This window comes from Erythrobacter sp. AP23 (genome assembly GCF_001542855.1).
Lineage (GTDB): Bacteria > Pseudomonadota > Alphaproteobacteria > Sphingomonadales > Sphingomonadaceae > Qipengyuania.
Window position 1 is genome coordinate 284,089 of sequence record NZ_LNBY01000017.1, and the last position, 55,964, is coordinate 340,052.

General features: G+C 63.6%; 54 protein-coding genes, 2 tRNA genes and 1 pseudogene (1 of these 57 running past the window's edge). 29 read left to right on the forward strand and 28 right to left on the reverse strand.

Translation table 11 applies throughout. From position 1 onward, the window contains the following. Positions 1–40: 40 nt before the first annotated feature. Genes rimP through rbfA form a run of 7 tightly spaced genes read left to right on the forward strand, consistent with a single transcriptional unit; the run spans position 41 to position 6,772 of the window. Positions 41–598: a ribosome maturation protein RimP gene (rimP, locus tag ASS64_RS11270; RefSeq protein WP_067694301.1), complete on the forward strand. Its 558-nt coding sequence runs from the start codon at positions 41–43 to the stop codon at positions 596–598. Beyond that, positions 598–2,259, forward strand: coding sequence for a transcription termination factor NusA (gene nusA, locus ASS64_RS11275; protein WP_067694304.1), 1,662 nt, complete (start codon positions 598–600; stop codon positions 2,257–2,259). Before rimP ends, nusA begins: the two co-directional genes overlap by 1 nt. After that, complete coding sequence (locus tag ASS64_RS11280; protein WP_067694306.1) at positions 2,240–2,980, forward strand: DUF448 domain-containing protein; 741 nt, start codon at positions 2,240–2,242, stop codon at positions 2,978–2,980. The genes nusA and ASS64_RS11280 overlap by 20 nt, the downstream gene beginning before the upstream one ends. 21 nt (positions 2,981–3,001) lie before the next feature. Then, the gene (gene infB, locus ASS64_RS11285; RefSeq protein ID WP_067694309.1) at positions 3,002–5,512 is read left to right on the forward strand and encodes a translation initiation factor IF-2; all 2,511 of its coding nucleotides are present in this window, start codon (positions 3,002–3,004) and stop codon (positions 5,510–5,512) included. A 17-nt stretch (positions 5,513–5,529) separates the two neighbouring features. Then, a complete protein-coding gene (locus tag ASS64_RS11290; RefSeq protein ID WP_067694312.1) occupies positions 5,530–5,961 on the forward strand; it encodes a PaaI family thioesterase in 432 nt (143 codons plus the stop codon). Continuing rightward, positions 5,961–6,371: a PaaI family thioesterase gene (locus ASS64_RS11295; RefSeq protein WP_234002389.1), complete on the forward strand. Its 411-nt coding sequence runs from the start codon at positions 5,961–5,963 to the stop codon at positions 6,369–6,371. The genes ASS64_RS11290 and ASS64_RS11295 overlap by 1 nt, the downstream gene beginning before the upstream one ends. Next, entirely contained in the window at positions 6,371–6,772 is a 402-nt protein-coding gene (gene rbfA / locus ASS64_RS11300) for a 30S ribosome-binding factor RbfA (protein WP_067694315.1), read from the forward strand. The genes ASS64_RS11295 and rbfA overlap by 1 nt, the downstream gene beginning before the upstream one ends. A gap of 3 nt (positions 6,773–6,775) precedes the next feature. Here the strand turns inward: rbfA and ASS64_RS11305 are convergent, their stop codons facing one another. Next, positions 6,776–7,351: a YceI family protein gene (locus ASS64_RS11305; RefSeq protein ID WP_067694318.1), complete on the reverse strand. Its 576-nt coding sequence runs from the start codon at positions 7,349–7,351 to the stop codon at positions 6,776–6,778. 77 nt (positions 7,352–7,428) lie between these two features. After that, positions 7,429–9,048, reverse strand: coding sequence for an AbgT family transporter (locus ASS64_RS11310; protein WP_067694321.1), 1,620 nt, complete (start codon positions 9,046–9,048; stop codon positions 7,429–7,431). 144 nt (positions 9,049–9,192) lie between these two features. Here ASS64_RS11310 and ASS64_RS11315 point away from each other — a divergent pair, with 144 nt between their 5' ends. The 6 genes from ASS64_RS11315 to ASS64_RS11340 all read left to right on the forward strand — a co-directional run bounded on the left by ASS64_RS11315 (position 9,193) and on the right by ASS64_RS11340 (position 14,962). Then, positions 9,193–9,771 carry a thymidine kinase gene (locus ASS64_RS11315; RefSeq protein ID WP_067694324.1) on the forward strand — a complete coding sequence of 193 codons (579 nt, stop codon included), beginning with the start codon at positions 9,193–9,195 and terminating at the stop codon, positions 9,769–9,771. 25 nt (positions 9,772–9,796) lie between these two features. Then, entirely contained in the window at positions 9,797–10,489 is a 693-nt protein-coding gene (locus ASS64_RS11320; protein ID WP_067694327.1) for a site-2 protease family protein, read from the forward strand. Then, positions 10,486–11,484: a tRNA pseudouridine(55) synthase TruB gene (truB, locus tag ASS64_RS11325; protein WP_067695214.1), complete on the forward strand. Its 999-nt coding sequence runs from the start codon at positions 10,486–10,488 to the stop codon at positions 11,482–11,484. The genes ASS64_RS11320 and truB overlap by 4 nt, the downstream gene beginning before the upstream one ends. A 5-nt stretch (positions 11,485–11,489) precedes the next feature. Next, the gene (gene rpsO, locus ASS64_RS11330; protein ID WP_067468099.1) at positions 11,490–11,759 is read left to right on the forward strand and encodes a 30S ribosomal protein S15; all 270 of its coding nucleotides are present in this window, start codon (positions 11,490–11,492) and stop codon (positions 11,757–11,759) included. Between the two features lie 173 nt (positions 11,760–11,932). Then, on the forward strand, positions 11,933–14,212 hold the full coding sequence (gene pnp / locus ASS64_RS11335) for a polyribonucleotide nucleotidyltransferase (RefSeq protein ID WP_067694329.1): 2,280 nt from the start codon (positions 11,933–11,935) through the stop codon (positions 14,210–14,212). Positions 14,213–14,281: 69 nt separating this feature from the next. Next, entirely contained in the window at positions 14,282–14,962 is a 681-nt protein-coding gene (locus tag ASS64_RS11340; RefSeq protein WP_067694332.1) for a spermidine synthase, read from the forward strand. Between the two features lie 10 nt (positions 14,963–14,972). On the opposite strand, the gene ASS64_RS11345 is transcribed toward ASS64_RS11340, so the two are convergent. Both ASS64_RS11345 and ASS64_RS11350 read right to left on the reverse strand, forming a co-directional pair. Further along, positions 14,973–15,494, reverse strand: a complete 522-nt coding sequence (locus ASS64_RS11345; protein WP_067694335.1) for a DUF1993 family protein — start codon at positions 15,492–15,494, stop codon at positions 14,973–14,975. A 69-nt stretch (positions 15,495–15,563) separates the two neighbouring features. Further along, positions 15,564–16,241: a GcrA family cell cycle regulator gene (locus ASS64_RS11350; RefSeq protein WP_067694338.1), complete on the reverse strand. Its 678-nt coding sequence runs from the start codon at positions 16,239–16,241 to the stop codon at positions 15,564–15,566. Between the two features lie 71 nt (positions 16,242–16,312). Here ASS64_RS11350 and ASS64_RS11355 point away from each other — a divergent pair, with 71 nt between their 5' ends. After that, on the forward strand, positions 16,313–17,212 hold the full coding sequence (locus tag ASS64_RS11355; protein WP_083508325.1) for an ABC transporter permease: 900 nt from the start codon (positions 16,313–16,315) through the stop codon (positions 17,210–17,212). Between the two features lie 13 nt (positions 17,213–17,225). Here ASS64_RS11355 and hspQ read toward each other — a convergent pair whose 3' ends face one another. Continuing rightward, the gene (gene hspQ, locus ASS64_RS11360) at positions 17,226–17,606 is read right to left on the reverse strand and encodes a heat shock protein HspQ (RefSeq protein ID WP_067694341.1); all 381 of its coding nucleotides are present in this window, start codon (positions 17,604–17,606) and stop codon (positions 17,226–17,228) included. Between the two features lie 161 nt (positions 17,607–17,767). Between hspQ and ASS64_RS11365 the strand changes: the two genes are divergently transcribed. Both ASS64_RS11365 and ASS64_RS16970 read left to right on the forward strand, forming a co-directional pair. Further along, positions 17,768–17,857, forward strand: a tRNA-Ser gene (locus tag ASS64_RS11365). A 371-nt stretch (positions 17,858–18,228) separates the two neighbouring features. Then, positions 18,229–18,648 (forward strand): DDE-type integrase/transposase/recombinase, encoded by a 420-nt coding sequence (locus ASS64_RS16970; RefSeq protein WP_234002390.1) that lies wholly within the window; start codon positions 18,229–18,231, stop codon positions 18,646–18,648. A gap of 614 nt (positions 18,649–19,262) precedes the next feature. Here the strand turns inward: ASS64_RS16970 and ASS64_RS11375 are convergent. From ASS64_RS11375 to ASS64_RS11390, 4 genes are all read right to left on the reverse strand, one after another. After that, positions 19,263–20,615 carry an amidohydrolase family protein gene (locus tag ASS64_RS11375; RefSeq protein ID WP_067694344.1) on the reverse strand — a complete coding sequence of 451 codons (1,353 nt, stop codon included), beginning with the start codon at positions 20,613–20,615 and terminating at the stop codon, positions 19,263–19,265. Positions 20,616–20,677: 62 nt separating this feature from the next. Next, entirely contained in the window at positions 20,678–21,694 is a 1,017-nt protein-coding gene (locus ASS64_RS11380; RefSeq protein ID WP_067694347.1) for a medium chain dehydrogenase/reductase family protein, read from the reverse strand. Positions 21,695–21,733: 39 nt separating this feature from the next. After that, positions 21,734–22,687 carry an alpha/beta fold hydrolase gene (locus tag ASS64_RS11385; RefSeq protein ID WP_067694350.1) on the reverse strand — a complete coding sequence of 318 codons (954 nt, stop codon included), beginning with the start codon at positions 22,685–22,687 and terminating at the stop codon, positions 21,734–21,736. Between the two features lie 2 nt (positions 22,688–22,689). After that, entirely contained in the window at positions 22,690–23,514 is an 825-nt protein-coding gene (locus ASS64_RS11390) for a DUF6544 family protein (protein ID WP_067694353.1), read from the reverse strand. Between the two features lie 533 nt (positions 23,515–24,047). On the opposite strand from ASS64_RS11390, the gene ASS64_RS11395 reads away from it, so the two are divergent. Beyond that, positions 24,048–26,168 carry an amino acid permease gene (locus ASS64_RS11395; RefSeq protein ID WP_067694356.1) on the forward strand — a complete coding sequence of 707 codons (2,121 nt, stop codon included), beginning with the start codon at positions 24,048–24,050 and terminating at the stop codon, positions 26,166–26,168. A 381-nt stretch (positions 26,169–26,549) separates the two neighbouring features. Here ASS64_RS11395 and ASS64_RS11400 read toward each other — a convergent pair whose 3' ends face one another. Together ASS64_RS11400 and queF are read right to left on the reverse strand one after the other, a co-directional pair. After that, positions 26,550–28,157 carry an NAD(P)/FAD-dependent oxidoreductase gene (locus ASS64_RS11400; RefSeq protein WP_067694359.1) on the reverse strand — a complete coding sequence of 536 codons (1,608 nt, stop codon included), beginning with the start codon at positions 28,155–28,157 and terminating at the stop codon, positions 26,550–26,552. A 21-nt stretch (positions 28,158–28,178) separates the two neighbouring features. Further along, the gene (queF, locus tag ASS64_RS11405; RefSeq protein WP_067694361.1) at positions 28,179–28,637 is read right to left on the reverse strand and encodes a preQ(1) synthase; all 459 of its coding nucleotides are present in this window, start codon (positions 28,635–28,637) and stop codon (positions 28,179–28,181) included. 473 nt (positions 28,638–29,110) lie between these two features. Here queF and ASS64_RS11410 point away from each other — a divergent pair, with 473 nt between their 5' ends. From ASS64_RS11410 to ASS64_RS11450, 9 genes are all read left to right on the forward strand, one after another. Beyond that, positions 29,111–29,857: an LPXTG cell wall anchor domain-containing protein gene (locus ASS64_RS11410; protein WP_067694364.1), complete on the forward strand. Its 747-nt coding sequence runs from the start codon at positions 29,111–29,113 to the stop codon at positions 29,855–29,857. Between the two features lie 37 nt (positions 29,858–29,894). After that, complete coding sequence (locus ASS64_RS11415) at positions 29,895–30,728, forward strand: sulfurtransferase (RefSeq protein ID WP_067695220.1); 834 nt, start codon at positions 29,895–29,897, stop codon at positions 30,726–30,728. A 2-nt stretch (positions 30,729–30,730) separates the two neighbouring features. After that, on the forward strand, positions 30,731–31,942 hold the full coding sequence (gene metC, locus ASS64_RS11420) for a cystathionine beta-lyase (RefSeq protein ID WP_067694368.1): 1,212 nt from the start codon (positions 30,731–30,733) through the stop codon (positions 31,940–31,942). 2 nt (positions 31,943–31,944) lie between these two features. Then, a complete protein-coding gene (locus tag ASS64_RS11425; RefSeq protein ID WP_067694371.1) occupies positions 31,945–33,012 on the forward strand; it encodes a mechanosensitive ion channel family protein in 1,068 nt (355 codons plus the stop codon). A 96-nt stretch (positions 33,013–33,108) separates the two neighbouring features. Beyond that, positions 33,109–33,867: a uroporphyrinogen-III C-methyltransferase gene (cobA, locus tag ASS64_RS11430; protein WP_067695221.1), complete on the forward strand. Its 759-nt coding sequence runs from the start codon at positions 33,109–33,111 to the stop codon at positions 33,865–33,867. Further along, positions 33,864–34,160, forward strand: a complete 297-nt coding sequence (locus ASS64_RS11435) for a DUF2849 domain-containing protein (protein WP_067694374.1) — start codon at positions 33,864–33,866, stop codon at positions 34,158–34,160. Before cobA ends, ASS64_RS11435 begins: the two co-directional genes overlap by 4 nt. 1 nt (position 34,161) lies before the next feature. Further along, the gene (locus tag ASS64_RS11440) at positions 34,162–35,796 is read left to right on the forward strand and encodes a nitrite/sulfite reductase (protein WP_067694377.1); all 1,635 of its coding nucleotides are present in this window, start codon (positions 34,162–34,164) and stop codon (positions 35,794–35,796) included. Continuing rightward, positions 35,789–36,214: a DUF934 domain-containing protein gene (locus tag ASS64_RS11445; RefSeq protein WP_067694380.1), complete on the forward strand. Its 426-nt coding sequence runs from the start codon at positions 35,789–35,791 to the stop codon at positions 36,212–36,214. Before ASS64_RS11440 ends, ASS64_RS11445 begins: the two co-directional genes overlap by 8 nt. After that, positions 36,211–36,966, forward strand: coding sequence for a phosphoadenylyl-sulfate reductase (locus ASS64_RS11450; RefSeq protein ID WP_067694382.1), 756 nt, complete (start codon positions 36,211–36,213; stop codon positions 36,964–36,966). The genes ASS64_RS11445 and ASS64_RS11450 overlap by 4 nt, the downstream gene beginning before the upstream one ends. Positions 36,967–36,984: 18 nt before the next feature. On the opposite strand, the gene ASS64_RS11455 is transcribed toward ASS64_RS11450, so the two are convergent. From ASS64_RS11455 to ASS64_RS11475, 5 genes are all read right to left on the reverse strand, one after another. Further along, positions 36,985–37,060 (reverse strand) — tRNA-Thr (locus tag ASS64_RS11455). A 49-nt stretch (positions 37,061–37,109) separates the two neighbouring features. Beyond that, positions 37,110–38,021, reverse strand: a complete 912-nt coding sequence (locus tag ASS64_RS11460; RefSeq protein ID WP_067694385.1) for an NAD(P)-dependent oxidoreductase — start codon at positions 38,019–38,021, stop codon at positions 37,110–37,112. Further along, complete coding sequence (proB, locus tag ASS64_RS11465) at positions 38,018–39,136, reverse strand: glutamate 5-kinase (protein WP_067694388.1); 1,119 nt, start codon at positions 39,134–39,136, stop codon at positions 38,018–38,020. Before proB ends, ASS64_RS11460 begins: the two co-directional genes overlap by 4 nt. Positions 39,137–39,253: 117 nt before the next feature. Further along, entirely contained in the window at positions 39,254–40,309 is a 1,056-nt protein-coding gene (gene obgE, locus ASS64_RS11470; protein WP_067694391.1) for a GTPase ObgE, read from the reverse strand. Between the two features lie 58 nt (positions 40,310–40,367). Beyond that, positions 40,368–41,636 (reverse strand): acetyl-CoA C-acetyltransferase, encoded by a 1,269-nt coding sequence (locus ASS64_RS11475; protein WP_067694394.1) that lies wholly within the window; start codon positions 41,634–41,636, stop codon positions 40,368–40,370. Between the two features lie 116 nt (positions 41,637–41,752). On the opposite strand from ASS64_RS11475, the gene ASS64_RS11480 reads away from it, so the two are divergent. Further along, entirely contained in the window at positions 41,753–42,514 is a 762-nt protein-coding gene (locus ASS64_RS11480; RefSeq protein WP_067694398.1) for a crotonase/enoyl-CoA hydratase family protein, read from the forward strand. Between the two features lie 44 nt (positions 42,515–42,558). Continuing rightward, on the forward strand, positions 42,559–43,722 hold the full coding sequence (locus ASS64_RS11485; RefSeq protein WP_067694401.1) for an acyl-CoA dehydrogenase family protein: 1,164 nt from the start codon (positions 42,559–42,561) through the stop codon (positions 43,720–43,722). Between the two features lie 33 nt (positions 43,723–43,755). Here ASS64_RS11485 and ASS64_RS11490 read toward each other — a convergent pair whose 3' ends face one another. The 12 genes and pseudogenes from ASS64_RS11490 to tsaD form a co-directional block, all read right to left on the reverse strand. Continuing rightward, positions 43,756–44,910, reverse strand: a complete 1,155-nt coding sequence (locus ASS64_RS11490) for a hypothetical protein (protein ID WP_157075172.1) — start codon at positions 44,908–44,910, stop codon at positions 43,756–43,758. Positions 44,911–45,043: 133 nt separating this feature from the next. Continuing rightward, complete coding sequence (locus ASS64_RS11495; protein ID WP_067694407.1) at positions 45,044–46,054, reverse strand: fumarylacetoacetate hydrolase family protein; 1,011 nt, start codon at positions 46,052–46,054, stop codon at positions 45,044–45,046. 5 nt (positions 46,055–46,059) lie between these two features. After that, positions 46,060–46,702, reverse strand: a pseudogene (gene maiA, locus ASS64_RS11500) (maleylacetoacetate isomerase). Between the two features lie 208 nt (positions 46,703–46,910). Beyond that, entirely contained in the window at positions 46,911–48,086 is a 1,176-nt protein-coding gene (locus ASS64_RS11505; RefSeq protein ID WP_067695223.1) for an acyl-CoA dehydrogenase, read from the reverse strand. A gap of 84 nt (positions 48,087–48,170) precedes the next feature. After that, positions 48,171–48,557: a four-helix bundle copper-binding protein gene (locus ASS64_RS11510; protein ID WP_067694410.1), complete on the reverse strand. Its 387-nt coding sequence runs from the start codon at positions 48,555–48,557 to the stop codon at positions 48,171–48,173. Between the two features lie 79 nt (positions 48,558–48,636). Continuing rightward, on the reverse strand, positions 48,637–48,999 hold the full coding sequence (locus ASS64_RS11515; protein ID WP_067694414.1) for a response regulator: 363 nt from the start codon (positions 48,997–48,999) through the stop codon (positions 48,637–48,639). Between the two features lie 64 nt (positions 49,000–49,063). After that, the gene (locus ASS64_RS11520; protein ID WP_067694417.1) at positions 49,064–49,540 is read right to left on the reverse strand and encodes a hypothetical protein; all 477 of its coding nucleotides are present in this window, start codon (positions 49,538–49,540) and stop codon (positions 49,064–49,066) included. Between the two features lie 109 nt (positions 49,541–49,649). Continuing rightward, positions 49,650–50,390 carry an OmpA family protein gene (locus tag ASS64_RS11525; protein WP_067694420.1) on the reverse strand — a complete coding sequence of 247 codons (741 nt, stop codon included), beginning with the start codon at positions 50,388–50,390 and terminating at the stop codon, positions 49,650–49,652. Positions 50,391–50,432: 42 nt separating this feature from the next. Then, entirely contained in the window at positions 50,433–52,118 is a 1,686-nt protein-coding gene (locus ASS64_RS11530; RefSeq protein ID WP_067694423.1) for a VWA domain-containing protein, read from the reverse strand. An 89-nt stretch (positions 52,119–52,207) separates the two neighbouring features. Next, complete coding sequence (locus ASS64_RS11535; RefSeq protein ID WP_067694426.1) at positions 52,208–53,710, reverse strand: lipopolysaccharide biosynthesis protein; 1,503 nt, start codon at positions 53,708–53,710, stop codon at positions 52,208–52,210. Beyond that, positions 53,707–54,699: an NAD(P)H-dependent glycerol-3-phosphate dehydrogenase gene (locus ASS64_RS11540; protein WP_067694429.1), complete on the reverse strand. Its 993-nt coding sequence runs from the start codon at positions 54,697–54,699 to the stop codon at positions 53,707–53,709. The genes ASS64_RS11535 and ASS64_RS11540 overlap by 4 nt, the downstream gene beginning before the upstream one ends. Continuing rightward, a complete protein-coding gene (tsaD, locus tag ASS64_RS11545; RefSeq protein WP_067694431.1) occupies positions 54,696–55,724 on the reverse strand; it encodes a tRNA (adenosine(37)-N6)-threonylcarbamoyltransferase complex transferase subunit TsaD in 1,029 nt (342 codons plus the stop codon). Before tsaD ends, ASS64_RS11540 begins: the two co-directional genes overlap by 4 nt. Before the next feature lie 44 nt (positions 55,725–55,768). Between tsaD and hemC the strand changes: the two genes are divergently transcribed. Next, a protein-coding gene (hemC, locus tag ASS64_RS11550; protein ID WP_083508328.1) for a hydroxymethylbilane synthase crosses the window boundary here: on the forward strand, positions 55,769–55,964 show its beginning. Its footprint extends 734 nt past the window's final position; the window shows 196 of its 930 coding nt (coding positions 1–196); the start codon lies at positions 55,769–55,771; its stop codon lies beyond the right edge, outside the window.

A 55,964-nucleotide genomic window follows, 5' to 3' on the forward strand; every position in this document is an offset into this window, starting at 1 on the left:
GAAACGCCATTGTCGCATCAGGTGCGTATTTGGAGACTGAATGGCCGATCTGGACCGCTTGACCGAAGTGATCGAACCCGAGGCGAAGGCGCTCGGTTTCGAACTCGTGCGGGTCAAGATGATGCCTTCCGAAGCCGGCGATGGCGGGGAGGCGCTGCAGATCATGGCCGAGGATCCCGCCACCGGCCAGCTGGTGATCGAACAATGCGCCGCGCTCTCGCGCCGCGTATCCGAGCGGATCGACGTTATCGAGGAAGCCGGTGAAGTCCTCATCGAAGGCGCCTACCACCTCGAAGTCTCCTCGCCCGGCATCGACCGCCCCCTTACCCGTGCGAAGGATTTCGCCGACTGGGCCGGGCACGAAGCCAAGGTCTCGATGGCCAAGGGCTATGACGGCCAGCGTAGCCTGCGCGGCGAACTCAAGGGCATCGATGGCGAGATGGTTACGATCGATGACCGCAAGGCGGGGGAGGTTTCCGTCCCTCGCGACCAGATCCACTCGGCGAAACTCGTTCTGACCGACGAGCTGATCGCCGCCACCCAGCCGCTCGATACGAGCGGTGCCGAAGACATCGAAGAAGAAAAGGCAGACGACTGATGGCCAGTGCCATTTCCGCCAACAAGGCTGAACTCCTCGCGATCGCAAACTCGGTCGCCTCGGAAAAGATGATCGACAAGGCGATCGTCATCGAGGCGATGGAAGAAGCGATCCAGAAATCTGCCCGCAACCGTTACGGCGCGGAGAACGATATCCGCGCCAAGCTCGATCCGCAAACCGGCGATCTGCGTCTGTGGCGCGTCGTCGAGGTCGTGGAAGAGGTCGAGGACTACTTCAAGCAGGTCGATCTCAAGGCCGCGCAGAAGCTCCAGGACGATGCCAAGATCGGCGACTTCATCGTCGATCCGCTACCGCCGGTCGATCTTGGCCGCATCGACGCGCAGAGCGCCAAGCAGGTGATCTTCCAGAAGGTCCGCGATGCCGAGCGTGAACGCCAGTACGAGGAATTCAAGGACCGCGCGGGCGAAGTCATCACCGGCGTGATCAAGTCGGTCGAATTCGGCCACGTGATCGTCAATCTCGGCCGTGCCGAAGGTGTTATCCGCCGCGACCAGCAGATCCCGCGCGAAGCCGCCCGTGTCGGCGAGCGCGTCCGCGCGCTGATCACCAAGGTCGAGCGCAACAACCGCGGCCCGCAGATCTTCTTGTCTCGCGCGCACCCCGACTTCATGCGCAAGCTGTTCGCGCAGGAAGTGCCCGAAATCTACGACGGCATCATCGAGATCAAGGCCGCCGCCCGCGATCCGGGCAGCCGCGCCAAGATCGGCGTGATCAGCCATGACAGCTCGATCGATCCTGTCGGCGCCTGCGTCGGTATGAAGGGCAGCCGCGTGCAGGCCGTCGTGCAGGAACTGCAGGGCGAGAAGATCGACATCATACCCTGGTCTGAAGATGGCGCGACCTTCATCGTCAACGCGCTTCAGCCAGCCACCGTCAGCCGCGTCGTCCTCGACGAGGAAGACGGCCGCATCGAAGTCGTCGTGCCCGACGACCAGCTTTCGCTCGCCATCGGTCGCCGCGGCCAGAACGTGCGTCTCGCCAGCCAGCTGACCGGCAACCAGATCGACATCATGACCGAGGAAGAAGCCTCGGAGAAGCGCCAGAAGGAATTCGCCGAGCGCTCGAAGATGTTCGAAGAGGAACTCGACGTCGACGAAACGCTGTCGCAGCTGCTCGTCGCCGAAGGCTTCGCCGAGCTGGAAGAAGTCGCCTATGTCGAGCTGGAAGAACTCGCCGGCATCGAAGGCTTCGACGAAGAACTGGCCGAGGAACTGCAGAGCCGTGCAAAGGAAGCGATCGATCGCCAGGAAGCCGCGCACCGCGAGGCGCGCCGTGAACTCGGCGTCGAGGACGATCTCGCAGAGCTGCCGCACTTGACCGAGGCCATGCTGGTCACGCTGGGCAAGGCCGGGCTCAAGACGCTCGACGACGTGGCGGACCTCGCCACCGACGAGCTGATCCAGAAGAAGCGCGAAGCCCCGCGTCGCCGCAACAATGCCGATGGCCCGCCGATGCGGCGCCCCTCGGTCCGCGAGCAGGACAAGGGTGGCGTGCTGGGCGAATACGGCCTGACCGAAGAGCAGGGCAACGAGATCATCATGGCTGCCCGCGCGCATTGGTTCGAAGACGAAGAGGAAGCTCCGGCCCCTGCCGAGACGACCGACACGCAGGAGGCCGCCGATGCGGACTCCACCCAATGAGCGCCTGACGTCCGACATCGCTGAAACCCCGCGGCCCCGTAAAGCGGAGCCCGTCAAGTCCTGTCCGGAACGGCGCTGCATCCTTTCCGGAAAGACGGCGCCGCGCGAAACACTCGTCCGGCTGGTCGCTTCGCCGGCAGGTCTGGTCCTGCCCGACGCACAGGAAAAGGCGCCCGGTCGCGGTGCCTGGATCGGCGTTTCGCGCGAGGAACTCGCCGAGGCGCAGGCTGCCGGTAAGCTGAAGGGTGCGCTGTCGCGGTCCTTCAAGAGTGGCGAGCTCGAATTGCCCTCTACATTGCCGCAGATGGTCGAGGATGCGCTGACCCGCACCTTGCTCGACCGGCTGGGGCTCGAAATGCGCGTGGGAAGCCTTATCTTGGGGACCCAGCGCATTGCCGAAGCAGCGCGCGGCGGGGCGATTACCCTGCTGCTACATGCCAGCGACGCGAGCGAGGATGGACGCAAGAAGCTCGACCAGGCCTGGCGCGTCGGGCGCGAGGCGGAAGGATCGGGCGAGCGCGGTCTCGAACTCCCTCTGGACCGGAACGCTTTGTCTGTGGCATTGGGCCGCGACAATGTCGTCCACTTGGCGCTGGCCGACGATGCATCGGCCGCCAGGGTCATCAAGCCCCTGACGCGCCTCATGCATTATCTGGGGCACACCTTCCCGGCCGGCACGGCTCGCGCGGATCTGCGCGCCGACGACGATTTGAACGATTGAGACGAAGAGAAACGAGCAAGAATGAGCGACGACGACAAGAAACCGACCCGTAAACCGCTGACCCTCAAGGGCGCTCAGCCGGGCGAGGTCAAGCAGACCTTCAGCCACGGTCGCACCAATAAGGTCGCGGTCGAGGTGAAGCGCCGCCGTAAGCTCGTGAAGCCGGGCGAAGCGCCGCCTCCGCCTCCACCGCCTCCTCCGCCCGCTCCGGAGCCCACCCCGGCACCGGCGCCGGCGGCGGCGAAGCCTGCGCCCAAGAAGAAGGCAGCGCCTGCTGGCGAAACGCCGCAGGAACGGGTCGCGCGTCTTCAGCGAGAGGCGGAGGAAGAACGCCTGCGTCTCGCGGAGGAAGCGCGCAAGCGTGAAGAAGAACAGGCCCGCAAGGCTGCCGAGGACCAGAAAAAGCGCGCCGAGGAAAATCGCAAGGCCGAAGAAGAGGCCGCCAAGAAGGCCGCGGACGAGGCCAAGAAGCCCAAGGAAGCACCCGCTGAAGAGGCTCCTGAAGAGGAGGCCGAGCCGGCCGGGACTCCCGCGCCTGCCCCGCGTCGCTTCACACCCGTTGCGCGCCCCGAACCCAAGAAGCCCGAGCGCAAGAAAAAGGAAGACAAGCCGGCACGCGGTGCGGAAAAACCCGACAAGCGCCGCTCGGGCAAGCTTTCGGTCAAGAAAGCCCTCAACGAGGACGAGGGGCGCCGTGCGCGCAGCCTCGCCGCGCTCAAGCGTGCGCGCGAGAAGGAACGTCGCATGCAGGGTGGCGGCTCCAGCAAGCCGCGCGAGAAACAGGTCCGCGACGTTGTCGTTCCCGAGGCGATCACGGTTGGCGAATTGGCCAAGCGGATGGGCGAGAAGGGTGCCGACCTCGTCAAGGAACTCTTCAATCTCGACATGATGGTCACCGTCAACCAGACGATCGACCAGGATACGGCGGAACTACTCGTCGATCAGTTCGGTCACAATATCCAGAAGGTTTCCGAGGCCGATGTGGATATCGCCGCCGAGGAGGATGTCGATCCGGAAGAGACGCTGAAGCCGCGTCCGCCGGTCGTCACTATCATGGGCCATGTCGATCACGGCAAGACCAGCCTGCTCGACGCGCTGCGCGGTGCCAATGTCGTGAAGGGCGAAGCCGGCGGCATCACCCAGCATATCGGCAGCTATCAGGTGAAGACCAAGGGCGGCGATGCGATCACCTTCCTCGACACGCCGGGTCACGCCGCCTTTACCGAGATGCGCCAGCGTGGTGCCAACGTCACCGATATCGTGGTGCTGGTGGTGGCGGCCGACGACGGCATCATGCCGCAGACGATCGAGGCCATCAATCACACCAAGGCCGCCGGGGTCCCGATGATCGTTGCGATCAACAAGATGGACAAGCCGGAAGCCAATCCGGACAACGTCCGCAACCGCCTGCTCGAACACGAGGTGATCGTCGAGAAGATGTCGGGCGATGTGCAGGATGTGGAGATCTCGGCCAAGACCAAGGCTGGACTCGACGAACTGCTCGAAAAGATCGCGCTGCAGGCCGAACTGCTCGAACTGAAAGCCAACCCCGACCGCATGGCGGAAGCTACCGTGATCGAAGCGCAGCTCGACAAGGGCCGCGGTCCGGTCGCCACCGTGCTCATCACGCGTGGCACGCTGGAGCGGGGCAACACCTTCGTGGTGGGCACCGAAAGCGGCCGTGTGCGCGCGATCGTCAACGACCAGGGCAAGCAGATCAAGAAGGCCGGCCCGTCGATGCCGGTCGAGGTCCTCGGCCTGGGCGGCGTGCCGAGCGCCGGCGACGTGCTGACCGTGGTCGAAAATGAACAGCGTGCCCGCGAAGTGGCCGAATATCGTCAGGAAAAGGCGACCGAGAAGCGCACCGCGCTGGCTCCGACAAGCTTCGATACGATGTTCAACAACCTTGCGGCCAATGTCATCGAATTCCCCGTGTTGGTGAAGGCCGACGTGCAGGGTTCGGTCGAGGCGATCACCACCGCGCTGCACAATCTCTCGAACGACGAGATCAAGGTTCGCGTGCTGCATGCAGGCGTGGGCGCGATCACCGAAAGCGACGTAAGCTTGGCTTCGGCCTCGAACGCGCCGATCATCGGCTTCAACGTCCGCCCGAATGCCAAGGCACGCGAGCTGGTGAAGCGCGACGGCGTGGAGATGAAGTATTACGACGTCATCTACCACCTGACCGAGGAAATCGCGAAGGAGATGGCGGGCGAGCTGGGTCCGGAGCGGATCGAGAACGTCGTCGGTCGTGCCGCGGTCAAGGAAGTGTTCCGGTCGGGCAAGAAGGACAAGGCGGCCGGTCTGCTGGTCGAGGAAGGTGTCATTCGCAAGGGGCTGCACGCACGCCTCACGCGCGAAGACGTCATCGTCTCGGCCACCACGATCGCCTCGCTGCGCCGGTTCAAGGACGACGTCGACGAAGTCCGCGCCGGTCTCGAATGCGGTGTGGTGCTCGCCGATACGAACGACATCAAGCCGGGTGACCAGCTCGAAGTCTTCGAAGTCGAGGAGCGCGAACGCACGCTGTAAGCGGGGGCTGAGGACGTATGGCGAGAATCTACGAACGCAGGCGCTCGCCTTCGTCCGAGCTCATGGGCAGCGAGTTCGTCTCTTTCGACGCAGAGAAGGGCGAACTCACCTGTCGCTATACCCCGCCGCCAAGCTTCGCTTCCCCGCGCGGCGCGGTGCAGGGCGGGCTGATCGCGGGTTTCCTCGACGAGGTGATGGGCGGCGCGTTGTTGGCTGTCACCGAAGCGCGATTTGGTGAGACCGAACAGCGCCTGCCGCTCAACCTCGATATGAACCTCACTTTCCTGCGCATGGTCCCGATGGAAACCATCACCGCCAAGGGGCGCGTGGTGAAGGCCGGCAAGCGGGTGGCCTTTCTCGAAGGCGAATTGCTCGACAAAGAGGGCAACCTCCTCGCGCGCGCAACGTCCAGCGCCATTCCCACGCCCGTACCCGGAGTGAACGATTGATGATTTCGGAACAGGCGCTGGCCGCACCGCATGCGGAAACGATGGGCGTCCAATTCGATCGTTTCGACAAGGAGCGTGAAGAGATAACCTTGCGCTTCCGCGCGCCGGAAAGCTTCGTCACGCCGCGCGGCAGCGTGCAGGGCGGACTGGTCGCGGGCTTTCTCGACGAGGTCATGGGCTGGGCGCATGTCTGGGCGACAGACCAGGCCGAAGCGCCGCTCAATCTCGAAATCTCGATGAGCTTGCTCAAGCCGGTGATGGCAGGACCGCTTATCGGCAAGGGTCGTGTCGTGCGCCGCGGGCGCAAGGTGATCTTCCTCGAAGGCGAGCTGTTCGACGAGGCGGGCAAGCTGCTCGCCCGTGCCACCAGCACCGCCATTCCCACGCCGCGTCCGACCGGAGAAAGCTGATGGCCCACAACCGATCCACCCCCGAACAGCAATCGGTCCGCGTCCTCAAGGTGGGTGAGCGCGTGCGACATATCCTTTCCGAACTGCTCGCACGCGGCGAGGCGCATGACGATGTGCTCTCGGCCAGCAATATCGCGGTGACCGAAGTACGGATGACGCCGGACCTGCGCAATGCGAAAGCCTATGTGAAGCCCTTGCTGGGCGAGGACGAGGCCGTGGTGCTCAAGGCGCTGCGGACCAACACGGCTTTCTTCCAGAAAGAGGTCGCCCAGCGCCTCGGCCTCAAATTCGCGCCGCGCCTCAATTTCCAGCCCGATGAGAGCTTCGACGAAGCCGACCGGATCGAGAAGCTGCTCAACGACCCCAAGGTTGTACGCGATCTCGACGATGACGAAGGGTGACGATCAGCCCGGCACCATCCGCGCACGCAAGCTGATGTCGACCTTGTTGCCGACGATGATCTGGTAGCTCGTCATCCCGTAGTCGCGGCGATCGATCGTCATCTCACCGGTGAAGCCGATCGCCTCTCCGGGCGAAGCGGTGAGCGGATCCCGGTCGAATTCCACTTCGAGAACCTGCGGCAGGGTCACCCCGCGCGCCGTCAGCTCGCCTGCTACAATCCCACGTGTCGCGCTCTCGAGATTCAGCGAGCGACCGACGAAGCGTATTTCCGGATAGCGCTCGACCCAGAAGAACTTCTCACCGCGCAGGCGCCTGAGCGTAGTGCGATCCGGCGCCTCGAGCGCCGTGGCGTCGAAGGTCACATCGATCACCGCGCGTTCGGGCTCTCCCGGAACGATCTGGACGGTGCCTTCCATCTCCGGAAAGCGCGCCGTCTTGCTGGCCAGTCCGAAGAACGCGACTTTCGCCGTAACGTCGCTTCCCATGGCATCGAGCGTGAAACTGAGCGGAGCGGCGGTGTTCGCAAGCGCAAACAGCGCTAGCCACGGCAGCAGGACCAGGCGGATGGGCCACGACATTCGGGTCTCCCTCCCTTCCTATACGGACGAGGGAGCCCGATGGTTACGCCCGGCGAATGAATCGGGCGTCGCGCCCGTCAGTTCGCCGGCTGGATTTCGGCGACTGCCGCGGTCGGCGCTTCCATGAACACCTCTGCCCCCGGACCAAGCGGCAGGTCGAGCACCACCCAGCCGATGGTCATGGCAAGGCCGGAAATCAGCAGCCCGACCGAATAGGGCAGCATGGTCGCAGCCAGGCTGCCGAGGCCGAAGTCCTTCTGCCAGCGTTGGCAGAAGATCAGGATCAGCGGGAAATAGACCATCAGCGGAGTGATGATGTTGGTCGCCCCGTCACCCACGCGATAGGCGGCAGTGGCCATTTCGGGAGTTATGCCAAGCAGCATCAGCATCGGCACCAGCACGGGCGAGAGCAGCGCCCACTTGGCGCTGGCCGAACCGACGAAGATGTTGAGCAGCGCCGAGACGAGGATGATCGCGGCCAGCAGCGCCCATGCGGGCAACCCGCTGTTGCCGAGGAAATCGGCGCCGTTGACCGCCAGGATCAGGCCGAGATTCGACCAGGCGAACATGGCGACAAAATGCGCCGCGGCGAAGGCCAGGACGAGATAATAGGCGAGGTCCTCCATCGCGCCGGCCATCATCTTCACGAGATCGCGATGGTCCCCGATCGTGCCCGCCGCCTTGCCATAGGCCCAGCCAGCAAGAAGGAACAGCAGGAAGAAGCCGGCGACGAGGCTCTGGTAGAAGGGCGTCAACCGGGCCTCGGCCGAGGCTTCCTCGTCGATCAGCGGGGTGCCCGGCCCCAGCGTGAAGAACAGCCACAGGCCGACGACGAAGAGCACGGCCAGCCCGGCCCAGCGCAGGCCCTTGCGCTCGCCCTCGCTCAGCGCGCGATCGCCATCGGACACTTCGCCCTGCTGCTCGGGCGACACGGCATTGCCCGCCATCTCGGGGTTCCAGGGCCCCAGGCGCGGCTCGATGATCTTGTCGGTCACCCACCAGATCACCGGCAGGAAGACGAAGGTCATCGCGGCGATGAAGTACCAATTGCCCGCGATGTTGGCGGTAAAGTCGCCGAAGACTGTTTCGACCGCTGCCTCGGTTATCCCGAACAACAGCGCGTCGAGCTGGCCGGGCAGGAGATTGGCCGAAAAGCCGCCCGAAACGCCCGCGAATGCGGCCGCGATGCCCGCCACAGGGTGTCGCCCAGCGGCGTGAAAGATGATGCCCGCCAGCGGGATCAACACCACATAGGCGGCGTCGGCGGCCAGATTGCCCATCATGCCGACCAGCGTGACGATGGGTGTCAGCAGGAAAGTGGGTGCATTGCGCACGCCGGCGCGCATGGCGGTGCCGAACAGGCCGGCGCGTTCGGCGACGCCTGCACCGAGCATGACAACGAGCACGTAGCCGAGCGGATGGAAGTGGGTGAAGGTCTCGGGCATGTCGACCCACAGCCGCTGGATATTCTCCGCGCTGAGCAGGCTGACCGCGCTGATGATCGTGGCCGCCCCCGTATCGGGATCGACTTCGGTAGGATGCGCGGCCGATAGGCCAGCAAGGCTGGCGAGCACCGAAATGACGACGAGGATCGCGATCAGCCAGAAGAACAAAAAGACCGGATCGGGCAGCTTGTTGCCGCTCCTTTCGATCCAGCCGAGAATTCCGTTCTGTGTCGCGCCAGTCGCTTCCGCCATCGCCGTGTCCCTGCCAATTCCTTCTGGATCTTCTGCAGGCGCTACCATTGGTCGTCGCGTCTGTCGCCATGCTTAACGGTGCTTGTGGAGAAGTGCTGCCGGACAGACTCGCCGGGGTGCGCGAAGGGCGCTAGCGACGGGGCGATGGCGAAGCTCTATTTCTACTATGCGAGCATGAATGCGGGCAAGAGCAGCACGCTGCTGCAGACGGCTTTCAACTATGGCGAGCGCGGCATGCGCGTGTCGCTGTGGACGGCAGCGCTCGACGACCGGCCCGGCTTCGGCGCGATTTCGAGCCGGATCGGCCTGGCGAGCGATGCGCACCGCTATGAGGCGGATACCGACATCGAGGCGCGCGTGCTGGCCGACCATGGCGAGGACCCGATCGCCTGTGTGCTGGTGGACGAAGCGCAATTCCTCACCACCGAGCAGGTCTGGCAGCTGGCCCGACTGGCCGACGATGCCGGGATCCCGGTGCTGTGTTACGGCCTGCGCACCGATTTCCAGGGCGAGCTCTTTCCAGGCTCCGCCGCGCTGCTCGGCATTGCCGATGCGCTGGTGGAGATGAAGGCGGTATGCGATTGCGGGCGCAAGGCGACGATGAATTTGCGCGTCGATGCCGAGGGCAAGGCGGTCAGCGAGGGCGCGCAGACGGAAATCGGCGGCAACGATCGCTATGTCGCCATGTGCCGCAAGCATTTCCGCGAAGCGCTGGCGGGCTGACGCTGCGCTTCCTATCTAGCCCGCCATGACCGAAACGCTCCTGCTCGCGGTGATCCTGATCCCGTGCCTGATCATTGCCATCGTCTTTCACGAGGTCGCGCATGGCTGGACCGCGCTCGCGCTGGGCGATCCCACCGCCAAGGAACAGAAGCGCCTCTCGCTCAATCCGATCCGTCACGTCGACCCGATCGGCACGCTGCTGGTGCCGGGTGCGCTGGCGCTGTTCGGCGGGCCGATCTTCGGCTGGGCCAAGCCGGTTCCGGTACGCGGCGACCGGCTGCGCGACCCGCGCTTCGGCATGGTGGCGGTGGCAGCGGCCGGGCCGGGCACGAACCTGCTGCTGGCCTTCGTCGGGGCACTGCTGTTCGGCGCCATCTCCGGCGCATTCATAGCCGCCGACAGCATGCCGCCCGAATGGCTGCTGACGGCAGGCGGCATGTTCATTCTCATCAACGTCTTCCTCGCGCTGTTCAACCTGCTGCCAATCCCGCCCTTCGATGGCTCGCACATCGTCGGTGGTCTGCTGCCGCGCCAATGGGCGAGCAACTGGCAGAAGCTGCAATCGCTCGGCATGCTCTTTTTCATCGTACTGATCGCGGCAACCTGGGCTTTCCCCGACAGCGGGCTAATCGAGAACACGGTCCTTCCGCCAGTGCTGTGGTTGCAGGAACGCTATTTCGAGCTTGCCGAATGGGTCGCGCGTGGGATCGCGGCATGAGCGAGAAGAAACCCGCGCCCCACGGCTGGCTGATACTCGACAAGCCGCGCGGGCTCGGTTCGACGCAGGCTGTGTCAGCCGTCAAGCGCGTGCTGCGGCAGAGAGGCTATGCCAAGACCAAGGTTGGCCATGGCGGGACGCTCGATCCGCTCGCCGAAGGCGTGCTACCGATTGCGCTGGGCGAGGCAACCAAGCTCGCGGGGCGGATGCTCGATTCCGACAAGATCTACGCCTTCACCATCCAGTTCGGCGAGGAGACCGATACGCTCGATACCGAAGGCGAGGTCATCGAGCGCAGCGACCGCCGCCCTCCGATGGCCGCCATTGCCGCGGTGCTGGAGCACTTCACCGGCGATATCGAACAGGTCCCGCCCGCCTATTCCGCGGTGAAAATCGACGGCAAGCGCGCCTACGACCGGGCGAGGGCAGGCGAGGAAGTCGCGATGAAGACCCGCGCGGTCACGATCCATTCGCTCGGCTTCGAAAGCGAGCGCGAGGATGCCGAACTGCGTTCCGCCTTCGCAACCACCGCTGGCCGGCCCGATCCCTACGATCCGCAGGCGCCACTCGAGCTCGCCGACAGCGTTACGCTGGTCGCTCACGTTTCCAAGGGGACGTACATCCGCTCGCTTGCACGGGATATCGCACGCGCGCTTGGAACGGTGGGGCACGTCACCTACCTCAGGCGCATCAAGGCCGGCCCGTTCCGCGAGGAACAGGCGATTTCGCTGGACAAGCTGGAGGAAATCGCTAAGGGCGCGCCCATCGAAAACCTTCTCCTGCCGCTCGAGGCGGGACTGGACGACATCCCGGTCCTTATCCTCGATCCCGACAGCGCGCAGGCGGTCCGCCAGGGCCGGGTACTGTCGGAGCTGCCCCACACCGACGGGCTCCACCTCGCCACGCTGCACGACGTGCCCGTGGCCCTGATGGAACTCGACGGAGGTACGGCCAAGGTCGTGCGGGGCTTCAACATCCCGGATGTCGCGGAGTAGAATACATGTCGGTTACCGCCGAGAAAAAAGCTGAGATCATCAAGGACAATGCGCAGGCCAAGGGCGACACCGGTTCGCCGGAAGTCCAGGTCGCGATCCTGACCGAGCGCATTCGCAACCTGACCGAGCATTTCAAGTCCAACCACAAGGACAACCACTCGCGTCGCGGTCTCCTGATGATGGTCAACAAGCGCCGTAACCTGCTCGCCTATCTCAAGAAGACGGATGTCGAGCGGTACAATGCGCTGATCCAGAAGCTGGGTCTTCGCAAGTAAGAGTTTCTCGAAGGGGCGGCTCAGGCCGCCCCTTCGTTTATCCGGCAACCGCGCAATCCGGCGCGGGGTCGGCAAATGGAGGCAGGATAAGCCTCGAACCGGACCGGGACGGCATACCCGGCACTGTAGGCCCCGCACCGCAATAAGGCCGTGCGGGTTCATAAGGAAAATACATGTTCGACACGAAAACCGTATCGCTGGAGTGGGGCGGAAAGACCCTCACTCTGGAAACCGGCCGCATCGCCCGTCAGGCTGACGGCGCCGTTCTGGCTACCTATGGCGAAACCGTGGTGCTGTGCGCCGTGACCGCCGCCAAGAGTGTACGCGAAGGGCAGGACTTCTTCCCGCTCACCGTCCACTACCAGGAAAAGTTCTCCGCTGCGGGCCGCATCCCGGGCGGCTTCTTCAAGCGCGAAGGCCGCGCGACGGAGAAGGAAACGCTGACCTCCCGCCTGATCGACCGCCCCGTGCGTCCGCTCTTCCCGGAAGGTTTCTACAACGAAATCAACGTCATCGCGCAGGTTCTGTCTTATGACGGCGAAACCGAACCCGATATCGTCGCGATGATTGCCGCATCGGCCGCGCTGACCATCTCGGGCGTTCCCTTCATGGGTCCGATCGGCGCCGCCCGCGTCGGCTTCAAGAACGGCGAATACGTCCTCAACCCGAGCCTCGAAGACGCGCTTAGCGAAGACGGTCGCCTGGACCTCGTCGTCGCCGCGACGCAGGACGCGGTCATGATGGTCGAATCCGAAGCCAAGGAACTGACCGAAGAGGAAATGCTCGGCGCCGTCATGTTCGCGCATGAGGAAAGCCGCAAGGTCATCGGTGCGATCATCGACCTCGCCGAACAGGCCGCCAAGGATCCGTGGGAACTCGAGCCCGTCGAAGACAAGACCGCCAAGCTCGAGAAGCTGCGCGGCGTCATCGGTGCGGACCTCGAAGCCGCCTACAAGATCACCGACAAGTCGGCACGTCAGGATGCGGTCAACGCAGCCCGCGAAAAGGCACGCGAAGCCTTTGCCGACCTGGCCGAGAGCGATCCGGCCGAATATCTCGGCACGCTCAAGCTGGTGAAGAAGCTCGAAAGCGACATCGTACGCGGTTCGATCCTGAAGGACGGCACGCGTATCGACGGCCGCAAGCTCGATCAGGTTCGCCCGATCGAGGCGATGGTCGGCCTGCTTCCGCGGACCCATGGTTCGGCGCTGTTCACGCGTGGTGAAACGCAGGCGATCTGCACCACCACGCTGGGCACCAAGGATGCCGAGCAGATGATCGACGGCCTCGAAGGCCTGTCGTACAATCACTTCATGCTGCACTATAACTTCCCGCCCTATTCGGTCGGCGAAGTTGGCCGCTTCGGCTTCACGAGCCGCCGCGAAACCGGCCACGGCAAGCTCGCATGGCGCGCGCTGCACCCGGTGCTGCCCGATCATGAAGACTTTCCCTACACCATCCGCATCCTGTCGGACATCACCGAGTCGAACGGCTCGAGCTCGATGGCGACCGTCTGCGGCGGCTGTCTGTCGATGATGGACGCAGGCGTTCCGATCGAGCGTCCGGTGTCGGGTATCGCCATGGGCCTGATCCTCGAAGGCGAAGATTTCGCGGTCCTGTCGGACATCCTGGGTGACGAAGACCACCTCGGCGACATGGACTTCAAGGTCGCCGGTTCGGAAGCTGGGATCACCTCGCTCCAGATGGACATCAAGGTTGCCGGCATCACGCAGGAAATCATGAAGACCGCGCTCGAACAGGCGAAGGCCGGCCGTGCGCACATCCTGGGTGAAATGTCGAAGGCCCTTACCGGTGCCCGCACCGAAGTGTCCAAGCACGCCCCGCGCATCGAGACCATGCAGATCGACAAGTCGAAGATCCGCGACGTCATCGGCACGGGCGGCAAGGTGATCCGCGAGATCGTCGCCGAAACCGGTGCCAAGGTCGACATCGACGACGAGGGTGTGATCAAGATCAGCTCTTCTAACGCCGACGAGATCGAGGCCGCCAAGAAGTGGATCGAAGGCATCGTCGAGGAAGCCGAAGTCGGCAAGATCTACACCGGCAAGGTCGTGAACATCGTCGATTTCGGCGCATTCGTGAACTTCATGGGCGGCAAGGACGGTCTCGTCCACGTCTCCGAAATGAAGAACGAGCGGGTCGAAAAGCCGACCGACGTCGTTTCGGAAGGCCAGGAAGTGAAGGTCAAGGTCCTCGAGATCGACCAGCGCGGCAAGGTTCGCCTGTCGATGCGCGTGGTCGACCAGGAAACCGGCGAAGAGCTGGAAGACACCCGCCCGCCGCGCGAACCGCGCGGTGACAAGGGTGGCCGTGGCCGTGGCGGCGATCGTCGCGGTGGCCGTGGCGGCCCGCGTCGCGATCGCGATCGCGATGGCGGCGGCAAGCGGGACGGGGGCGGTGAAGCCCACGTGCCCGACTTCCTGAAGGACTGATCCTTCGCTAGTCAGTAACGAAGGGGTCGCGGGTCCGCCTGCGGCCCCTTTGCTTTGGAGAATACGAGAATGCTGCCCCGCGAAACCCTGGCAACCGCGCAAGTTCCCGATGGCGAAACGCTGACGCTGGTTAGCCACGGTCGCGATTTCATCATCATGCTCGGGCGCGACGAGCTGATGGGGACGCGGATGCAATTTTCCGAAGAACAGCTCGCGGTGCTGACGCTGGCAGAGCTTGAAGCCGCCAATCCGCGTGTGCTGATCGGCGGTTACGGAATGGGCTTCACCTATCGCGCCACGCTCGACAAGCTGCCCGACACAGGCTCGGTCACCGTGGCCGAGATCGTGCCCGAAATTCTCGAATGGGCCGAGGGCCCGCTGGCGCATCTGACCGGCGAGAGCCTGTCCGACCCGCGCGGGCAGGTCGTTATCTGCGACGTTGCGGCGCTGATCGACGATGCGAACGACGGCACGACCGAAAAGTACGATGCCATCCTGCTCGACGTCGACAACGGCCCGGACGGCATCGTGCGCGACGCGAACTACCGGATCTATTCCAAGACCGGTCTTGGCAAGGCCCGCGATGCGCTCAGGCCCGGCGGCATCCTTGCAGTCTGGTCCGCCGCGCCCGACCACAAGTTCACCGTCCGCCTCAAAGAGAGCGGGTTCGATGTCGAGGTGCGCGAGGTGCGTGCGCGGCCCAACAACAAGGGGCCGCGCCACACGATCTGGTTCGCCCGCAAGCGCTAGACAGCCCGCGTCAGGCCTTGATGCGGACCCGGCCCATGAAGTCCATCTTGCCGACCGGTACGCCCTTCATGCGCAGGATGTTGTAGGCGGTTGCGCAGTGGAAATAGAAATTGGGCTGGCTGAAACTGAGCAGGAAGTCCTCGGCCGTGAAGTTCATCCCTGTGTCCTTGAATTCGAACCGCATCGGCCGGCCGACCCAGCCTTCCATCTCGTCTTCGGTAAGCGCCTTCATCGCCTCGACCGCGCCGGCCAGCTTGGCGCGCAAATCCTCGAAGGTCGACGGCGGCGGATTGAGGTCGGGCGAATAAACGCCCTTGCGCACGCCCTCGATCGAGCCCTGCGTGTGCTCGGCGACGCATTTCACCTGGTAGGACCACGGCAACATGTCCTCGAACACGCGGGCATCGATGAATTCGTCATGGCCGCAGTCATGTTCGGCGCACCATTTTTCGGCTGTGTCGATCAGGTGATTGGCAGTGCCGAGCATTTGCAGGGCGCTGGGAACGTAGGCGGCATGTAGCGACAGGGGCATCGTTCATTCTCCCGTGGAAATGAAAAGGCCCGGCGGTCGCGCGACTGCCGGGCCTTGCTTGTGTTTGTCTTAGCGTACCCGCGGGCCGCCGAAGGGCAACGGCGGAGGGGGGCGGCGTGCACCGCGCGGCAGCTGCGCCTGATAGGCCCGGCCGCAATGCTCGACGCAATAGGGAAAGCCGGGGTTCACGGCCTCGCCGCAGAAATGGAAATCGGGTTCGCCCGGATGGCCCATCGGCCAGCGGCAGACCTTGTCCGACAGATCGAGCAGGCTGGTCTTGTCGGCGATCTCGGGACTCGGCTTGGCCGGCACCAGGCGGCGCGGCGGAGCCGGCGGGATGGGGGCCTGCTGGTCGCCCGGGCCCTGACGCAGGAAGCCGCCGGGACCGACCGAAACGATCTTCGGAAGATCGGCGTTCTTGTTTGGCAGGGGTTGCGATGGGATTGCGGCATCCTGCCTGGGTGCGGGCGCGGCGGTGGGCTTGGCTGGAGCCGCGGGCGCAGGCTTGGCAGCCGGCTTCGCCGCTTTCTTGGCGACCGGCTTCGGAGCGGGCTTGGCCTTGGCCGGAGCCTTCTTCTTCTCGTTGGCCTTGACCGGCGAGGGCCGCGACTTGAGGCCGAGGCGATGCGCTTTGCCGATCACGGCATTGCGGCTGACCCCGCCCAGTTCCTCGGCAATCTGGCTGGCGGTCGATCCGCCTTCCCACATTTTCTTAAGCGTTGCGATCCGTTCGTCGGTCCAGCTCATATGCAGTCCTGTATCTCGTGTCTCGACGCCGCGGCTTGCATGCCGTGGCGCTTGGGCCTAGTCGCGCCCCAATGGTCGATCAAGCCCAGCCCGTATCGCCCGGAAGCGAACACCCGGACGCCTCCTTCGTAGAGGATAATGCCGGAGGGGAGGGCCGGTTTCCGCCGCGGGGACGCCCGGTGATCCGCGGGATCAACGGGATTGGCCTGTGGAGCCTCTATATGAAGGAGGTGAGGCGGTTTCTCAAGGTCCAGACGCAGACAATCTGGGCTCCGGCCGTCACGACGCTGCTTTTTCTGGTCATCTTTTCGGTCGCGCTGGGTCGTGGTGGGCGCGAAGTGCTCGGCGCCAACTTCCCGACCTTCGTTGCGCCGGGGCTGATCGCCATGGCGATGATGCAGAATGCGTTCGCCAATTCGAGCTTTTCGCTGCTCGCAGGCAAGATCCAGGGGACCATCATCGACCTGCTGATGCCGCCCCTGTCCGAAGGCGAACTGATGGGCGGGATCGTAGGTGCCGCGATCACCCGTGCCGTCGCGGTGGGATTCGTCGTCGCAGGTGCCATGCTTCTCTATCCCGGTGTCAGCCTGGCCATGGCCGCGCCTTGGGCGGTGGTCTGGTTCGGATTGATGGGGGCGGTGATGCTTTCGCTGCTGGGCTTGCTCGCCTCGGTCTGGGCGGAAAAGTTCGATCACAACGCTGCAGTCACGAACTTCGTCATCGCCCCGCTGGCGATGCTGTCGGGCACCTTCTACATTATCGACCGGCTGGCCCCCGCTTTCCAGGCAGTAAGCCGGGCCAATCCCTTCTTCTACGTGATCTCGGGCTTCCGCTACGGCTTCCTCGGCCAAAGCGATATCGGTGACAGCGCGGCGGTGATGGTAGCCGGCATCGGACTGCTCGTGTTCAATGCGCTGCTCGCATTGGGCACGTACAAGCTTCTGAAATCGGGCTGGAAGATCAAGAACTGAACGCTTTTAGCGATCAGTGCGTCATGCTCCGCCGCATGCGATAGCGGCCGTTTTCGAATTGCTCGAAATACTGGTGCACATCGGGGTGCGAGACCGGGCCCGAGATCGAATCGGTCACCAGATTCTGCTGGCTGACATAGGCGACGTAGTCGCTATCGTCGCTTTCGGCGAGGAGGTGGTAGAAGGGCTGGTTGCGATCGGGCCGGATATCCTCTGGGATTGCCTCGTACCATTCGTCGCTATTGGCGAAGACAGGGTCGATATCGAAGATCACGCCGCGGAAGTCGAACACGCGATGTTTGACCACATCGCCAATGGCGAAGCGGCTTTTGACGCGGCGCGGGGCATCGATGGTGCGACCGGCCTGGGCGGAGAAATATTGTGCACGATCCATGGGAAGCGAGGATATGGGGTGCTTGTGCGCGCTTACAATGGCCTCGCGGCATCGATCCCCCGAAATCTCGCGAAAAGGGGCTTGGCAAGGCGGGGGCGCTCGGCTAATCGGCGCGCTCGCTTCGACCGGGGCTCAAGGCCCCCAAGCGCACCCCAAATAGCGGAGAGGTGGCAGAGAGGTCGAATGCGCCGCACTCGAAATGCGGTATACGGGCAACCGTATCGTGGGTTCGAATCCCACCCTCTCCGCCACCTATCCTGAGCACCGGTCTAAAGCTACAGGCCTTCTGCGCAAGGCCGCGGAACAGGCCGATCTCTTCGCTCCAAGCCGTGACAGGGCACTCTCAGAGCAAATGCACCTGATCGACGGATGATGCGGTGAGGATAGGGCGTTGAGATGCCCAGACCTAGGAAACCAGCTAGCCCGTTTCGGTACTTCAACTCATCGCCCGAGGTGATCCGCCTCGTTGTGATGATGTATGTCTGCCTCCACTGAGCTTGCGGAACGTTGAGGACCTGCTCGCCGAGAGGGGGGCGACATTTTTTACGAAACTGTACGGCACTGGTGGAACAGGTTCGGTCTGCTGTTTGCCGCGGACGTAAGGCGACAACGGATCAACCGCATGCGCGGCTTTAGACATTGGCGCCGGCATCTCGACGAGATGAACGTGAAGCTCAACGGCGAGATCGTCTACCTGTGGCGAGCAGTAGACCAAGAAGGTGAAGTGCTGGAGAGCTATGTCTTAAAGACCAGGGACAAGAAGGCAGCTCTCATCTTCATGAAGAAGGCCATGAAGCGATATGGTAAGATAGGGGCCATCACCACCGACGGCCTTCGCTCCTACAAGGCAGCGATGGACGAGCTGGGCAACAGGGACAAGCAAGAGATCGGCCGCTGGACTAACAACCGAGTCGAGAACCCGCAGTTACACTTTCGACGACGAGAGAGGACGATGCTCAGGTTCAGGCAGATGAAGAGCTTGCAAAGTTTGCGTCGGTCAATGCCAATGTCCACAACCACCTCAACCAAGACCGCCACCTGATCGATAGAGAGACCTGCAAGACCCGCCCCTCAGCCGCTCTGGCCGAGTGGCAGAACCCCATGGCTTGATCGAGCACGCGGATAGGGGACAGTTTGCCAAGTGAAGACGAGTTAGCGTAAGACTGACAGCACCGTTTTCATCCATGTACTGAACAATCTTGCGAGGCTCGGCAGGAGCAAGGGCGTGCCTTATTTCACCCACAAGGGGTAGGCCGGTAAATGTGCACCCGATCGGTGCAAGTATCGCCTTGACGAGAGCCTCGCGATCGATCGGCTCAACAGGAGGGTCTACCAGAAGGGAGCGCCGCATCTCCCCCTGGATTGCGACGATACCGGATCGACAAAGTTCATGACGGACTGTGGTGCCCAGTTCCGGTCCTCTGCGACCTGATCGAATGTTTTTTCGTTCGGATCCGGTTCGATAGCGACGCATAGGAATTCAACCGGCTTCAACAGGCGCACTCGCACCAGAGTCTGGGGAGGAACAAGAAGACCGAGCCAGTCGCCCAAATCTGTCGATCGAGTGGAATGCTGTTTACCGACAGGTCCAGTGTCGCTGGTCGGTAGGGAAGGAAGCCGCGAAAGCGGACAGAAGAGCGCCGCTGTGACGATTGTCTATTTCGACCCTTCCAACAGCTCAAATTCCATTGCATCGAGCTCGTTGCGATCGAGCATCTGCCCAGCTGCGATCACCGCCCATGGACGACGCAAGGTAGCGAGTCCTTCAAGCGGATTGGCGTCGAGCAATATTAAGTCTGCGCGACGCCCCGCAGCAATTGTGCCATCCTGATCTGCCAGGCGGAAGAAGCGCGGTGGGGCAACGGTTGCCGTGTAGAGCGCTTCGCGCAGGGTCAGGCCGATCTCGACGTAGAGGTCGAGCTCATCGAGCAGCGAGAAGCCGTGGAACAGATACGGATTTGCGAATGAGGCATCGCTCGAGGCGAGGATCGGCACGCCCGCGCGGTGCGCCATCAAGAAAGTCCTGCGATCGAGCGCGATGCTTTCCCTTGCCAGTGAGCGCACCTCGTCGGTCATCGCCTCCAACCTGAAATCCGGCTTGCCCCATGCTTCGCGCACGGTTTCAGGAAGCATTCGCATACGCGGCGTGTCGGCATTGGGCCAGTTCCCGAGGTAGAAATCTGCGACGACAAGCGTGGGGCTTACGTGGAGATCGGCCTCAGCAATATCTGCCAGGATCGCTGCGCATCGCGCCTCATCCCAGGTTTCAAGAATGATCCGATTGCGCGATGCCATGATCGCGAACACCTCGTCACGCGGAGCGCCCGCAGCCATCGCGGTGCGCAAGGCGTCGAGCATCGCCTCCTCCTCGGTCGAACAGGCCATCGGAATACGCCCGAAATGCTCCATCCCGTCCTGGCCCGCTTCAATCGCGGTTCGCAAAGCAACCCGTTCGGGAATGTGACCGACAAGCTGAAGGCGTGCATCTTCGGATGCTTCGGCAAGCGCGAGATAGCTTGGCTCATCGAGCATCGAATAAGACTTCACCGCAGCCCAGTCTTCATCGGAAATGCGCGCGACAACCGATCGGGCCTCCTCGGGTGTGTCGGCGAGGAACATTCCGGGCCACGAGCCGGGGCTCGCGTCCACCCATGCGCCAGAAAGCACCAGCCTTGGACCGAGCACTTCGCCTGCCTCAACTCTCGTTTGAAGAGCCTGTTGCTCGGCAATCGGCCACAGCGCGCCCATGTCGCGTACGCCGGTCACGCCGTTTATGAGATAGAGCGGAAAGGAAGTGTCCGGTTCGGTGGCGGAGGAGAATATGTGGACATGGCTGTCCCATAGGCCGGGGATCAGGAAACGTCCCTCCACATCGATCCGCTCTGCCTCTTCGCTGACAGATACCTCAGGGCCGACTGCCGTGATACGCGTGCCCTCGATCAAAATGGACTGGCCCTGGCTGAGTGTGCCCTCCTCGATATCGACGAGCGTCACATTGGTCAGGAGCACGTCCGCCCGCGCTTGGGGCGAGGCCGCAACGAATAGACCGATTAGGGCTAGGATTATCGTTCTCATCGCGTGCTTACTCTCATCACCAGTTTACCTTGTACCTCGCCTGCTTCTACCCGCTCATGTGCGCGGGGCACATCCGCTAGCGACACGACTTCGGCGATGGCGGGATCGATCCGTCCCTCAGCCAGCATCGAAAAGAGCACGGCGAGGTCTTCATGAAACCATTCAGGATGCGCGCGCCGCATCGCGCCGATAGAATAGAAGGCGGTGGCATGACCATTGGGCAGCCAGTCCCACAGCTTGAGTTTGACGAAGTCGAGCGGGATAGAGCCGCCGCGTCCCAGCACCTCGTTCTGGAAACCAAAGGCAATGAGCATGCCGCCGGGCTTCAGCGCATGGAGCGAGCGCGACAAACTATCGCCTCCGAGCGGATCGAACACGAAATCCACACCTTCGCCCACCCCCGCGCGGAGTGCCGCCTCTGCGTCGGGCGCGTCAGCGTCGATCGGTCTGGCACCTAACTTGCGGATCAATTCGCATTTGGCGGCCACATCGGTGCCGAAAGCTGTGATTCCGGCATCGTGCGCCAATTGCAACATTACAGTGCCCACCGCACCGCCGGCACCGTGGACAAGAATGCTCTGCCCCGCCTGCGCTCGCGCGACCCGGTGGAGCATCTGATAGGGCGTAACTGCCGATAGGATCATTGCGAGCGCATCCTCATCCGCCACGCCATCGGGCACGCGGGTCAGACGCTCGGCTGGAAGGCAGATATACTCGGAATAGGCGCCGATGGTGGTGAGGTCGGCCACCCGCTCGCCTACGGCCGAGCCCTCGACACCCTCGCCGAGCGCATCGACCACGCCGACTATGTCGTATCCCGGCACAAAAGGGGGCTTCTTCTTTACGTCCGGATACATCCCCTTGCGGATCATCACATCAGTGAAGGCAGCGCTGGTGACGAGTACACGCACTCGCACATCTCCCACCTGAGGCTCGGGCAAATCCTCAACGGTCTGCAACTCCAGCATTTCGGGGCCACCGAATCCGGTCAGCATGACTTGGGTGTGGGACATTCTAACTTCTCCTTTAGTCGGATCAGAAAGACTTTGCGGTCATTCTTCTGCTTCAAGAAATTGGTCGATCTTCGCTCGTAACTCGGCATGGTGGCCGAGCAGCAGGTGGCCCCCGCGATCGAATGCTACGAAACGGGCATGGGGAATCCGGTTCTGCAGTTCCTCGGCGATGGCCAAGGGGTTCAGACTGTCGTCTCTGGCGTGCACCACCAGCGTCGGTGCACTGATTCCTTCGAGATCGTAGGTCGCTTCGGGATCGGTCGCAGCGCCTTCGTTGCCAATTCCGACAAGCCGGTCCGAGGCAGGAATGAAACCGTCCACCAGGCGATCAACGAATTGCACTTCCTCGACCGGGAGACCTTCAAGCAATTCCGGGCGCGCGTCGAAAGCGCTGCGCACGTGGCCAGGCGCAATCCTTGTCAATGCCCGATACACCGCGTCATTGCCGAGCAAAGCTGAGTAAGCCCAAGTCGGTATCGGTCGGTCATCGACCTCGGCGCTAAAGGGCGCAATAGGAGCGGACGATAAGAGGACGAGCCGGTCGGTCCGATCGGGAAACATCTCCGCGAATTTGAGCGCAGGAGGAACGCCGCCCGACATGGCCAGGATACTCACGCGCTGCAGACCGAGCTCATCAAGCAGATCCAAAAACGCCTCCGCTTGCGCCTCGGTCGACGGATCGGGCGGCATGGCGCTGCCGAGGTAACCGAAGCGCGATATAGCGATGAAACGATGGGCATCGCCGCCCATGGCCTCTGCCAGCAGCCGCCCCTGATCAAACCCACCACCCGCGCCGTGGATCACCAGCACCGGTGGGCCTTCACCCCAGCTGACGTACTCGGTCTGCCCGTAACGAGTTTCAGCAAGCGAGCGCTCCGCCGCGAGTTCGGACCTACGCGTGTCGGCTGCGCGGTTGCCGAGGATTGAGACGGTCGTGCCCAGAACAACCAGACCGCCGATGATCGCCACTCCGATGTGCCAGCGCCGCATCATGGCTAGCGCGCTTCGTAGTGAGTGAGGCGCAAATGGCCGTAGGCGAAGGGGCCTTCGGGCAGGTGCCAGATGGCGTTTCCCTCGCTGGCAAGGCGCCAGCCAGCGAACTCGCGATAATTGTCCAGCGGCGTGGTCCAGCGGGTCACGGTAAGGCTGCCGTCCGTCTCCAGCATGCCGCGGTCCTGGGACACGAAATCAATGAGCTCGCCCGCCTCATTGAAGATCAGCTCCGCGCTAACTGTGTTGGCGCCCAGCGTGAACGAGACCTTGGCGTGCCTATCATCCTCCTCAGTCCAGCTCAGCCGCTCATCGGCGAGCCGCGAGGGTGCGAAGAAGGCGAGATCGTTCAGGATGGTGACGGTTTCGGTTCGGGTCAGCTTGGGCCCGCCAATATCGATCACATTGGCGATTCCGGCGAGACGAACACGCATCGTCGCCTGATCGTGATTGAAATCGTGCAGCACGGCGACGGGCAGGCCCTTCATTCTCGTCTTCATGAAGAACAGCCGATGCGGGACGTCGAAGCGCTCGTACTGGACTACTGGCCCAGTCATTCCTGGCTCGTCGGGGGCGTCGTACATCGCAGCATCGAAATGCATGACAATCTCGGTCACGACCGGGCGACCGATGGAACCGGTGAGTTCGATGTAGCGCTGGACCGGTTCAGGAAGGTGATCGATGTCCGTCTCGGTCAACAATTGTGGTTCCGCCAGCGGTTCTGCAGCGGCCTCTGCCCGACGCTGGTCGAAAGCGCGCGACAGGCTCGTCGACCAGATATAGAGAGCGCCACCAACAGCGATCAGCGCGGCAGCACCCAGAAACCACATAATCGCCTTCCTCCTGATCGGGGATTACCTCAAAGACCAATTCCAATCAGACGTACTCGAGCGGGCAAAGGCGAATCAGGGCATTGCTACTCGCCAATCGAGACTGTCGGAATCTACCAGAAAGGCGGCTTGTTTCGTTGATCGGGGTCAAAGCGCCAGAATGTAAGGTGACCAATGGCGCGCAGCTTTTGGGGCGGTAAGCTGCCAGTCCACTAATGAGTGGGCGCGCCGCGAAAGCCGACGTTCGGCCACCGCCCTTAGCTTCGGCCGGCTAGACCCGGTCATCCCGTCTGCCGATGGGCGGATCGCGCCGACTACATTGCCGAGATTGATCGCCACATCGAGATGGCGCTTTCTGCCCAAGGGGCCGGCTTTCCAGGTTGGCTAAACTCGCTGTTAGTGGACTGACTGAAGCACGCAGACCGATTTCCAAGTGAAGGATGTGACGTTCGCCCTTCGCTTTCGACTGCGGTTAGGGATACATCGGCAATCCGACTTGTTTTGGCATGAGTTGCGTGACTTCTTCAATCGGCATGAAAGGGATGATCATAGCCCCTGCGAACGATACCGAGAGCGACAAGAAGCTCGCGAAAAGCCTTAAGCTGTTCGACGTCTATGCCGTCGCAACCGGGGCCATGTTCTCGTCCGGCCTGTTTCTGCTGCCCGGTATCGCAGCGGCCCAGACCGGTAATTCCGTCTACCTCGCATATATGGTCGCCGGATTTCTGATCTTGCCGGCTATGGTCTGCATGGCAGAACTTTCGACCGCCATGCCCCGCTCGGGCGGAGCCTACTTTTTCCTCGATCGCAGTATGGGCCCTATGATGGGGATGATTGGCGGTGTGGGCTCCTGGATCGCAACCGTTTTCAAGAGTGCCTTCGCCCTCGTAGGTATGGGGGCCTATCTCGCACTCTACATTGATCTGCCGATCACGATCACCGCCGTGGTGCTGACGATTGCGTTCGGCGTGCTAAACGTTCTCGGCGCTAAGGAAACCACGCTCCTACAGCGTATCCTCGTCGGGACGCTGGTGATCATCCTGACTGCTTTCATCGTCGTGGGACTGTCACGCACGGGCGTTTCCGACGTTTTTTCACCTGACCCCGCCTACGGGGCTTTCTTCCGGGAAGGGTTTGGTGGGTTCATCACCACGATCGGGCTTGTATTCGTTTCCTACGCCGGTCTTACCAAGGTCGCCAGCGTATCCGAGGAAATCGAAAATCCTGATCGAAACATACCGCTCGGAATGGTCCTGTCGCTGATTACGGCCACTTCGATCTATACGCTCGGCGCTCTGCTGATCGTCACAGCTTTGCCTCCTGATGAGCTGTTCGACAGCCTGACACCAGTCGCGGATGCAGGCGAGGTGTTCCTCGGCTGGATACCCTACGATCTTGGGATTGCACTCCTCGTTGTTGCAGCGGTCGCTGCGTTCGCTTCCACCGGCAATGCCGGCATCCTGTCCGCCTCACGCTATCCGTTCGCCATGGCCAAGGACAAACTGGTTCATGCCAAACTTGGAGAATTGGGGCGCGGCGGCACTCCCGTCATCGCAATCGGCGTGACAGTCCTCACCATGGTGCTGGTCTTGCTCGTGTTCGACGTGGAATCGGTTGCGAAGCTGGCCAGCGCGTTTCAATTGCTCCTGTTCGGCCTTCTCTGCCTTGCCGTCATCGTGATGCGGGAGAGCCAGATCGACAGTTACCGACCTGGATACAGGGTTCCGCTCTACCCGTGGACGCCGATTGCGGGCTTTCTCCTTTCATTCTGGCTCATTCTGGAAATGGGCGCGGTGTCAATCCTGTTCACGGCTGCCCTCGCAATTGCCTGCGGGGTCTACTTCCAGGCCTATGCCTCGAAGCGGGTGAAACGCCGCGGGGCGATCTATCACATGCATCGCCACTTGGGGCATCACACCTATGAGGGCATAGAACACGAACTGACATCCATCGTGCATGAGAAAACGCAGCCCGAGAATCTCAGGTACGAAAGCCTCGTAGGCCGCGCCGCATTCGTCGATTATGGCGAAGGTCGGTTCGACAGCGCGCGCTTGAGTAGAGAACTGTCAGAGATTGCACAGAACGAGTTCGGGCTGGATGAGAAGGTCGCGCAATCGATTTTCGAAGGCGATCGGATGGACGTGCGTGCCATTCGCCCTAACATGTATCTGGCCTACAAGATCATCCCCGACATCGACGAATCCCAGCTCGCCATTTTCAGGTTTAGCGGAAGCGCTACAGTGGCCGTGACGGGGGCGCGCAAGGTCCACACACTGATGTACCTCCTATTGCCCGAAGAACCGGTCGGGCTCGATCTGCGTATCGTAGGACACCTTGCGGAGGTGGCGCAAAGCGACAACTTCGAGGAACGCTGGCTGGCGGCCACCCAAAGGGAAGAAATCAATCGCATACTAGCGCGCGACGACCACGTCTTTCGAAGCGAGGTTTCAAGAATACCGGTTCTGGCTGCGCAGAAAGGGGCAAGGCTCGAAGAGATCAAGTGGCCAGGAACCTGCCTTATCATGACTGTCGAGAGGGATGGCGAACTGATAATCGCAAGGCCAGATCTGCAATTGCGGGAAACCGACATTGTATCGGTTCTGGGCGAGCCTGAGGATCTTGGGCTGCTATATGATGTAAGCTCAATCGAGTGACTTGCGGATGGCAGGCAAGAAGGGGAACGACAACTTTCTAAGGGTTTTCGCTAATCTTCAAATTAGAGAATACTTGCATCTATAAAAGAAGGGGTAGGAGTTATGGAGCCGGGACCGCCGAAGAGGCGCAAACCCAGGAAGTTTTATTGGTTCCTGGGTGCAATTGTCGCTTTTTCGGCATTAGCAGTTTCTGGCTTAGGTTAACTCAATCGCATCGGGCTCACAAAGCCGGCGGCCCCGGGGGCCGGAAAGCGAAACGGCGGCGTCTAGGCTCGCACGCAGCCTCGATAGATGACCTGAATGGGGGCGCAGAGCCGACTTTCGGTCTGAGAAACGTTGCGGTTAGATTGACGGCACCGCCACGGGCTTCACCGATAGAGATCAGATCGCCGTGAACCGCCGCCAGTTGCCGCGGTCGAAGATCACTTCCCGCGCGCAATTGTGTCCTGGCGCGCCGGTTACTCCACCGCCGGGATGCGTACCCGCTCCGCACATGTAGAGGCCCTTTACCGGCCCGCGATAGCTCCCATGCCCGAGCACGGGCCGTGCGGACCACAGCTGGTCGAGGCTCATCTGGCCGTGCATGATATCGCCGCCGACGAGACCAAACTTGCGGTAGAGGCCCTTGGGACTGAGTACCTGCCGCCCGAGGATCGATGCCCGAAAGCCGGGGGCATGCGCCTCGACCGTATCGATGATCGCGTCTGCGGCGGCATCCTCCTCCTCGTCCCAATCGCGATCATCGGGAAGGGTTGGGGCGAATTGCTGGCAGAACAGGCTGGCGACATGCTGGCCCGGCGGAGCGAGGCTATCGTCGACCGTGCTCGGGATCAGCATCTCGACGATCGGCTTCTTCGACCAGCCATGTGCCTTGGCGTCGAGGAAGGCCCGGTCCATGTAGCCGAGGGTGGGCGCTATGATGATGCCCGATTGGTGGTGCTCGCCGGGTTCGGGAAGAGCGGTGAAACGCGGCAGTTCGGACAGCGCGACGTTCATGCGGAAGGTGCCACCGGCGGCCTTGTATCCGTGCATCCGCCGGCGGAAATCCTCGGGCTGGTGCGCCGCGTCCAGCATCTTGCCGTAGAGCAGCATGGGGCCGACGTTGGCGATGACGCGCGTGGCGGCAATTTCCTCGCCGCTTTCGAGCTTTACGCCGGCGACCGTATCGCCATCGACCAGCACTTGTGCGACCGGCGCTTCGAGGCTGATCTCGACCCCGCTTTGGCGGCAGACATCGGCCATGATCTGGGTAATCGTGCCCATGCCACCAACGCAATGTCCCCAGGCGCCCTTCTTGCCGTTCACCTCGCCGAAGACGTGGTGAAGCAGGACATAGGCACTGCCCGGCGTGTCGGGCGATGCGTAATTGCCGACCACTGCGTCGAAGCCGAAGGCGGCTTTGACCGCGTCGTTCTCGAACCACTGTCCAAGGAAGCTGGTCGCCGATTTGGTGAACAGGTCGAGAATGTCGCGCTTGGCTGCCAGATCGAGGCGCGAAATGCCCCAGCCCTGCGATGCGCCCGCGATCAGCGTGCGCAATCCCTCGCCGACATTGGGCGGCGATTTCAGCGCCAGGTCGCGCAGCACTTGGGCAACGCCTTCGAGCGCATCGTAATAGGCGGGCAAGGCCTCGGCATCGGCTTGCGAGAAGCGGGCAAACTCGGCCTGCGTCCGCTTCAGCCCGCCGCCGAGCTTGAGATAGCCGCCATCCTCCTGCGGCAGGAAGTTCGAGATCGGCCGCTCGATCACGCGGTAGCCGTGCTCGACCAGCCGCATGTCGCGAATGACCTTTGGCTGCAGCAGGCTGACGGTGTAACTCGCGACCGAATTGCGGAAACCCGGGTGGAATTCCTCGGTGACCGCCGCGCCACCGACGACATCGCGGCGCTCGACGATGCGGACCTTAAGGCCCGCTTGCGCGAGGTAGAAGGCGCAGACCAGCCCGTTGTGGCCGGCGCCGATTATGACGGCGTCGTACTGCTTGGTCATGCGAGCCGCCGTCCCGCTACGTCAGCCCCGACCGCGATAGGACGAAACGCCCTGGTCGGGCAGCCAAAGGTCGGCAGGCGGCGTACCGCTCTGCCAGAAGACGTCGATCGGTATCCCGCCGCGCGGGTACCAGTAACCGCCGACGCGCAGCCATTGCGGTTGCATCTCGTCGAACAGTCGCTGGCCGACGCCGACCGTCACATCCTCATGGAAGCCGTTGTGGTTGCGGAACGAGCCGAGGAACAGCTTGAGGCTTTTCGATTCCACGATCGTCTCGCCCGGCGCATAATCGATCACGAGATGCGCGAAATCGGGCTGGCCGGTGACCGGGCAGAGCGAGGTGAACTCGGGCGCAGCGAAGCGCACCATGTAGAGCTGGCCCTTGCGCGGGTTGGGCACATAATCGAGCTCTGCCTCTTCGGGCGAGGCGGGCAGCGCGGTGTTGGCGCCGAGGAACTTGGGGGAAGGTGTGTCGCTCATGCCGCGCTCCTGCCGCGAAGCGCGGCTTCGCGCAAGCCGGGGCTTGGAAGCAAGCGCTTCAGAACCTATTCAGCGCGGCTCCGCACAGTGGCGGTTTTTGCTCCAACAGACCTGCGATGCTTCTTCGAATTAGCCTTCCCCTGATCGCGCTGTCGACTGTGCTCCCGGCCATGGCGCAGGCCCAGTCGGTCAATGATTTCACGCTCGAACCTGCGCCGACCCCGACGGCGACACCCCAGGCGCAGGGACCTGCCGACACCCGTAGCGGGGTCGAGATCAGGCCGCGGGCGGTCAACACGCCCGCTGCGACACCGGCCCCCGAGCCCACGCCTACGAACGCACAGGTGGCTCAGCCGCCTGCGGTGCAACCGACCTCTTCCGCGCCCATGCCCCGGTCCCCCCCGTTGCCGACTATTACGCCGCGGCCGGTAGAAACCAGCCCGGTCCGGACACAGGCACCAACGGCACCAGCAGTGCGCGAAACTCCGGCTATCGAGGCCGGCGCGCCGGCCCTCGAACCCGTCGCCACGCTGTCGCCAACTCCCATTTCCCAGCCGCAGGGCGGTGCTTTCGAAGCTGACGCCGGGGGAGACGAATGGCCTTGGTTGCCGATCGGCGGGGCGGTGGCCTTGCTGGCGCTGCTCATCGCTGGATTGTTCGCCTGGAGGCGTCGCCGGGACGCCTATGTGCCCGAAATCGAGCGCCCGGTAATAGTCCCTCCAACGCGCCCGGAGCCGGTTGCGCTTGCAGAGGCGCTGCAATTGCGCGTCGAACACGACAAGCTGATCCGAAGCGCCGCATTCGCAACGCTCAAGTATCGAATGACCCTGATCAACCGGACCGATACCGCTTTGAGCGATATCTCGGTCGGGCTCGACCTCGCATCGGCGCATGCAGGTGCGCCGATGGAAGAGCAGATCGCGACCGATGCCGGTGCTTTGGAAAAACGGCATGAGATTGCCCGGATCGCCCCGCGTCAGAGCGTCACACTCGAGGGGCAGGTCCAGCTACCCTTGGCGCAGGCGCACGTCATCCGGCAGGGGCGCTATCCCCTGCTGGTGCCGCTGATGCGCGTCGGGATAGAGGGGCCGGGTAAAGGCGCGCTGCTCAAGACATTTGTGGTCGGGCAAGGGGCGCCAGGGGGCGGTCGCGTCCAGCCTTTCCGCCTCGACGAAGGGCCGCGCAGCTACGCGCCGATCGCGCAGCGCGAACTTGCCTAGCTCGACTTCGTTCGATCCGGCGTCTAACCGGATGGCGATGGAGAGTCTTGTTTCGACCCAATGGCTTGCCGACGAGCTTGGTGCCGACGACCTGGTGGTGCTCGATGCGACGATGCATCTGCCCGACAGTCCGCGCAAGAGTTCGGCCGAGTTTGCCCAAGGTCATATCCCGGGTGCACGTTTCCTCGACCTCGTCAGTTTCGTGGATGCGAGTTCGGACGTGCCTAAGGCGGTGCCGAGCGCAGAGCAATTTGCCGACAGACTCGGCCAGCTCGGGATCGCGCCCAACGACAGGGTCGTGTTTTACGACGATAGCCAGATCAAGAGCGCCGCACGCGCCTGGTTCATTTTCAAGCTTTACGGTTTTGGCGAGGTAGCCATCCTGGATGGCGGGTTCGCCAAGTGGAAGCGGGAAGGGCATCCGCTGGAAACCGGCGCCTCTTCAGCCATGCAGGTCGAATATCCCGTGCCCAAACGGGCCGGAAGGCTGCGCAGCAAGGAAGAAATGCTCACCAACTGCAGTTCCTGTAACGAACAGGTCGTGGATGCGCGCGATGCGGCGCGGTTTGCAGGCGAGGATGGCAATGGTTCGAAGGGACACCTTCCGGGTGCGGTCAACGTCCATTTCGCGAGGTTGTTTTCCGAAGACGGGACCTATCGCTCGCCCGGACAGATCGCGGCCATCTTTGCGGCTGCGGGCATTGAGCTGGACGGGCCGGTCGTCACTTCGTGCAACAGTGGAATGACGGCCTGTGTGCTTGCATTCGGCCTGCATATTGCGGGCAAGGAAGATGTAGCCGTGTATGACGGAAGCTGGCTCGAATGGGGTAGCGATCCGGATACGCCGAAGGAAAAAGGGGCGGCACGCTGACCATGGCAGGGGGAGACGACCATGAGCGGCGACCCGCCACCCGCCTTGTAACAAGTGGCCGTTCGGGCGGTTTTGCCGGAAAAGTCGTCAATCCGCCGGTGTGGCGCGCGAGCACGCATCTTTATGAGGATTGCGCGGACCTGAATGCGCGCAAGACGCGCAACGAGGATGGCACGTTCTTCTACGGCCGCCGCGGCGCGCCGACGCAATGGGCGCTGTGCGAGGCGTTGACCGCGCTCGAACCGGGTGCGGCCGGTACGGTGCTTTATCCAAGCGGGCTGGCCGCGCTGGTCGGCGCGCTTCTGGCGGTACTGCGCAGTGGCGACGTGCTGCTGGTTGCGGACAATGCCTACGAGCCCACACGTAATGCAGCGATGGGACTGCTCAAGAAATTCGGCATCGAGCATCGCTTCTTCGATCCGCTCGATCACGAGGCCTACCAGGCCGCGTTTTGCGACCGGACCCGCGCGGTCATGCTAGAGGTGCCCGGGAGCTTGACGATGGAGGTCTGCGACATCCCCGCTCTCGCCCGGATCGCGCGCGACAAGGGGGCAGTCAGCCTGCTCGACAATACCTGGGCGACTTCGCTTGGCTTTCCGGCGCTCGAGCGCGGCTGCGATATTGCGATCACGGCGCTGACCAAACACGTCGGCGGGCATTCCGACGTCATGATGGGTTCCGCGAGCGCGGGCGAGCGATGGTATCGGCGCCTGCGCCTTGGCGCGCAGCAACTGGGCCATGTCGTCTCCCCCGATGATGCCGCGCTGGTTCTGCGCGGATTGCGGACCATGGGCGTGCGGCTGAACCAACAAACCGACACCGCATTGGCCCTGGCCCAATGGCTCGATAGCCGAAGCGAGGTGGCGCATGTGCTCTCGCCTCTGCTTCCAGGCACGCCGGACCATGCACTGTGGCAGCGCGATTTCAACGGTGGCTGCGGATTGTTCAGCTTTGTCCTCAAGGGGGGCGACGATGCGGCGCGCTGCCGGCTGGTCGACGCGCTCGAGCTATTCGGCATAGGCTATAGCTGGGGCGGGTTCGAAAGCCTCGCTCTGCCGTTCGATGTCGAGCCGGTGCGCAGTGCGATGCCCTGGCCGAAGGAAGGATGGGGGGTTGAGGACCGTTATGCCATCCGTCTATCGATTGGGCTCGAAGACAAGGACGATCTGATCGCCGACCTCGCCAACGGGTTTGCGGCACTAAACGAAGGATAGACGTGCAGGGCGAGACTCCACCAAGCGACGGCGACAATTCCGAGGCGACGCCCGTCGAACAGGCCTGGAGCCTCGCCGAGCCCGCCCAGGAGGAAAGCGGCGTCGCCGCGGCCGAGGGAGCGAAGGAAGCGCTGAGTTCGCAAAGCGAGACCGTGGGCTCGGTCGTCGACACGCTCGATGCCGTGGCGTTGTCGTTCGGCGATTTCCGGATTTCCCTGTTCGATGTGCTGATCGTCAGCGCGGTCATTGCCGGGGTCCTCATCTTCGCCTGGTTTGCCAGCCGGATGAGCCGCCGCCTCGTCCGCCGCATGACGCGGCTCGACGATGCACAGCAATTGCTGGTCGAAAAGATCGCGACGATTATCGTCTGGGCGACGGCTTTCTTCGTCGGGATCGACCTGCTTGGGATCGACCTCACGGCGCTAGCGGTGTTTTCCGGCGCCTTCGGCCTCGCGATCGGTTTCGGGCTCCAGAAGACCTTCGGCAATCTGATCGCCGGAATAATCCTGCTGATGGACCGCTCGATCAAGCCGGGTGACGTGATCGCGGTGGCCGATACGGTGGGCAGGGAGAGCTTCGGCCAGATCCGCAAGATCGGCATCCGCGCGGTCTCGGTAACGACCAGGGACCAGCGTGAGTATCTGATTCCGAACGAGAACCTGATGATCAACCAGGTCGAGAACTGGTCCTATTCGTCCAAGAACGTGCGTATGCAGGTCGAGGTCGGCGTCAGCTACGATTCCGACATGAAGCTTGCAGAAGAACTGATGCTTCGAGCCGCAAACGAATGTGGCCGCGTGCTGAGCGCGCCGCCACCGACGGCATGGATGAGCGAGTACGGGGACAACTCGGTCAATTTTGTCATCCATTGCTGGATAAAGGATCCCGAGGATGGCGTCGGGAATGTACGCAGTGCCGTGCTGAAGAAGCTGTGGTGGCTATTCAAGGAACACGGAATCGAAATTCCGTTCCCCCAGCGCGACCTGCATGTTCGCTCCAGCGACCAGCTCGATCGAATGATCGAACTCATGAGCCAGGGTCAGAGCGTTTCCAAGGGTACAAAAGAATAGGTTGCCGCGCGGACAGCGCCGGTTTCAAATCTTGCCTTCCTTGCCGCACACGCATTCTGATTGGCGGATACGGGCCGCGTCCCGCATCTTGCGAGCATGGCAATTACCGGAACCATCTTTCTCGTCGGTGCGGGGCCGGGCGATCCCGACCTTCTGACCATCCGCGCTGCACGGCTGATCGAGCGCGCCCGCGTGATCGTCCATGACGGGCTCGTCGATCCCGCCATCCTTGCGATCGCGCGCGACGATGCCGAACTGGTCTCGGTCGCCAAGCGCCGATCGCACCACACGCTGCCCCAGGAAAAGATCAGCGAATTGCTGGTCCGTATCGCACGCTCGGGCGAAGACGTAGTCCGGCTGAAGGGCGGCGATCCGTTCATTTTCGGGCGTGGCGGTGAGGAGGCGGAAGTTGCCAGCGCCGCCGGCGTCCCGGTCGAAATCGTCCCGGGTATCAGTGCTGCCAATGGTGCGGCCGCAGCGGCGCAGATCGCCCTGACCCATCGCGATGCTTCTAGCATCGTCAGCTTCGTTGCGGGCCAGTGCAAGGGTCTCAAGGACCAGGATTGGGCTGGCCTTGCTGGCAAGGGCCGTACGCTGGTGATCTATATGGGCGTTAAGACCGCACCTCAGATCGCCGAGAAGCTGATGGAAGACGGCCTTGCCCCCGAAATGCCGGTGGCCGTGATCGAGAACGGCACGCGCCCCGAGATGCGCGTGCTGCGTGGAATGCTCGCCGGCCTGCCCGATCTCGTCGAGCGGGAGGGCGTCGTCAGCCCTGCGCTGATCGTTATCGGCGAGGTTACCGCGCGCGACGCTGCAACCCTCGCCGCAGCCGCGCAGGAGGCCACACGATGAGGCTTTTGACAGGCAACGACCTCAAGTCCGGCGCGGTGACATGGTGGACCGGCAGCGACTGGTCGATCCATATCGAGGACGCGGTCGATGTGACAGGAAGCGAGGACGAGATCGCCCGACGCGAAGAAGCCGCCCGCCGGGTCAACGTGCCCTATGCCATCGACGCAGAACTCCACGAAGGCAGCCCCCGGCCTTCGCACATCAAGGAACGCGTGCGCGCGCTGGGCCCTACCGTTCGTCCCGACCTGACCCTCAAGCCTGCCGATCCCGAAATCGGTAATTGGGTGATCTGACATGTACGCTTACGACCAATACGACCAGGCGATGGTCGATGCCCGCGTGGAAGAATTCCGCGACCAGGCGCGCCGTCGCCTAGAAGGCAAGTTGACCGAGGATCAGTTCAAGCCGTTGCGGCTGATGAACGGTCTCTACCTGCAACTGCATGCCTACATGCTGCGCGTCGCCATTCCCTATGGCACTCTGAACAGCCTGCAGATGCGTGCGCTGGCCGATATCGCGGAGAAATACGACCGCGGATATGGCCACTTCACGACACGGCAGAATATCCAGTACAACTGGATCAAGCTGGAGGATGCCGCCGATATTCTCGCCGATCTCGCCAAGGTCGAGATGCATGCGATCCAGACCAGCGGAAATTGCATTCGCAACATCAGCTCCGACCATTTCGCGGGCGCTACAGCGGACGAGGTCGTCGATCCGCGCCCTTATGCCGAGCTCTTGCGTCAGTGGTCCAGCTTCCATCCCGAATTCAGCTACCTGCCGCGCAAGTTCAAGATCGCGGTGATTGCCAGCGAGAAAGATCGGGCAGCCATGCGGTTGCACGATATCGGCATCAATATCGTGCAGAACGATACGGGCGAGCTGGGTGCGGCTTTCTATGTCGGTGGCGGGATGGGCCGTACGCCGATGATCGCGCCCTGCATCAATGCCTTCGTGCCGCTAGACCACTTCGTGACCTACGCCGAAGCGTGTTTGCGCGTCTACAACCGCTATGGCCGCCGCGACAACAAGTACAAGGCGCGGATCAAGATTCTGGTCCACGAACTCGGTGCCGAAGAATACACCCGTCAGGTCGAGGAGGAATTCGCGCAGCTGCTCGATCAGGGCATCGAACCGCCGCTGGCCGAGCTCGAGCGGATCCGGACCTTTTTCGAAGATCCGCCATTCGATGGCGATGCCGATGCGGAAATCGATCGCAGCGATCCCGATTTCGCCGTGTGGGTTGATCGCAATACGGTTCCGCATAAACAGCCAGGGTATGTATCGGCAGTCATCAGCCTGAAGCCTGTCGGCGGTATTCCCGGCGATGCGACTGCCGAGCAGATGCGGCTGATGGCTGATCTGGCGAAGGATTACAGCTTCGACGAATGCCGGGTGATGCACACGCAGAACATCGTCCTACCGCATGTCAGAAAGGCCGATCTCCACGCGCTGTGGACCGCGCTCGAGGACGCCGGGCTGGGCAGTCCCAACCTCGACACGGTCGAAGATATCATCGCCTGTCCGGGACTTGACTATTGCAGCCTCGCCAATGCGCGGTCGATCCCGGTCGCGCAGAAGATTTCGGAGCGCTTCGCGGCAAACGGCAAGACCGGGACGCTGGGCGAACTCAAGCTCAAGATTTCGGGCTGCATCAACGCCTGCGGGCATCACCACGCGGGCCACATCGGCATCCTCGGCGTCGATCGCAAGGGGGTCGAGAATTACCAGCTCCTGCTCGGCGGAAGCGAGGCCGAGGACGTCAGCCTCGCCAAGATCACCGGTCCCGGGTTCGACGAAAACGGCATAGTTGATGCCGTCGAGACCGTGACCAGCGTTTACGAGCGCGAACGCCAGGACGGCGAACGTTTCGTCGACACTTACCGCCGCATCGGCATGAACCCTTTCAAGGAGGCGCTCTATGGCTGACACGCTGCGCTATCGCGACGACGAACCGGTCGACCATCCGGCGGTTACCGTCGATGCCTTTCTCGACCAGTCCAACGCCTCGGCCGTGCGGATCGAACCGGGCGATGACGCGCGCGCACTCGTGCCGCATCTCGAGCGGCTTGCGCTTGTAGAAGTCAACTTTCCCGCATTCGGTGACGGGCGAGGGTACTCCTCGGCTCGGATATTGCGGGAGGCAGGCTTTGAGGGTGAATTGCGCGCGGTAGGCGATGTGCTGGTCGACCAGCTCGCCTATATGCGCCGCTGCGGTTTCGACGCCTTCGAGCCCGATGAGCAATTCGACATGGACGATGTGAAGGCAGCCTTCGAGCGCTGGCCCGAGGTCTACCAGAGCGCGGCGGACAGCCGGACGCCGATCTGGACCAAGAGGCACGCGTGAACGAATTGCGCGCTATCGACCGGATCGACACGGGCCCCCGCTTCACCGAGCAGGACGCCATCCGTCTCAATCGCATGTTTCGCGGTACCGAGACGGAGGAATGGCTGCGTGCAGTGATCGAGGGCAGCCTGGCCGGCGATACCGCGGTAGTGTCCAGCTTCGGCGCCGAGAGCGCGGTGCTGCTGCATCTGATCGCGCAGGTCGATCCGACCATCCCCGTGCTGTTCCTCGAAACCGGCAAGCACTTCCCCGAAACGCTCGCCTATCGCGATGAACTGACCGATCGCCTCGGCCTCAATCGCGTCGATCTCTATCCCGAAATCTCCGATCTCGAATCGCGCGACGAAAGCGGTCTCAGGTGGTCCTACGATCCCGACGGCTGCTGCGAACTGCGCAAGGTCAAGCCGTTGGCCAAGGCGCTGGACGCTTTCGATGCCAGCTTTACCGGTCGCAAGGCATTCCAGTCGTCGACGCGCGCCAATCTGCCGCGTTTCGAAGTGGATACGTCGGATGCTCAGGGCCGGCTCAAGATCAACCCGCTGATCGACTGGTCGCCGGACGATATTGCCGCCTATTTCGACAGGCACGAGCTGCCGCGTCACCCGCTGGTCGAGCGCGGGTTTCCCAGCATCGGTTGTTCGCCCTGCACCCGCCAAGTGGGCGAAGGCGAGGACGCACGCGCGGGTCGCTGGGCCGGCTGGGACAAGGTCGAATGCGGCATCCACAAGCCCGGCGAGGAACCGTTCCTCTAAGGCGCGATGTGGGAAAGGTGGTGCCGGCTAGAGGAGTCGAACCCCTGACCTGATGATTACAAATCAACTGCTCTACCAACTGAGCTAAGCCGGCGACCGAGAAGCAGCGCCTTTCGAGCAATCCGGCGCGATTGTCCAGCCCCTCAAAGCCATCCTTGTGCGCGATACCAATCGGCGGTCGTGCGCAGCCCCTCTTCCCCTCCGATCCGGGGCGACCAGACCGCTTCGGGCACTTTCTTGGAAGACCGCGCAACCCAGTTGGGATGGGTCATGTAACCCACCCGGTCGGCGGTCAGCCGCGCCTTGTCACCGCGCACCAGGCGGTCGAGCTTGGCAGCGCCTTCCAGCACCGGTCTGGGGAGGTGGGGTGCGAAGACCGGGCGCCCTACTGCCTTGCCGATCGCCTTGGCCATGTCCTTGTGCGACCAGCCACCCTCGCGCCCGTCGTCGGGCTCGAACATGCGGCGGCGGACAAGGGCGGGTGAAGCATCGACGAGGTCGAGCAGCAGCCGGGCAAGATCCTCGACATGGATGATCGAGCTGGCCCCACCCGGGGGCAGCGGGACGAAGCCGAATTTGGCGCTGCGGAACATCTCGAAATAGTCGACGTCGTGCGGGCCGTAGACGCCGGGCGGCCGCACGATGGTCCAGTCGAGCCCGCTCGCCTCGACCAGTTTCTCGGCCTTCGCCTTGGACGCGCCATAGGCCGACAGTTCCGGCTCGCGCGCGGAGAGCGAGGAGACGAAGATGAAGCGTTTGACCTTTTTCTCTTTCGCAGCGCCAATGAGGCGTTCGGTCCCGCCGACATTGGCGTCCTCGAATGCGGCCGGGTCGGGGGTATTGGTAAGGCCGGCCACATGGATCACCGCATCCGCCTCGTGGCATAGCGTCGCAAGCGCTGCGGGGTTCGACAGGTCGCCCGCGATCCATTCGAGGTGATTGCGCGCGGCCTGCGTGCGGCGGGTGAGCGCACGCACCGGCTCCTCGCGCCGCATCGCTTCGCTCAGCACGGCCTTGCCGACGAAGCCGGTGGCCCCGGTCAGTGCGATGGTCATGTGTGCACCATATGGTCGCGGTGTATCACGGCGGCGCGCGGCGCATAGCCGAGCTTTTCGGCCTGTTGTTCTTCGCGCAGGCCCAGGATCGCGCTGCATTCGGCCGAGGTGTATTCGACCAGCCCCTGCCCGAGCCGCTCGCCCTTGGGGCCGTGGATCGCGACGAGATCGCCGCGCGCGAATTCGCCCTCGACACCGGTAATACCGGCGGCAAGCACGCTCGCGCCGTTCTCGAGCGCGGTCATGCATCCTTCGTCGACCGTGACGACGCCGGAAGGCGCAAGCCGCCCGCCGAGCCAGGCCTTGCGCGCGCTGGCATTGGATTGCGGCACGAACAGCGTGCCGGTTTTGCTGTCGAACGCGCGGGAGACGGGCGAGGGATGCGTGCCGTTGACGATGGCGAGCGCGATGCCCGCCCGCTCGGCAATGCGCGCGGCCTGTAGCTTGGCGAGCATGCCGCCCGACCCGAGGCCGGATGAGGATTCGCCGGTGGCCATGGCGATGATCTCTGGGGTAACGCCCTCGACACGTGCAATCAGCGCAGCACCGGACTCGCGTGGGTCGCGGTCGTAGAGGCCATCGACATCGGACAGCAGCACGACCGCATCGGCGTCCGCCGCCTGCGCCACGCGGGCGGCAAGGCGATCGTTGTCGCCGAAGCGGATTTCCTCGGTTGCAACACTGTCGTTCTCGTTGACCACCGGAACTGCGCCAGCCTCAAGCAAGCGGGCCAGCGTGGCCGAGGCATTGAGGTAGCGGCGGCGGTCTTCGAGATCGCCGAGAGTGACGAGCATTTGCGCTGCGGTGATGGCGTGCGTGCCGAGCGCGTCGGACCACAGGCGCGCCAGCTCGACCTGGCCGACCGAGGCGGCAGCCTGCGCATCGGCAAGGCTCCCCCGGCCACCCTTGGAAAGGCTCAGCTTTGCAGCGCCGAGCGCAATCGCGCCGGACGATACGACGATGACCTCGCTGTTTCGGCGCAACGCGGCGATTTCGGCTGCGAGTGTCGCCAACCATTCTGCACGCGCGTTGCCTTGTTCCACGAGCAGCGCGGAGCCAACCTTGATCACAAGGCGGCGTGCGCTGCGCAGGTCTGGGAGGCTATCGATCGCCATCTATTCCTTCGTCACCCCGGACTTGATTCGGGGCCCAGCTTCTCTTGCTAGGGCATCGAAAAGTCTAGCGGGACCCCCGCCTTCGCGGGGATGACGAATTGTTGGATGCCAGAAAGATCAGATCGGCGACCATTCGGGCGTGTCGCCTTCGTCCTCGATCTCTTCGGCATGGGTCTCTGTCGCGGTGCGATCGGGCAGGTAGCCGAGCACGGCATCGAGCAGTTCGGGAATTCCTGCGCCGGTCGCCCCCGAGATCGTGAAGACCTTGTCCGCACCCGCGGCGAGCAATTCCTCGGCAAAGGCGTCGCCCAATTCCTCATCGGCGAGGTCGAGCTTGTTGAGCGCTACGACTTGGGGCTTGTCGGCGAGGCCACCGCCATAGGCCTCGAGTTCGGCATTGACGGTTTTGTAGGCTTCCGCCGGATCGTCGCCCGAAATGTCGATCAGGTGAATGAGCACGCGACACCGCTCGATATGGCCGAGAAACCGGTCGCCGATGCCGGCGCCATCGGCGGCGCCTTCGATCAGGCCCGGAATGTCGGCAATCACGAATTCGCGGCCCTTGTGCGTCACCACGCCCAGCTTGGGGATCAAGGTAGTGAAGGCGTAATGGCCGACCTTGGCCTTGGCGTTCGAGACCTGGTTGATGAAGGTCGACTTGCCCGCATTGGGCAGGCCGAGCAGGCCCACGTCGGCAAGCAGCTTCAAGCGCAGCCAGACCCACATTTCCTCGCCCGGTTCGCCCGGCTGGTGCTGGCGCGGGGCGCGGTTGGTGCTGGACTTGTAGCTGGCGTTGCCGCGTCCGCCCATGCCGCCTTCGAGGAACACCACGCGCTGGCCGACCTCGGTGAAGTCGGCGAGCACGTCTTCCTTGTCTTCCGACAGGACCTGCGTACCCACCGGCACTTCGATCACAAGATCGGGCGCACCGGCGCCGGTCTGGTCCTTGCCCTGGCCGTGGTTGCCGCGCTTGGCCTTGAAGTGCTGCGCGTAACGGAAGTCGATCAGCGTGTTGAGGCCCTGCACGGCTTCGAACACGATATCGCCACCCTTGCCGCCATTGCCGCCGTCGGGGCCGCCGTATTCGATGTATTTTTCGCGCCGGAAACTGACGGCACCGGGGCCGCCCGCACCGGACTTGAGGTAGATCTTGGCTTGGTCGAGGAAATGCATGGCGCGCCCTCTAGCCGCTTTCGCACGGCTAGGCGAGGGCGCGCATGCTCAGGTGGCGTCAGTCGACGAAATCGGTCACGCGCTCGATGATGATCGCGGGGGCCATGCCGCCCGCCGCGCACATGGTTACGAGGCCGTAGCGCTTGTCCTGGCGTTCCAGCTCGTCGACCATCGTGCCGATCAGGATCGAGCCGGTGGCACCGATCGGGTGGCCCAATGCGATCGAGCCGCCATTGACGTTCACCTTTTCCCAGTCGAGATCGAGATCGCGCACAAATTTGGCGGCGACGACCGCGAAGGCCTCGTTGATTTCGTAGAGATCGATGTCGTCCTTGGTCAGGCCCGCCTTCTCGAGGACCTTCTTGGCTGCCGGGACGGGCGCGTTGAGCATCAGCGTGGGGTCATCGCCCATATTGGCGGTCGCAACGATGCGGGCGCGCGGTTTGAGACCGTGCTCTTGCGCATAATCCTTGCTGGCAACCAGCACGGCCGCCGCGCCATCGACCACGCCCGAACTGTTGCCCGCGTGGTGAAAGTGCTTGATCTCGACGTCGGGATATTTGGCGTTGACGAGGCCGGCAAAGGTGGTGCCGTTCTTGTCGAGCGGCACATTGGCGATCTTGGCGAAGGCCGGTTCGAGCTGGCCCAGCGTTTCCATCGTGGTGCCCGGGCGCGGATATTCTTCCTTGTCGAGCACGACGTTGCCATCATCGTCCTTCACCGGAACGACCGACTTGTCGAAGCGCCCTTCCCCGATCGCCTTGGCGGCGCGCTGCTGGCTGCGGAAACCGACTTCGTCCAGCTCCTCGCGTGTGAAGCCCTCTATCGTGGCGATGGCATCGCCGCACACGCCCTGGTGGCTTTGCGGGTGGCTGCGCATCAGCCGCTCGTTATAGCTGCCCATCATCGGCGGCTTGAGGCCGGCGGCCATCTTGTCCTTCGACATCTGTGCGGTGAGGCTCATCATCTCGGTGCCGCCGGCGACGACGCAGTCTTCCATGCCGCTCATCACCTGCGCTGCGGCCAGCGCCACCGAGGTAATACCGCCGCCGCAGAAACGGTCGAGCGTAGTGCCCGACGAGGTAATGTCGTAGCCCGCGTCGAGCGCAGCCATCCGGCCCAGGTCGCCCGCCTGCATGCCGTCCTGCGTGCTGACCGACCAGATCACGTCGTCGACCGTCGCCGTATCGAGATCGTTGCGGTCCTTGATCGCCTTGAGGCAGGTCGCGGCCAGATGCTGCGGATGCATATGCGCAAGCGCGCCCTTGCCCTGCTTGCCGATCCCGCGCGGGGTGCGGACGGCATCGATGATATAGGCTTCGGCCATGGCGTGAACTCCTCTCGACTTGTCGTTTTGTGCGGCAAATGCCGGTTGACGTTTGCGTAAACGTCGAGCAGCAAGGGCGCAAGACAAGTTTCGAATTGAAATGGGAGAGAACAGCTATGTCCGAGGAAGTCCTCACCAGCGAAGAGGACGGCATTCTCGTCGTCACCATCAACCGGCCCGAAGCCAAGAACGCGATGACCAAGGCCGCCGCCGAGGGGATTGCCGCGGCGATGGACCGGCTCGACAGCGATGACAGCCTGCGCGTCGGCATCCTGACCGGCGCGGGCGGCACCTTCTGCTCGGGCATGGACCTGAAAGGCTTCCTGCGCGGCGAATCGCCGAGCATAGAGGGTCGCGGCTTCGGCGGTGTGGTGCAGAAGCCGCCAGAGAAGCCGTTGATCGCAGCAGTCGAAGGCTATGCACTGGCTGGCGGTCTCGAACTGATGATCGCCTGCGATCTGGTGGTTGCCAATGCGGGCGCGAAATTCGGCATTCCGGAAGTGAAACGCGGCCTTGTCGCAGCGGCGGGCGGCGTGATGATGCTGCCCGACCAGATCCCAGAGAGGATCGCGATGGAGCTGGCGCTGACCGGCGATTTCATCGACGCAGCCCGCGCCTATGAGCTCGGCCTGATCAACCGCGTGACCGAGGGCGACGCGCTATCGGGCGCAAAAAAACTCGCTGCGAGCATCGTCGCCAACGGTCCGCTCGCCGTGCGTGTGTCGAAGCAGGTCATCAAGCAATCGCGCGGATGGCCGATGGACGAACGCTATACCCGCCAGACCCAGCTGATCGCGCCGGTCTTCGTATCCGAAGACGCCCGCGAAGGCGCTGCTGCCTTCGCCGAGAAGCGCAAGCCGAATTGGAAGGGCAAGTAAGACCCTACGGCACGCAACAAAGATTTTCGAGAGGAACCCGAGAGATGCCCGTAATCGACGTACCCCAGCCCGAGTTCATGGAAGACGAGGAAATTGCCATCTTCGCCGACGCCGTGGGCAAGTTCTACCAGCAACACGCGCCGGAAAAGCGGGTCGCAAAATGGCGCGAGGACGGCCAGGTAGAACGCGAATTCTGGAACGAAGCGGGTGCGGCAGGCCTGCTCGGCGTCTCGGTGCCCGAGGAATATGGCGGCCATGGGGGCGATTTCCGTCACGACATGGTGGTCATCGATCAGCAGGCGAAGCACGGTGTCGATGGATTCGCCGCCAGCCTGCACAATACGATCATCCTCCCCTATCTCGTGCGCCACGGTACCGAAGAGCAGAAGAAGAAGTACCTTCCCAAGCTGGTCACGGGCGAGCTGGTCAGCGCCATCGCCATGACCGAGCCGGGTGTGGGGTCCGACCTCCAGTCGATCACCACCACCGCACTCAAGGACGGCAATGGCTACCGCATCAACGGCGCCAAGACCTATATCTCCAACGGCCAGACCGCGGATTTCATCGTGGTCGTTGCCAAGACCGACCCGAACGAGCGCGCCAAGGGCATCTCGCTGATGCTGCTCGAGACCGAAGGCGCTGAAGGATTCCAGCGCGGCAAGAAGCTCGACAAGATCGGGCTCGACGCTGCGGACACGTCGGAGCTGTTCTTCGACAACGTCTTCGTACCGGCCGAGAACGTGCTCGGCGGGGTCGAAGGCAAGGGCTTCTACCAGCTGATGGGCGAGCTGGCGCAGGAACGCCTGGTCATCGCGATGGGGGCGGCGACGGGGATCGAGAAGGCGCTCGATGTCACGATCGAATACGTCAAGAGCCGCAAGGCCTTCGGTCAGACGATCTGGGATTTCCAGAACACGCAGTTCGTGCTCGCGGACCTCAAGGCGCGCGGCACGGCGGCGCGCGTCTTCGTCAACGATTGCATCGCCAAGCTGCTCAAGGGCGAACTCGATGTCGCGACGGCGGCGATGGCCAAATACTGGGTCACCGAGCTCCAGAGCGAGGTGGTCGACAAGTGCCTCCAGCTGCACGGCGGCGCGGGTTACATCAACGAGTATCCGATCGCCAAGATGTATCGCGATGCACGCATCACCCGCATCTTCGGCGGTTCGAACGAAGTCATGAAGATGCTCATCGCCCGCTCGATGTAGCCACAACTTCCGGCGGGACGCGGGGAGGCGAGATCAGCCGATCCCGCCTCGCCGGAGCATTTGATCGATTGCGTCGACCTTCGCTTCGAAGCGCGGGTCGTCGGTCGCGCCATAGCGTGCGGCGAATTCCGCTTCGGTGAGCCCGTCGTCGAGGCCCAGCACGGCCGCAGGCAGCAGATCGCCGTCCCGTGCGGAGAGCAGCTTCGCCCGCGTCGCGACCAGCTCGTCGGGATCGAGCAGGCGCCGGGCAGTCATCATGCCCGCTCGATCGCTGGCGAGGTCCACGAAGGAGAAGCCGCTCGGGTCGCCGGGGGCCAGCAGCGGGCTTCTCGCCAGCGTGTCGGCCAATTCCTTCCACTCGCCGATTGCAGCGCTGATCCGGCTGCCGGTCGTGGCTTCGAGCGCGGCGGATAGCGCCCAGTGCTTGGCCCAGTCCTCGCGCCCCTGCAGCGTCAGTTGCATCGGCGATGCCGTACAGGAACCGAGAGCTCCGCTATTGCCGGCCAGCTCCTTCGCATCGGGACCCAGCGAGAACAGTGCCAGCGCGACCAGCGCTGCGCCATGCCCCTCGGGCGTCGGCTCCGACGCGGCGAGCGCGCGCCGCAGCTGATGCACCAGCATGGGAGCGGGGGTGCTGCTTTGCCGGTTTGCCAGTCCGCAATAGATCGCGGCCACCGCACCCTCGTCGATTGCCGGCGTGCCGGTTGCCCGCGCATGGGCAAGCAGGCTGCCCTGCGGCACCAGAACCTTTGCGGTAAGAGTGTCGGACCCGATCCTCGTCGAGCGCAGGATGGTCTCGATCGGCGGCAGCGTTCCACCATTTGCCGCCATGCGCCGCTGTATGAGACCGAGCCCCCATTGCGAGAGCCAGCGTGGCAGCGGGATGCTGCCGATGCTGACTGTAAAGCCCGGCACGCCTTCGCTGGAGCCGCTGGCCTGAGCGCGGATGTTGATCCAGCGGAACAGGAGGGGACGGCTGCCGGTGAGCGTCAAGACACCGTCCTGCAGGCTTGCATCGAACCGGTTGGGGGCAAAGCCCTGCGTCACCATGGCGGAAATGGCCTCGAGCTCGGCATTGTCGAGCTCCAGTTCCACCGGTTTGCCCGTCTCGCGGCTCAGCCTGGCCTCATTGGCGAGTGCGCGCGCCGCGGTTACCTGCTCGGCCGTTGCATGGGCTTTTTCAGGCACCCATGGCTGCGCGCTCGTGGCAAGCAGGACCAACGCCAGAAGTCCGCCCAGGACAACGGCTATCGCTAAGCGCCAGCGGCTCTTCGGGGAAGGTGCATCGGGCACGGCGGGACTTGCGACGGAAACGGAGGCGTCAGGCCTCGACCACCTTCTGTTCGATCGCGCCGAAGATCGAATGCCCCTCGGCATCCTTCATCTCGACGCGCACCGTGTCGCCCGGCGCCATGAAGCGGGTCTTGGCCTCGCCGTCTGCAATGGTTTCGATCATGCGGATTTCGGCGATGCAGCTGTAGCCGAGGCCGCCTTCGGCCACCGGCTTGCCCGGATCGCCCTCGGGACCCTGGTTGGAGACCGTGCCCGAGCCGATGATCGTCCCTGCGCCCAGATCGCGCGTCTTCGCCGCATGGGCGACGAGATCGGCGAGGCTGAAGGTCGCATCGACCCCGGCATTGGCGCGGCCGAAGGCCTTGCCATTGTAGTCGACCATCAGCGGCAGGTGGATGACGCTGCCTTTCCACGCGTCGCCCAGCTCGTCGGGCGTGACCGCGACGGGGCTGAATGCGCTGGCCGGCTTCGACTGGAAGAAGCCGAAGCCCTTGGCCAGCTCGCCCGGGATCAGGCCGCGCAGGGACACGTCGTTGACCAGCATGACCAGCTTGATGTGGTCGGCGGCCTGTTCACTGGTGACGCCCATCGGCACATCGTCGGTGACGACCGCGATTTCGCCTTCCATGTCGCAGCCCCACTTGGTGTCCTTCAGCGGAATGTCGTCGCGTGGGGCGAGGAAGTTGTCGGAGCCGCCCTGATACATCAGCGGGTCGTGGTAGAAGCTTTCGGGCACTTCGGCGCCGCGCGCTTTGCGCACCAGTTCGACGTGGTTGATGTAGGCCGATCCATCGGCCCACTGGTAGGCGCGCGGCAGCGGCGAATGCGCCTCGCGCTCGTGAAAGCGCTCGGTGGGAACCGCCTGGTGTTCGACATCGGTATAGAGCGCCTCGAGCTTGGGCGCGATCTCGTCCCAATTGTCGAGTGCGGCCTGCAGCGTCGGCGCGATGTTGTCGGCGGCGCAATAACGGGTGAGGTCCTTGGAGACGACGACGAGCTTGCCGTCGCGCGTGCCGTCTTTGAGTGTTGCGAGCTTCATGGGTGTCAGGTCCTCTCGGGATTGTCGGGTTGATTGTCCGGATGGGCGCGCTGGAACTCGGGCAATGCGAGGCAGGCGCTTTCGATCCGGGAGATGTGCGGCTTGTCGCCGAAGTCGAAACCGAACCGTCGCGCATTGTTAGACCTGCGGCAGCAGGCAAACCTCGAAGAAGCCGGGCTTGGCGAACAGGAAGTCGCCCGTGCCGAGCTGCGCCAGCCGCGCTTCGAGCGGGTCGAGCGTGCGGGCGAGCCAGTGGCGATACCACACGCCGATTTCGTCCTGCGACTTGCCGTATTCGTTGGCCAGGTACTTGAGGACGGGCAGGTTCAAGGGCGCGTGCAGTTCGGTCGCGATGGCATGGGCCAGTTCGCGCGCAACGTAGCGATCCGACACGTCCCCAGGCAGCAGCGGCTTGTCGGGATAGGCTTCGTCCAGCCATTCGAGCTGGGCCATCGACTGGACGTAATCCTTGCCGTCGACCTCGAGCAGCGGAACCGAACCGAACGGATTGCGGCTGGTGAAGGCTGCGCCCTTCTGCTCGGACTTGAGCAGGTTCACCGGCACGTATTCGTAATCCAGCCCCTTCAGCTCGAGCGCGATGCGCAGGCGATAGCTGGTCGAGCTGCGATAGTAGCCGTGGAGGCGGATCATGCCGGTTCTCCGGTCGTGTTGGAATTGCCGAGGGTCAGTTCACGACATGGACCGCCTGTTACACGGTCCAATAGCAAAAAAGATCCCTGCCCCACGCGGGCTGCGTTTCCGGCGACAAAATGCGCAAAAAGGGCGAAATCGGACGACATGACACGGCTGTGGCATACGGCCGCCATGTAGGACAGTATCGACGACGCGATCGCCATCAGAACGCGGCGATCCCGGTCACTGCGCGGCCGAGGATAAGCGCATGGACATCGTGCGTGCCCTCGTAGGTGTTGACCGTCTCGAGGTTCACCATGTGGCGGATCACCTGGTATTCTTCCGAGATCCCGTTGCCGCCGTGCATGTCGCGGGCCTTGCGCGCGATATCCAGCGCCTTGCCGACATTGTTGCGCTTGACGATCGAAATCATTTCGGGGGCAAACTTGCCTTCGTCCATCAGGCGGCCCACGCGCAGGCTCGATTGCAGGCCGAGCGCGATGTCGGTCATCATGTCGGCGAGCTTGAGCTGGTAGAGCTGCTTCGAGGCCAGCGGAACGCCGAACTGGTGCCGGTCGAGGCCGTATTGCCGCGCGGCGTGCATGCAGAATTCGGCCGCGCCCATCGCGCCCCAGCTGATGCCGTAACGTGCCCGGTTGAGACAGCCGAACGGACCCTTGAGGCCCTGCACATCCGGCAACAGCGCATCCTCGCCAAGCTCGACCTCGTCCATCACGATCATGCCGGTGGTCGAGGCGCGCAGGCTCAGCTTGCCTTCGATCTTGGGGGCGGAAAGCCCCTCCATGCCCTTTTCGAGCACGAAACCGCGAATGCCGCCGCCATGCGCTTCGCTCTTGGCCCACACGACGAAGACGTCGGCGAAGGGGGAGTTCGAGATCCAGGTCTTCGAGCCCGAGATGACATATCCGCCGTCGACCTTCTTCGCGACCGTCTTCATGCCCGCGGGATCGCTTCCGGCATCGGGTTCGGTCAGGCCGAAGCAGCCGATCAGCTGTCCGCTGGCGAGGCCGGGCAGGTACTTCTTGCGCTGCTCTTCTGACCCATAGGCATGGATCGGATACATCACGAGGCTCGACTGAACGCTGGCCATCGAGCGATAGCCTGAATCGACCCGCTCGATCTCGCGTGCGATCAGGCCATAGGCGACATAGCTTGCGCCTGCGCCGCCATATTCCTCAGGCACGGTCGCACCCAGCAGACCGGCTTCGCCCATCATGGGGAAGAGTTCGGGATCGTCGACTTCTTTCGAGAAGTTCTCGATCACGCGCGGCTGCAGCTCGCCTTGCGCAAAGGCATGCGCGGCGTCGCGGATCATCCGCTCGTCCTCGGTCAGCTGGTCGTCGAGGTTGAAGGGATCGTCCCAGGCGAACGGAACCATTCCGGCCATGTTGTCTCCTTTGTTACGATCCAGCCGATGGCAGGCTTGCGGGCGCGGGGCAAGGGGCTGGACGGCGCGCGGAGCTCACTTAACCAACGGCAATGCCTTGCGGCAGTCTTCCGCGCATTCGCGGCACATTTTCGCGCAGAGCGTGCAATGCGGATCGTCGTGCTTTTCGCATTCCGCGGCACAGGTTTCGCAGGCGGTGATGCAGGTCTCGAGCTGCGCGCGCAGGACCTCGATATTCTGCGCGGTGCGGCGCGTCGCCAGACGTGCGGTGGCGGCGCAGACATCTGCGCAATCGAGGCAATTGCGGATGCACTGCGCCATATCCATGTCTTCGGCCACGCAGGCATCGGCGCAGCTGGTGCAGAACAGCGAACACAGCATGGCGTGCCTGGCGGCGAGCACCAGCTCTTCGGTTTCGTTATCGACCTGCGGGTGTGCGGCGACCATTTTCTGAAGCGACATTGGCAATCCTTTCCTTGGTACTTACCCAAGGAAAGGATCGGAATGTGGCGATGTTCCGGATGCGCCCCGGGCTATGCGATCAAGCGTGCGCTGCGGCGCGCTGGATCGAGTCGATCACCGCTGCCGGGGGGCAGGGCTTGGACAGGGCCTGCGCCTGCGGGAAGCGTACGGCCACTTCCTCTGGGGTCAGCTGGCCCGAATGGAAGATGACGGAGACGTTCTCTGCCATCATCTGCTCGGCGAGCGGGTAGACGATGCCGTCGCCCAGCTTGACGTCGAGAATGGCGATATCGGGCTTGGCTTTTTGATAGGCAAGCATGGCGGAAGACAGATCGTCATAGGGCCCTTCGACCGTATAACCCGCTTCCGCGACCGTGTCGCAAAGATCGTATCCGATAATCATCTCATCTTCGGCGACGAGCACCCGCAATCGCTGACCCATGCAGCTTCTCCTCTCATGCCGACCCAAGTAGTTGAATACCGTATGAGGGGGATGGTTCCTGATTCTACGACAATTTGCCGTAGCGCTGAGCGAAACCGGCGTCATCGCCCTGCGCCAGCAGCTTCGCCTGGCCGACCCAGTCGTCGCGCCGGATGCGGCCCTGGAAACGACCGAGCCGAGCGTCGATCCGGTCGATCTCGGCATCGTCCCAGGCGGCGATCTGGGCGAACCCGGTCACGCCCATGTCGCGTAGTGTGGCGGCCAGCTTGGGACCGAGGCCCTTGATCCGGGTGAGGTCGTCGCCAGTGGCATCGGGCGTCGCGGCCGCTCCGCCGGCGGGCTGCATCGGCGTGGCGGCGGGCGCGCTGTCGATCAGCGCCTTGTTGCGCTCGGCCGGGGCGGCGCCTTCGTCGAGCACGTCGCGGCTGGTGCCGGTCACGCGCGTCTTGCGCGAGGTGCTGAAGACGAACCATGCTACGGCCACGCCGAGCACCAGCGCGGCGACGATCATGGGCCAGTAGGTCTGGATCAATTCGCTCATCGATTATTCCTTGTGCTTGTCGTGACGGCCCCAAAGCGCCCAGCCGATGCCGATCCCCGCCCCATAGGCGACGATCATCAGCGCGGCGAGTTCGAACCACAGAGACATGTCAGCGCGCTCCCGGCGTATCGACGGGAGTGGGGCGGAGCGGTTCGGTGCGGATGACCGAGAATTCGATACGCCGGTTGGCGGGATCGGTCGGCGCGAGGCCTTCGACCGGCTGGCTCGAGCCGACTCCGCTGGCGCGCAGGCCGTCGCGCGGAATGCCGCGCCGGACCAGTGCCTCGCGCACCGCACGCGCGCGCTCCATGCTGAGCGCCAGATTGCCCGGCTCGGTGCCGGACTGGTCCGTGTGGCCGGTGATCGCGATGATCGAGCCGAGGCAGGGCCGCAGCGCATCCGCCACTTCGTCCAGCAATACGCGGCTGGCAGGCAGGATCGCACTGCTCGCTTCCTCGAAACGGATCGAGCGGGTGCGCAGCAGGCCCTCGACGTCTTCCTGGCAATGCAGCGGCTGGAAGGTCGGCTCGTCGCTTTCGGCGCGCACCGTTCCGTCGCTCCAAACCACGCCGCCGACGCCCGGCACGTTGTAGACCGCGCGGGCGACCTTGGCGCGCGTCGCCTCGTCGAGCCCCTCCCCGCCGCTCAACAGCGGATGACGAGAGGGTTTGCCGCTGGCGCTGGCGAATCGGGCCGTGACACCGGTTCCGCCAGCCTCGGCAATCGCCGTGGCCGATTGTTCCTCCAGCCCGGCGATGAAGTCCGGTGCCATCGGCTCGGCCAACAGATAGGCGCTGGCACCGGTGACGAGGATGCCGGCGATTATGGCGAGGGAAGGGCGGATCGGCATGGCATGGCTCTTAGCCGCGTGCCGACCCGCCTGCCAAGCGGGCTATTCGAGGGTTTGCGCGGTCTTCACCAGCTGAAGGAATTCCTGCCGCCAGAAATCGCGCTGCGTGCCCGCGAGAGCGGCGATCTGCGGATAGGAATAGTCCGATAGCATCGCATCGCCGCGCAGCTTTTGCCCGAAAGCCGCCACTGCACTGGCAAAGGCGAAATCGCCGCCGGGCGCGCGGGACGTATTCAGCGCCCAAGTCGGCAGCGTGTAGGTCGTCAGCCGCGAGGTCTCGCCGTCGGGCAGCTTGTAGCGCAGCTTGATATACGCTGCCTCGGCCGCCAGTTCGCGCGCCCGCGTGTCGGGCGTATCCTCGTAGCGACGCGCCGGGATCCAGCCTCGCTCGCCGACCGGCACCACTTCATAGATCGCGGTTACCTGGTGGCCCGCGCCGATATCCCCGGCATCGATGGCGTCATTGTCGAAGTCTTCCTCGCGCAAAATCCGGTTTTCGTACCCCACGAGGCGGTATTGGCTGATCACGGCGGGATTGAATTCGACCTGGATCTTCACGTCCTTGGCGATGGTGAAGAGCGTCGCGCCCATTTCGTCGCCGAGGACTTTGCGCGCCTCCAGCGCGCTGTCGATGTAGGAATAATTGCCGTTCCCGTTATTGGCGACCTGTTCCATCATCGCATCGTTGAGATTGCCGCGCCCGAAGCCGAGCACCGACAGGGTGACGCCGGTCTCGCGCTTCTTTTCGATCAGCTCCACCAGCGACTCGCGATCCGATGTACCGACGTTGAAATCGCCGTCGGTCGCCAGGATCACGCGGTTGACGCCGCCCTCGATCCGGCTCGCTTCGGCCACGCGATAGGCGAGCTCGATGCCCGCACCGCCCGCGGTGGAACCACCCGCGTTCAGCTGGTCGAGCGCGTCCTTGATCTTGCGCTCGTCATTGGTCGGCTCGAGCACGAGACCCGCCGCGCCGGCATAGACGACGATCGAGACGCGGTCCTTTTCGGTCAGCTGGCCGGCGAGCTGGCGCATTGCGGTTCTGACCAGCGGTAGCTTGTCGCGGCTTGCCATCGAGCCGGAAACGTCGAGCAGGAAGACGAGATTGGCCGGCGGACGCTCCTGTTCGGGCATTTCATAGCCCGCAAGGCCGATGCGCACGAGCCGCGAATTGGCGTTCCACGGGGTAACCGCTACATCGGTGTTGACCGTGAAGGGCTGTGCCGGCGTATCGGGACGCTCGTAATCGTAGCGAAAGTAATTGACGAATTCCTCGGTCCGCACCGCCGCCTGGGGCGGCAACCGGCCTTCCGAAATGAAGCGGCGCGCATTGGTATAGGCGCCGGTGTCGACATCGACGGAGAAAGTCGAAACCGGCTCGTTGGCGACCAGCTTGACCGGGGACACTTCCTCGCCGTCATATTGATCGCGGCTGGGCGGTGCGGGAACGAAGACCGGCGGAAAGTACCGATAGCTGCTGTCCGCTGCGGCAGTCCCTGCTGGCGATGCAGCCGTTTCCGCCGCGACGCGCGAACCGGTCAATACCAGCGGCGCGGGCGCGGCCATGCCCGGGGGTGGCGGTGGAGGCGGAGGCGGTGGCGCACGGCTGCTGTCCGAAGTCTCGGCCTTGGAACCGGTCAGGACGATCTCGTCGCCCCCCTGTTGAGAGGCGCATCCGGCGATCAGTGCAGCGGCGGCGCAGGCGGCGGCGAATTTGGCGAAACGCATCGGCAGTCCTCCCCGATATTTCAGCGATATGGAGTTAGATCGCCGCGGGGTGAATGCTCACTGAACCTGTGCGGCGTGAAACGATCGGATCAGATCCGCTTGGGTTCGTCCTTGTCGAGATTGCGCCTGAACAGCACGCGGTCTTCCGGCCCGAAACCGCGAGTCCAGATGATGAACCCATAGACCGCCAGGATCGCGGGGATGCCGATGATCAGCTCGGCCCATTCGGGCAATTGCGTCGCCAGCCAGCCGACCAGCACGGCGGGTGCCACCGCCCACAGTAGCGGCCAGCGGAAGGTGTTGATCGTGTGGCCGAGGATTTTCGACAACATTACGGCTTTCACGAGGCTCGCGGTGCCCAGCGCCAGCATCAGCGCAATAGCGGCGGCAGCGGCCTTGAACGGTTCGCCATAGCCGCCGCGGACCATCGCTTCGATCAGCACTACGGTCAGCGCGGCCTGCAGCGCGATCGTGCCGATCGAGATCCACAGATTGCGGACCCGCGCGACATAGACCAGCACCGCTTCGGACACGACCGCCGTCGCGGCGACGACTTCGGCGATCAGCAGGAAGGCGAGCGCGCCCGTCCCGCCGACGAATTCCGGGCCGACGAGGCCCATCACCGCCTCGCCCGGCACGCCCAGCGCGAGTGCAATGCCGGCCTGCATTGCGACAATCCAGAATCCGACCTGGCAGATCTGCTTGGCGATCGCCTCGTAGTTCTTCGTCTTGAGGTTCTTGGTGATGACGGGGCCGAGGATCGGCTCGAAGCTGGTCTTTAGCTTCTGGGGCAAGCTCGCGACCTGCTGGGCGATGTAATAGACGCCGACGGCCGCGGGCGCGGCGAACAGGCCGAGGATGAAGATATCGACGCGCCGCGTGCCCCATTCGATCGCATCGGCGGTTGCCAGCGGCAAGGCACGCACTGTCATCTTGCCCATATAAACCGGATGCGGGCGCCATCCCCTCGGTGGGCCATAGCTCCGAAAGAAAGACCATAACCCGGTGGCGAGACCGGCATAGATCGAGGCCAGATAGGCCATTGCCAGGCCCGATTCGCTGAGCGCGGGCACGAAATAGAACACGCCAGCCATGATCGAGATCGTCCACGGTTCGACCACGGCGCGGGCGCGGACGGTGGTGGCGATATCGTATTTATAGGCCTGCGCGGCGAGGACGATTTCGGTCAGCGCATAGGCGGGAATGGCCAGCACGATGAACCGATCGAGCTCGGTATATTCGCCGCTTGGAAACAGGGGCGCGGGGACGAACCAGAAGAAAGTGGCAGCGAGGCTGGAGAACAGCAGCGCGAGAAGCATCCCGTCATAGACGAGGTTCGCCGGATGGCTATCCTCGCCCTCGGCAAGTCGCTGCGCCAGGCCGCGCTTTTCGCCCATCGCGCAGACCAGCGCGACCAGCTCGACGACGACCAGTGCCGAGGCGAAGCGGCCCAGCGCATCGGGGCCGTAGAGACGACCCGCAATGAACAGAAATGGAAGCCGCGCGAGGAGGCGCAGCAGGAACCCGAAGAAGTTCTGCCGCCCGCCCTTTGCCAGGGCGGAGAGATCCGCATCGGGTTTTTCCGCTGTCACTCGGCATTGCCCTGTTCGGCGCGCAACGGGCGCGAGAGCAGGTCGGAGACCACCTTTCGCGGTTCATCGCCCTTGAGCAGGCCGTAAACCGCCGTCACGATCGGCATCGCGACCGCGTGCCGCGCAGCCAGTTCGACCAGGACCGGCGCCGTGTGCGCGCCTTCTGCCACCGTCTTGCGCTCGGCCATCAGCTCCGCGGCCTTCTGCCCTTCGCCCAGCGCCTTGCCGAGCGAGAAATTGCGGCTCGAGGTGGAGGAGCAGGTAAGCACGAGATCGCCCAGCCCGCACAGGCCCGCCAGCGTTTCGGCACGCGCGCCCAGTGCCTCGCCGAAGCGCAGCATCTCGGCATAGCCGCGCGCGATCAGCGCGGCACGCGCGTTCTGGCCCAGCCCGATCCCGTCGACCACGCCGCAGGCGATCGCGAGGACGTTCTTGACCGACCCGCCGATTTCGGCCCCGACCACATCGTCCGAATAATAGGGCCGGAAGGCCTGCCGCGCGATGACCGGCGAAAGGCGATCCCACTGCGCCTCGCCGTCGTCGCAGGCGAGCGTAACTGCGGTGGGCAGGCCGGCCGCGACCTCATGCGCGAAGGTTGGGCCGGACAGGACCGCGATGGCGCTGCCGGGCGCGGCGCGCTTGGCCACGTGATTCATCAACTGCCCGGTGCCGGCCTCGATACCCTTCGAGCAGAGCACGAGGTCTCGCGGATGCGACGGCATCGAATCGAGCACGCTGCCCATGTGCTGGGCGGGCGTGACCACCAGCAAGGTGTCGAGCCTCGCCATTTCTTCAAGCTCGCCGGTCGCGCGGATCGTTTCGGCGAGCTTGGCAGAGGGCAGGAAGAGCGAATTGGTGTGCGCGGAATTGATCTCCTCGACCAATTCCTCCTCACGCGCCCAGATGAGCACATCGCGCCCGTCGCTGGCGAGCATCTGTGCCAGCGCCGTGCCCCAGGCACCCGCTCCGAGAACGCCTACGCTGTTCATGCCTTCACTCCTGCGCCGCGAACCGGTTCGGCCTCGGGGTCGAGCGGCCAGCGTGGCCGCGCCGAGATATCGAGCGGATCGTCCTGTCCCAGTCGCTCGATCCCCGCCCATGCGATCATCGCGGCATTGTCCGTACACAGCTTGGGCGGCGGGGCGGCGAAGCGCATGTCGTGGTCGGCGGCAAGCCGCTCGAGCGCGCGGCGCACCGTGGCGTTGGCGGCGACCCCGCCCGCGACCACCAGTGTGTCGACATCGTCCATGCCTTCGATCGCGATACGCAACCGATCGGTTACGCAATCGACCGCTGCCTGCTGGAAGCTCGCGGCAATATCGGCGACCGCATACTGCCCGCATTCGTCGGCGCGCAGGACCGCGCTTTTCAGGCCGGCGAAGGAAAAATGCGGCTCGCCGCTGCCCACCATCGGGCGGGGGAGGGGGACCGCATCCGCATCGCCTTCCAGCGCCGCGCGCTCGACCGCAGGCCCGCCCGGAAAGCCGAGACCGAGGATCTTGGCGGTCTTGTCGAAAGCCTCGCCCAGCGCATCGTCGATCGTGGTGGCAAGGCGGCGATACTCGCCCACGCCATCGACCTTCAGGATCTGGCAATGGCCGCCCGAAACCAGCAGCAGGGCATAGGGAAAGCCGATCGTTGCGTCGGCGAGGCGCGGACTCAGCGCATGACCTTCGAGGTGGTTGATCGCTATGAGCGGCGTATCGCTCGCCATCGCCAGCGCCTTGGCACTGACCAGACCGACCATGACACCGCCGATCAGGCCCGGTCCGGCAGTCGCGGCGATGGCATCGCAATCTGCCAGCGCGATTCCGGCATCTTCCAGAACGCCCTCGATCATCGGGGCGAGCCGTTCGGCATGCGCGCGTGCAGCTATTTCGGGTACCACGCCGCCATAGGGTGCGTGTTCCGCATCCTGAGAGGCGATGCGCTGCGCCACGATCCTCCGCTCGCTATCCACCAGCGCAACCGCGGTTTCGTCGCAGGAACTTTCGATGCCGAGAACCTGTGCCATCCCGCTTCCCCTTAGCGGCATGGCTCGCTAGGGCAAGCCGACCTATGCCCGATCAGCCCATTCTCCGCCTCGGAACCCGCCGGTCCCCGCTTGCCATGGCGCAGGCCTATGAAACGCGCAGGCGGCTGTGCGCGGCGCATGGCTGGGACGAATCGGCGGTCGAACTGGTCCCGGTAGTGGCGAGCGGCGATAAGGTGCAGGATCGCCCGCTGGCCGAGATCGGCGGCAAGGCGTTGTGGA

Excerpts from the sequence above, each read along its gene's own strand:
- ASS64_RS11290 (WP_067694312.1), top strand. The coding sequence starts at position 5,530 with ATGGCGAGAATCTACGAACGCAGGCGCTCGCCTTCGTCCGAGCTCATG.
- ASS64_RS11350 (WP_067694338.1), bottom strand. The coding sequence starts at position 16,241 with ATGAGCTGGACCGACGAACGGATCGCAACGCTTAAGAAAATGTGGGAA.
- ASS64_RS11440 (WP_067694377.1), top strand. The coding sequence starts at position 34,162 with ATGTACGCTTACGACCAATACGACCAGGCGATGGTCGATGCCCGCGTG.
- ASS64_RS11475 (WP_067694394.1), bottom strand. The coding sequence starts at position 41,636 with ATGGCCGAAGCCTATATCATCGATGCCGTCCGCACCCCGCGCGGGATC.
- ASS64_RS11385 (WP_067694350.1), bottom strand. The coding sequence starts at position 22,687 with ATGATGCGGCGCTGGCACATCGGAGTGGCGATCATCGGCGGTCTGGTT.
- pnp (WP_067694329.1), top strand. The coding sequence starts at position 11,933 with ATGTTCGACACGAAAACCGTATCGCTGGAGTGGGGCGGAAAGACCCTC.
- ASS64_RS11515 (WP_067694414.1), bottom strand. The coding sequence starts at position 48,999 with ATGGGTCAGCGATTGCGGGTGCTCGTCGCCGAAGATGAGATGATTATC.
- ASS64_RS11485 (WP_067694401.1), top strand. The coding sequence starts at position 42,559 with ATGCCCGTAATCGACGTACCCCAGCCCGAGTTCATGGAAGACGAGGAA.
- ASS64_RS11315 (WP_067694324.1), top strand. The coding sequence starts at position 9,193 with ATGGCGAAGCTCTATTTCTACTATGCGAGCATGAATGCGGGCAAGAGC.
- ASS64_RS11525 (WP_067694420.1), bottom strand. The coding sequence starts at position 50,390 with ATGCCGATCCGCCCTTCCCTCGCCATAATCGCCGGCATCCTCGTCACC.
- ASS64_RS11540 (WP_067694429.1), bottom strand. The coding sequence starts at position 54,699 with ATGAACAGCGTAGGCGTTCTCGGAGCGGGTGCCTGGGGCACGGCGCTG.
- queF (WP_067694361.1), bottom strand. The coding sequence starts at position 28,637 with ATGAGCGACACACCTTCCCCCAAGTTCCTCGGCGCCAACACCGCGCTG.
- ASS64_RS11530 (WP_067694423.1), bottom strand. The coding sequence starts at position 52,118 with ATGCGTTTCGCCAAATTCGCCGCCGCCTGCGCCGCCGCTGCACTGATC.
- ASS64_RS11510 (WP_067694410.1), bottom strand. The coding sequence starts at position 48,557 with ATGTCGCTTCAGAAAATGGTCGCCGCACACCCGCAGGTCGATAACGAA.
- rpsO (WP_067468099.1), top strand. The coding sequence starts at position 11,490 with ATGTCGGTTACCGCCGAGAAAAAAGCTGAGATCATCAAGGACAATGCG.
- ASS64_RS11395 (WP_067694356.1), top strand. The coding sequence starts at position 24,048 with ATGAAAGGGATGATCATAGCCCCTGCGAACGATACCGAGAGCGACAAG.
- ASS64_RS11380 (WP_067694347.1), bottom strand. The coding sequence starts at position 21,694 with ATGTCCCACACCCAAGTCATGCTGACCGGATTCGGTGGCCCCGAAATG.
- ASS64_RS11320 (WP_067694327.1), top strand. The coding sequence starts at position 9,797 with ATGACCGAAACGCTCCTGCTCGCGGTGATCCTGATCCCGTGCCTGATC.
- tsaD (WP_067694431.1), bottom strand. The coding sequence starts at position 55,724 with ATGGCACAGGTTCTCGGCATCGAAAGTTCCTGCGACGAAACCGCGGTT.
- ASS64_RS11400 (WP_067694359.1), bottom strand. The coding sequence starts at position 28,157 with ATGACCAAGCAGTACGACGCCGTCATAATCGGCGCCGGCCACAACGGG.
- hspQ (WP_067694341.1), bottom strand. The coding sequence starts at position 17,606 with ATGGATCGTGCACAATATTTCTCCGCCCAGGCCGGTCGCACCATCGAT.
- ASS64_RS11295 (WP_234002389.1), top strand. The coding sequence starts at position 5,961 with ATGATTTCGGAACAGGCGCTGGCCGCACCGCATGCGGAAACGATGGGC.
- ASS64_RS11445 (WP_067694380.1), top strand. The coding sequence starts at position 35,789 with ATGGCTGACACGCTGCGCTATCGCGACGACGAACCGGTCGACCATCCG.
- metC (WP_067694368.1), top strand. The coding sequence starts at position 30,731 with ATGGCAGGGGGAGACGACCATGAGCGGCGACCCGCCACCCGCCTTGTA.
- ASS64_RS11345 (WP_067694335.1), bottom strand. The coding sequence starts at position 15,494 with ATGCCCCTGTCGCTACATGCCGCCTACGTTCCCAGCGCCCTGCAAATG.
- ASS64_RS11435 (WP_067694374.1), top strand. The coding sequence starts at position 33,864 with ATGAGGCTTTTGACAGGCAACGACCTCAAGTCCGGCGCGGTGACATGG.
- ASS64_RS11340 (WP_067694332.1), top strand. The coding sequence starts at position 14,282 with ATGCTGCCCCGCGAAACCCTGGCAACCGCGCAAGTTCCCGATGGCGAA.
- rbfA (WP_067694315.1), top strand. The coding sequence starts at position 6,371 with ATGGCCCACAACCGATCCACCCCCGAACAGCAATCGGTCCGCGTCCTC.
- ASS64_RS11520 (WP_067694417.1), bottom strand. The coding sequence starts at position 49,540 with ATGAGCGAATTGATCCAGACCTACTGGCCCATGATCGTCGCCGCGCTG.
- ASS64_RS11390 (WP_067694353.1), bottom strand. The coding sequence starts at position 23,514 with ATGTGGTTTCTGGGTGCTGCCGCGCTGATCGCTGTTGGTGGCGCTCTC.
- infB (WP_067694309.1), top strand. The coding sequence starts at position 3,002 with ATGAGCGACGACGACAAGAAACCGACCCGTAAACCGCTGACCCTCAAG.
- rimP (WP_067694301.1), top strand. The coding sequence starts at position 41 with ATGGCCGATCTGGACCGCTTGACCGAAGTGATCGAACCCGAGGCGAAG.
- obgE (WP_067694391.1), bottom strand. The coding sequence starts at position 40,309 with ATGCATTTCCTCGACCAAGCCAAGATCTACCTCAAGTCCGGTGCGGGC.
- nusA (WP_067694304.1), top strand. The coding sequence starts at position 598 with ATGGCCAGTGCCATTTCCGCCAACAAGGCTGAACTCCTCGCGATCGCA.
- ASS64_RS11305 (WP_067694318.1), bottom strand. The coding sequence starts at position 7,351 with ATGTCGTGGCCCATCCGCCTGGTCCTGCTGCCGTGGCTAGCGCTGTTT.
- ASS64_RS11480 (WP_067694398.1), top strand. The coding sequence starts at position 41,753 with ATGTCCGAGGAAGTCCTCACCAGCGAAGAGGACGGCATTCTCGTCGTC.
- ASS64_RS11460 (WP_067694385.1), bottom strand. The coding sequence starts at position 38,021 with ATGACCATCGCACTGACCGGGGCCACCGGCTTCGTCGGCAAGGCCGTG.
- ASS64_RS11495 (WP_067694407.1), bottom strand. The coding sequence starts at position 46,054 with ATGAAGCTCGCAACACTCAAAGACGGCACGCGCGACGGCAAGCTCGTC.
- ASS64_RS11505 (WP_067695223.1), bottom strand. The coding sequence starts at position 48,086 with ATGGTTCCGTTCGCCTGGGACGATCCCTTCAACCTCGACGACCAGCTG.
- ASS64_RS11310 (WP_067694321.1), bottom strand. The coding sequence starts at position 9,048 with ATGGCGGAAGCGACTGGCGCGACACAGAACGGAATTCTCGGCTGGATC.
- truB (WP_067695214.1), top strand. The coding sequence starts at position 10,486 with ATGAGCGAGAAGAAACCCGCGCCCCACGGCTGGCTGATACTCGACAAG.
- cobA (WP_067695221.1), top strand. The coding sequence starts at position 33,109 with ATGGCAATTACCGGAACCATCTTTCTCGTCGGTGCGGGGCCGGGCGAT.
- ASS64_RS11415 (WP_067695220.1), top strand. The coding sequence starts at position 29,895 with ATGGAGAGTCTTGTTTCGACCCAATGGCTTGCCGACGAGCTTGGTGCC.
- ASS64_RS16970 (WP_234002390.1), top strand. The coding sequence starts at position 18,229 with ATGCGCGGCTTTAGACATTGGCGCCGGCATCTCGACGAGATGAACGTG.
- ASS64_RS11280 (WP_067694306.1), top strand. The coding sequence starts at position 2,240 with ATGCGGACTCCACCCAATGAGCGCCTGACGTCCGACATCGCTGAAACC.
- ASS64_RS11355 (WP_083508325.1), top strand. The coding sequence starts at position 16,313 with ATGGTCGATCAAGCCCAGCCCGTATCGCCCGGAAGCGAACACCCGGAC.
- proB (WP_067694388.1), bottom strand. The coding sequence starts at position 39,136 with ATGGCGATCGATAGCCTCCCAGACCTGCGCAGCGCACGCCGCCTTGTG.